The sequence below is a fragment of the Weissella viridescens genome, assembly GCF_001437355.1.
Lineage (GTDB): Bacteria > Bacillota > Bacilli > Lactobacillales > Lactobacillaceae > Weissella > Weissella viridescens.
This window is the reverse complement of record NZ_JQBM01000003.1, coordinates 61,321-118,768: the sequence shown is the minus strand read 5'-3', so window position 1 is coordinate 118,768 and position 57,448 is coordinate 61,321. Positions and strand designations below refer to the sequence as shown.

Annotated in this window: 60 protein-coding genes and 1 tRNA gene; 4 read left to right on the top strand and 57 right to left on the bottom strand. The window is 42.2% G+C overall.

Annotated elements, in window-relative coordinates:
* The first annotated feature begins 136 nt into the window (after positions 1-136).
* Positions 137-225, top strand: a tRNA-Ser gene (locus IV50_RS05570).
* A 33-nt stretch (positions 226-258) separates the two neighbouring features.
* Here IV50_RS05570 and ccpA read toward each other — a convergent pair.
* The gene (ccpA, locus tag IV50_RS05565; RefSeq protein WP_057746295.1) at positions 259-1,257 is read right to left on the bottom strand and encodes a catabolite control protein A; all 999 of its coding nucleotides are present in this window, start codon (positions 1,255-1,257) and stop codon (positions 259-261) included.
* A 173-nt stretch (positions 1,258-1,430) separates the two neighbouring features.
* Here ccpA and IV50_RS05560 point away from each other — a divergent pair, with 173 nt between their 5' ends.
* Entirely contained in the window at positions 1,431-2,531 is a 1,101-nt protein-coding gene (locus IV50_RS05560; RefSeq protein WP_057746292.1) for a M24 family metallopeptidase, read from the top strand.
* A gap of 51 nt (positions 2,532-2,582) precedes the next feature.
* Here the strand turns inward: IV50_RS05560 and accA are convergent, their stop codons facing one another.
* The 21 genes from accA to IV50_RS05455 form a co-directional block, all read right to left on the bottom strand.
* The gene (accA, locus tag IV50_RS05555; RefSeq protein ID WP_082626019.1) at positions 2,583-3,365 is read right to left on the bottom strand and encodes a carboxyltransferase subunit alpha; all 783 of its coding nucleotides are present in this window, start codon (positions 3,363-3,365) and stop codon (positions 2,583-2,585) included.
* A 1-nt stretch (position 3,366) separates the two neighbouring features.
* Entirely contained in the window at positions 3,367-4,197 is an 831-nt protein-coding gene (gene accD / locus IV50_RS05550; protein ID WP_057746289.1) for an acetyl-CoA carboxylase, carboxyltransferase subunit beta, read from the bottom strand.
* The gene (locus IV50_RS05545; protein WP_057746286.1) at positions 4,175-5,572 is read right to left on the bottom strand and encodes an acetyl-CoA carboxylase biotin carboxylase subunit; all 1,398 of its coding nucleotides are present in this window, start codon (positions 5,570-5,572) and stop codon (positions 4,175-4,177) included. The genes accD and IV50_RS05545 overlap by 23 nt, the downstream gene beginning before the upstream one ends.
* Before the next feature lie 2 nt (positions 5,573-5,574).
* Positions 5,575-6,006, bottom strand: a complete 432-nt coding sequence (fabZ, locus tag IV50_RS05540) for a 3-hydroxyacyl-ACP dehydratase FabZ (protein WP_112468440.1) — start codon at positions 6,004-6,006, stop codon at positions 5,575-5,577.
* Between the two features lie 19 nt (positions 6,007-6,025).
* On the bottom strand, positions 6,026-6,469 hold the full coding sequence (locus IV50_RS05535) for an acetyl-CoA carboxylase biotin carboxyl carrier protein (protein WP_057746280.1): 444 nt from the start codon (positions 6,467-6,469) through the stop codon (positions 6,026-6,028).
* Between the two features lie 2 nt (positions 6,470-6,471).
* Positions 6,472-7,704: a beta-ketoacyl-ACP synthase II gene (fabF, locus tag IV50_RS05530; RefSeq protein WP_057746277.1), complete on the bottom strand. Its 1,233-nt coding sequence runs from the start codon at positions 7,702-7,704 to the stop codon at positions 6,472-6,474.
* Positions 7,705-7,728: 24 nt separating this feature from the next.
* Positions 7,729-8,451: a 3-oxoacyl-[acyl-carrier-protein] reductase gene (fabG, locus tag IV50_RS05525; protein WP_057746274.1), complete on the bottom strand. Its 723-nt coding sequence runs from the start codon at positions 8,449-8,451 to the stop codon at positions 7,729-7,731.
* Positions 8,451-9,386 carry an ACP S-malonyltransferase gene (locus IV50_RS05520; RefSeq protein WP_057746271.1) on the bottom strand — a complete coding sequence of 312 codons (936 nt, stop codon included), beginning with the start codon at positions 9,384-9,386 and terminating at the stop codon, positions 8,451-8,453. Before IV50_RS05520 ends, fabG begins: the two co-directional genes overlap by 1 nt.
* Positions 9,386-10,351 carry a DUF561 domain-containing protein gene (locus IV50_RS05515; RefSeq protein WP_057746268.1) on the bottom strand — a complete coding sequence of 322 codons (966 nt, stop codon included), beginning with the start codon at positions 10,349-10,351 and terminating at the stop codon, positions 9,386-9,388. Before IV50_RS05515 ends, IV50_RS05520 begins: the two co-directional genes overlap by 1 nt.
* Before the next feature lie 21 nt (positions 10,352-10,372).
* Positions 10,373-10,615 carry an acyl carrier protein gene (locus IV50_RS05510; protein WP_057746266.1) on the bottom strand — a complete coding sequence of 81 codons (243 nt, stop codon included), beginning with the start codon at positions 10,613-10,615 and terminating at the stop codon, positions 10,373-10,375.
* A gap of 81 nt (positions 10,616-10,696) precedes the next feature.
* Entirely contained in the window at positions 10,697-11,668 is a 972-nt protein-coding gene (locus tag IV50_RS05505; protein ID WP_057746263.1) for a beta-ketoacyl-ACP synthase III, read from the bottom strand.
* 10 nt (positions 11,669-11,678) lie between these two features.
* Entirely contained in the window at positions 11,679-12,140 is a 462-nt protein-coding gene (locus tag IV50_RS05500) for a MarR family winged helix-turn-helix transcriptional regulator (protein WP_057746260.1), read from the bottom strand.
* A gap of 17 nt (positions 12,141-12,157) precedes the next feature.
* The gene (gene fabZ, locus IV50_RS05495) at positions 12,158-12,604 is read right to left on the bottom strand and encodes a 3-hydroxyacyl-ACP dehydratase FabZ (protein WP_057746257.1); all 447 of its coding nucleotides are present in this window, start codon (positions 12,602-12,604) and stop codon (positions 12,158-12,160) included.
* A 151-nt stretch (positions 12,605-12,755) separates the two neighbouring features.
* A complete protein-coding gene (locus tag IV50_RS05490) occupies positions 12,756-13,355 on the bottom strand; it encodes a hypothetical protein (protein ID WP_057746254.1) in 600 nt (199 codons plus the stop codon).
* A gap of 14 nt (positions 13,356-13,369) precedes the next feature.
* Complete coding sequence (locus tag IV50_RS05485) at positions 13,370-13,750, bottom strand: DUF948 domain-containing protein (protein WP_057746252.1); 381 nt, start codon at positions 13,748-13,750, stop codon at positions 13,370-13,372.
* Positions 13,751-13,858: 108 nt separating this feature from the next.
* A complete protein-coding gene (gene pepF / locus IV50_RS05480; protein ID WP_057746249.1) occupies positions 13,859-15,673 on the bottom strand; it encodes an oligoendopeptidase F in 1,815 nt (604 codons plus the stop codon).
* A 133-nt stretch (positions 15,674-15,806) separates the two neighbouring features.
* Positions 15,807-16,661 carry a competence protein CoiA family protein gene (locus tag IV50_RS05475; RefSeq protein WP_057746246.1) on the bottom strand — a complete coding sequence of 285 codons (855 nt, stop codon included), beginning with the start codon at positions 16,659-16,661 and terminating at the stop codon, positions 15,807-15,809.
* Between the two features lie 89 nt (positions 16,662-16,750).
* Entirely contained in the window at positions 16,751-17,491 is a 741-nt protein-coding gene (locus IV50_RS05470; protein ID WP_057746244.1) for an adaptor protein MecA, read from the bottom strand.
* 81 nt (positions 17,492-17,572) lie between these two features.
* The gene (locus IV50_RS05465) at positions 17,573-18,091 is read right to left on the bottom strand and encodes an antibiotic biosynthesis monooxygenase (RefSeq protein WP_057746241.1); all 519 of its coding nucleotides are present in this window, start codon (positions 18,089-18,091) and stop codon (positions 17,573-17,575) included.
* 65 nt (positions 18,092-18,156) lie between these two features.
* Positions 18,157-18,891, bottom strand: a complete 735-nt coding sequence (locus IV50_RS05460) for a CPBP family intramembrane glutamic endopeptidase (protein WP_057746239.1) — start codon at positions 18,889-18,891, stop codon at positions 18,157-18,159.
* Positions 18,881-19,096: a hypothetical protein gene (locus IV50_RS05455; protein WP_057746236.1), complete on the bottom strand. Its 216-nt coding sequence runs from the start codon at positions 19,094-19,096 to the stop codon at positions 18,881-18,883. Before IV50_RS05455 ends, IV50_RS05460 begins: the two co-directional genes overlap by 11 nt.
* A 185-nt stretch (positions 19,097-19,281) precedes the next feature.
* On the opposite strand from IV50_RS05455, the gene mscL reads away from it, so the two are divergent.
* Both mscL and IV50_RS05445 read left to right on the top strand, forming a co-directional pair.
* A complete protein-coding gene (mscL, locus tag IV50_RS05450; protein WP_057746234.1) occupies positions 19,282-19,698 on the top strand; it encodes a large conductance mechanosensitive channel protein MscL in 417 nt (138 codons plus the stop codon).
* Positions 19,699-19,859: 161 nt separating this feature from the next.
* Positions 19,860-20,504, top strand: coding sequence for a deoxynucleoside kinase (locus tag IV50_RS05445; protein ID WP_057746231.1), 645 nt, complete (start codon positions 19,860-19,862; stop codon positions 20,502-20,504).
* 33 nt (positions 20,505-20,537) lie between these two features.
* Here the strand turns inward: IV50_RS05445 and IV50_RS05440 are convergent, their stop codons facing one another.
* The 35 genes from IV50_RS05440 to IV50_RS05265 all read right to left on the bottom strand — a co-directional run.
* The gene (locus IV50_RS05440; protein WP_057746229.1) at positions 20,538-21,569 is read right to left on the bottom strand and encodes an NlpC/P60 family protein; all 1,032 of its coding nucleotides are present in this window, start codon (positions 21,567-21,569) and stop codon (positions 20,538-20,540) included.
* Positions 21,570-21,846: 277 nt separating this feature from the next.
* On the bottom strand, positions 21,847-23,364 hold the full coding sequence (gene glpK / locus IV50_RS05435) for a glycerol kinase GlpK (RefSeq protein ID WP_057746227.1): 1,518 nt from the start codon (positions 23,362-23,364) through the stop codon (positions 21,847-21,849).
* A 67-nt stretch (positions 23,365-23,431) separates the two neighbouring features.
* Positions 23,432-23,617, bottom strand: a complete 186-nt coding sequence (locus IV50_RS05430; protein WP_057746224.1) for a 2-hydroxymuconate tautomerase — start codon at positions 23,615-23,617, stop codon at positions 23,432-23,434.
* Between the two features lie 145 nt (positions 23,618-23,762).
* Entirely contained in the window at positions 23,763-24,116 is a 354-nt protein-coding gene (gene rplS, locus IV50_RS05425) for a 50S ribosomal protein L19 (RefSeq protein WP_057746219.1), read from the bottom strand.
* Positions 24,117-24,236: 120 nt separating this feature from the next.
* On the bottom strand, positions 24,237-24,983 hold the full coding sequence (trmD, locus tag IV50_RS05420; RefSeq protein ID WP_057746217.1) for a tRNA (guanosine(37)-N1)-methyltransferase TrmD: 747 nt from the start codon (positions 24,981-24,983) through the stop codon (positions 24,237-24,239).
* Position 24,984: 1 nt separating this feature from the next.
* Positions 24,985-25,491: a ribosome maturation factor RimM gene (rimM, locus tag IV50_RS05415; RefSeq protein WP_057746214.1), complete on the bottom strand. Its 507-nt coding sequence runs from the start codon at positions 25,489-25,491 to the stop codon at positions 24,985-24,987.
* A 111-nt stretch (positions 25,492-25,602) separates the two neighbouring features.
* Positions 25,603-25,875: a 30S ribosomal protein S16 gene (gene rpsP / locus IV50_RS05410; RefSeq protein ID WP_057746211.1), complete on the bottom strand. Its 273-nt coding sequence runs from the start codon at positions 25,873-25,875 to the stop codon at positions 25,603-25,605.
* Positions 25,876-25,972: 97 nt separating this feature from the next.
* A complete protein-coding gene (ffh, locus tag IV50_RS05405) occupies positions 25,973-27,421 on the bottom strand; it encodes a signal recognition particle protein (RefSeq protein ID WP_057746208.1) in 1,449 nt (482 codons plus the stop codon).
* Between the two features lie 4 nt (positions 27,422-27,425).
* Complete coding sequence (locus tag IV50_RS05400; protein WP_057746206.1) at positions 27,426-27,767, bottom strand: putative DNA-binding protein; 342 nt, start codon at positions 27,765-27,767, stop codon at positions 27,426-27,428.
* 1 nt (position 27,768) lies between these two features.
* Positions 27,769-29,082 carry a signal recognition particle-docking protein FtsY gene (ftsY, locus tag IV50_RS05395; protein ID WP_443098091.1) on the bottom strand — a complete coding sequence of 438 codons (1,314 nt, stop codon included), beginning with the start codon at positions 29,080-29,082 and terminating at the stop codon, positions 27,769-27,771.
* Positions 29,083-29,459: 377 nt separating this feature from the next.
* Positions 29,460-32,984 (bottom strand): chromosome segregation protein SMC, encoded by a 3,525-nt coding sequence (gene smc, locus IV50_RS05390; protein ID WP_057746203.1) that lies wholly within the window; start codon positions 32,982-32,984, stop codon positions 29,460-29,462.
* 15 nt (positions 32,985-32,999) lie between these two features.
* Positions 33,000-33,707, bottom strand: coding sequence for a ribonuclease III (rnc, locus tag IV50_RS05385; RefSeq protein WP_057746202.1), 708 nt, complete (start codon positions 33,705-33,707; stop codon positions 33,000-33,002).
* A 109-nt stretch (positions 33,708-33,816) separates the two neighbouring features.
* On the bottom strand, positions 33,817-34,059 hold the full coding sequence (locus IV50_RS05380; protein ID WP_057746197.1) for an acyl carrier protein: 243 nt from the start codon (positions 34,057-34,059) through the stop codon (positions 33,817-33,819).
* A gap of 12 nt (positions 34,060-34,071) precedes the next feature.
* Positions 34,072-35,112 (bottom strand): phosphate acyltransferase PlsX, encoded by a 1,041-nt coding sequence (plsX, locus tag IV50_RS05375; RefSeq protein WP_057746194.1) that lies wholly within the window; start codon positions 35,110-35,112, stop codon positions 34,072-34,074.
* A gap of 81 nt (positions 35,113-35,193) precedes the next feature.
* Positions 35,194-37,233, bottom strand: a complete 2,040-nt coding sequence (gene recG, locus IV50_RS05370; protein ID WP_057746191.1) for an ATP-dependent DNA helicase RecG — start codon at positions 37,231-37,233, stop codon at positions 35,194-35,196.
* A gap of 69 nt (positions 37,234-37,302) precedes the next feature.
* Positions 37,303-38,985, bottom strand: coding sequence for a DAK2 domain-containing protein (locus IV50_RS05365; protein ID WP_057746188.1), 1,683 nt, complete (start codon positions 38,983-38,985; stop codon positions 37,303-37,305).
* A 26-nt stretch (positions 38,986-39,011) separates the two neighbouring features.
* Positions 39,012-39,374, bottom strand: coding sequence for an Asp23/Gls24 family envelope stress response protein (locus tag IV50_RS05360; protein WP_057746184.1), 363 nt, complete (start codon positions 39,372-39,374; stop codon positions 39,012-39,014).
* A 138-nt stretch (positions 39,375-39,512) separates the two neighbouring features.
* On the bottom strand, positions 39,513-39,713 hold the full coding sequence (gene rpmB / locus IV50_RS05355; RefSeq protein ID WP_057746181.1) for a 50S ribosomal protein L28: 201 nt from the start codon (positions 39,711-39,713) through the stop codon (positions 39,513-39,515).
* Positions 39,714-39,856: 143 nt separating this feature from the next.
* Positions 39,857-40,510, bottom strand: coding sequence for a thiamine diphosphokinase (locus tag IV50_RS05350; RefSeq protein ID WP_057746177.1), 654 nt, complete (start codon positions 40,508-40,510; stop codon positions 39,857-39,859).
* Positions 40,510-41,169, bottom strand: coding sequence for a ribulose-phosphate 3-epimerase (gene rpe, locus IV50_RS05345; RefSeq protein WP_057746174.1), 660 nt, complete (start codon positions 41,167-41,169; stop codon positions 40,510-40,512). The genes IV50_RS05350 and rpe overlap by 1 nt, the downstream gene beginning before the upstream one ends.
* Before the next feature lie 23 nt (positions 41,170-41,192).
* Positions 41,193-42,107 carry a ribosome small subunit-dependent GTPase A gene (gene rsgA / locus IV50_RS05340; RefSeq protein WP_057746171.1) on the bottom strand — a complete coding sequence of 305 codons (915 nt, stop codon included), beginning with the start codon at positions 42,105-42,107 and terminating at the stop codon, positions 41,193-41,195.
* 2 nt (positions 42,108-42,109) lie between these two features.
* On the bottom strand, positions 42,110-43,900 hold the full coding sequence (gene pknB / locus IV50_RS05335; protein ID WP_057746168.1) for a Stk1 family PASTA domain-containing Ser/Thr kinase: 1,791 nt from the start codon (positions 43,898-43,900) through the stop codon (positions 42,110-42,112).
* On the bottom strand, positions 43,900-44,640 hold the full coding sequence (locus IV50_RS05330; protein ID WP_057746165.1) for a Stp1/IreP family PP2C-type Ser/Thr phosphatase: 741 nt from the start codon (positions 44,638-44,640) through the stop codon (positions 43,900-43,902). The genes pknB and IV50_RS05330 overlap by 1 nt, the downstream gene beginning before the upstream one ends.
* A 24-nt stretch (positions 44,641-44,664) precedes the next feature.
* Positions 44,665-46,038 (bottom strand): 16S rRNA (cytosine(967)-C(5))-methyltransferase RsmB, encoded by a 1,374-nt coding sequence (rsmB, locus tag IV50_RS05325; protein WP_057746564.1) that lies wholly within the window; start codon positions 46,036-46,038, stop codon positions 44,665-44,667.
* Positions 46,031-46,984: a methionyl-tRNA formyltransferase gene (gene fmt / locus IV50_RS05320; protein WP_057746163.1), complete on the bottom strand. Its 954-nt coding sequence runs from the start codon at positions 46,982-46,984 to the stop codon at positions 46,031-46,033. The genes rsmB and fmt overlap by 8 nt, the downstream gene beginning before the upstream one ends.
* A gap of 54 nt (positions 46,985-47,038) precedes the next feature.
* On the bottom strand, positions 47,039-49,468 hold the full coding sequence (gene priA, locus IV50_RS05315) for a primosomal protein N' (protein ID WP_057746160.1): 2,430 nt from the start codon (positions 49,466-49,468) through the stop codon (positions 47,039-47,041).
* 113 nt (positions 49,469-49,581) lie between these two features.
* A complete protein-coding gene (locus IV50_RS05310) occupies positions 49,582-50,592 on the bottom strand; it encodes a class I SAM-dependent methyltransferase (protein ID WP_057746562.1) in 1,011 nt (336 codons plus the stop codon).
* A gap of 372 nt (positions 50,593-50,964) precedes the next feature.
* Positions 50,965-51,309: a hypothetical protein gene (locus IV50_RS05300; RefSeq protein ID WP_057746154.1), complete on the bottom strand. Its 345-nt coding sequence runs from the start codon at positions 51,307-51,309 to the stop codon at positions 50,965-50,967.
* 245 nt (positions 51,310-51,554) lie between these two features.
* Complete coding sequence (locus IV50_RS05295) at positions 51,555-51,941, bottom strand: hypothetical protein (RefSeq protein ID WP_057746152.1); 387 nt, start codon at positions 51,939-51,941, stop codon at positions 51,555-51,557.
* Positions 51,941-52,261: a competence type IV pilus major pilin ComGC gene (locus tag IV50_RS05290; protein ID WP_057746149.1), complete on the bottom strand. Its 321-nt coding sequence runs from the start codon at positions 52,259-52,261 to the stop codon at positions 51,941-51,943. The genes IV50_RS05295 and IV50_RS05290 overlap by 1 nt, the downstream gene beginning before the upstream one ends.
* Entirely contained in the window at positions 52,261-53,220 is a 960-nt protein-coding gene (locus IV50_RS05285) for a type II secretion system F family protein (RefSeq protein ID WP_057746146.1), read from the bottom strand. The genes IV50_RS05290 and IV50_RS05285 overlap by 1 nt, the downstream gene beginning before the upstream one ends.
* Positions 53,217-54,068 (bottom strand): ATPase, T2SS/T4P/T4SS family, encoded by an 852-nt coding sequence (locus IV50_RS05280; RefSeq protein WP_057746143.1) that lies wholly within the window; start codon positions 54,066-54,068, stop codon positions 53,217-53,219. The genes IV50_RS05285 and IV50_RS05280 overlap by 4 nt, the downstream gene beginning before the upstream one ends.
* Before the next feature lie 97 nt (positions 54,069-54,165).
* A complete protein-coding gene (locus tag IV50_RS05275; RefSeq protein WP_057746140.1) occupies positions 54,166-55,620 on the bottom strand; it encodes an NCS2 family permease in 1,455 nt (484 codons plus the stop codon).
* Positions 55,621-55,864: 244 nt separating this feature from the next.
* A complete protein-coding gene (locus IV50_RS05270) occupies positions 55,865-56,587 on the bottom strand; it encodes a YebC/PmpR family DNA-binding transcriptional regulator (protein ID WP_057746137.1) in 723 nt (240 codons plus the stop codon).
* A 111-nt stretch (positions 56,588-56,698) separates the two neighbouring features.
* A partial coding sequence (locus IV50_RS05265; protein ID WP_162259501.1) for an ATP-binding domain-containing protein occupies positions 56,699-57,448 on the bottom strand: 750 nt, incomplete at its 5' end.

Here is a 57,448-nt window from a genome sequence, read left to right as displayed (position 1 = left end):
GGTTAAGACTCCGGTTTTTCACACCGGCATCCAGGGTTCAACTCCCTGATGGGCTATCATCGAAAACCACCAATATTCTTATTGGTGGTTTTCTTGAATTTATAGGCAATTATCGCTATAATTGTTGTTTGTACATGGAGATATGGCAGAGTGGTAATGCAGCGGACTCGAAATCCGCCGAACCGGTGTAGAGCCGGCGCACGGGTTCAAATCCCGTTGTCTCCTTAAAAAAACACCATTTCAATTGAAATGGTGTTTTTATTTTGCTGTTGAGTCACGTGTTGTAAAACCATGCATCAATTCGATTTGCGTATCGTCTAACTCCTCATGCCCCATTAACTTTGTTAACATACGCATTGAAACGGCACCTATATCATAGATAGGTTGTGTGATCGATGACATTGCTGGTCGCGTCATACGCGTTAACTGCGAATTATTACTAATTAATTCAAAATCTTGAGGTAAGTGCAACCCTAAATCAGTCAACCCATTCAACACACCAGCAGCCATTTCATCTGTCGTGATAACCGCTGCAGTAGCGCCAGACGTTTTAACAGCTTGGGCTAATTGATAACCTGCTTCATACGTATATCCGGCTTGGAAAATCAGTTTATCGTCGTGGTTGATACCATGTTGCGCAATAGCATCTTCATAGCCTTGGAATTTGTAATCTTGTTTTGTATATTTCGATAATAGACCTGAAATAAACGCAATGCGACGATGGTCATTTTCAATTAAATGCAGCGTTGCATCACGAAAGGCATTGAAATAGTCAATATTGACACTCGGCAATTTCTTTTGTGTATCAAGTGCCCCAGTTAACACGACGGGCAAGTCAATCGACAATAAACGTTCTTCAATTTCAGATGAGACTTGGTTTCCCATGAAAATAATACCGTCTACTTGCTTGCCTAGGAGGTTATCGATGAGATCATTTTTAATCTCACTTCCGTTAGAGCTCGATAAAATAATTTGGTAATTATACATATTTGCCACGTCTTCAATTCCACGTGCCAGTTCAGCAAAATACTGATCCGTTAAATCGGGGATGATCAATCCCACCGTAGTCGTTTTACGTGAGGCTAGCCCACGAGCAACTGCATTAGGTCGATAACCTAAGTCAGCAATGACTTTCTCAACTTTTTCTTTAGTTGCAGGTTTAACATTGGCGTTTCCATTCATAACACGCGAAACAGTAGCTATTGACACCCCGGCTTCACGGGCGACATCATAAATGGTGATTGTTGGTTTATCCATGCGCCTCACTCCTCTTCTTTTTCATTGTAAGCGTTACCACTATTATCATAGCATGTTTTCATAATTTTTTCATTTCGTAAAAAGTTATTTTAGCATAATTATCTTGAAAATAACACAAGGTTTCTGAAAACGTGTACAATAAGAGTCATCAAATAAAAAAGGAGTTTTCATCTATGTATCAAAATATTAAGGAACTGCAAAACTGGCTCAATGTACAACAACTTGATGTCGCTTATATTTCAGATTTCCACTCAATTTCGTACTTAACTGGATTCGAATCTGATCCGATTGAACGTATTTTAGCCCTCGTGCTATTCCCACAAAACGATCCCTTTATTTTTGCTCCAGCTCTTGAAGTTGAAACGGTTAAAGCAACTGGTTGGCCCTACCCGGTTTATGGTTACCAAGACTCAGAAGATGCTTTCGCCATGATTGCTGGTCATATTAAAGATGAAACCACTCATTTTGAAAATTGGGCTGTCGAAAAAGGTACCCTAACGCTTGAACGTGCCCAACAAATTCAACGTGTCGTCCCCAATGTGAAGTTCAAGGATGATTTAACGCCTCTAATTGAGCGTATGCGTTTAATTAAAACACCTGCTGAAATTGAAAAAATGCATCAAGCTGGAGCTGATGCCGACCGCGCCTTTCAATTTGGTTTTGATGCTTTAGCAACCGGTAAAACTGAACTGGAAGTCATGGCTGAATTAGAATATCATATCAAAGCACGTGGTGTGCCTGCTATGTCATTTGAAACGCTCGTTCAATTTGGCGCTCACGCGGCTAATCCACATGGTTCTACCGGTCAAACGAAGCTACTACCTGGAGAACTCGCCTTATTTGATTTAGGAACAGTCTACGACGGCTATGTCTCTGATAGCACGCGTACGGTCGCTTATCAGTCCGTGACTGATCATCAACGCGATGTATACAATGTTGTCCTTGAAGCGCAGTTAACGGCTCAGGATGCCGTTAAACCCGGAATGACGACCGGTGAATTAGATCAAATTGCACGTGATGTTATCACCAAGGCTGGTTATGGTGAGTACTTTGTTCACCGCCTCGGTCATGGACTAGGTAGTTCAGTGCACGAGTCGATTCAAGTTGCTCCCAACAATGACCTTGTTCTAGAGCCTGGAATGGCTTTCTCAATTGAGCCAGGTATTTATATTCCAGGAGACCTGGGTATTCGTATTGAGGATTCAGTCGTTCTAACCGAAGCTGGTGCTGACTCATTTACGCATACAACAAAAGACTTACAAATTATTGATTAAAAAAAGAGTTAGAACACCTCCAAATGGAGGTGTTCTAACCCTTTTTAGTTTTTAAAACTTTCGAAAACGTTGTTGGCGTCTAGAAACTAACTCATTTGGGTCTAGTTTCATCAATCGTTCGATTGAACGTTCAAGTCGAACCTGAACCAAACGCATTAAGCGACGCTTTGTCCATCCTTCAGGAATAACATAATCAATAACGCCTTCATCAGCTAATTCAGCCGCTGTTAAGCCCATAAGCCGTGCCGCCTCATCCGATCGTTTACCATCTTTCCATAAGATTGAGGCAAACCCTTCTGGAGAAAGCACAGAGTATGTGGCGTTCTCGAACATCCACACCTCATCAGCCGTCGCCAAAGCCAACGCACCGCCTGATCCTCCTTCACCATAAATAATGGCGATAATTGGAACAGTAATCTTCATACTCATCAGAATCGATTGTGCAATCGCTTCACCTTGCCCATTTTCCTCAGCTTCTTTACCAGGATATGCACCAGGCGTATTAATAAAAGTAATAATAGGTTGGCGAAATTTCTCAGCATGTTGCATCATACGTTGCGCTTTACGGTAACCACTTGGCGTCGGCGAACCGTTACGCTTGGCAATCTTTTCATCTAACGTTAAGCCTTTATCAATGGCAATAACTGTGACCGGTTGCTCGTTCAACATCGCTACTCCACTGACGATACTTGGATCATCACCTTGTAGGCGATCTCCATGCATCTCAAAAAAGTCCGAAAATAATGATTGAATAATATAATTTGCGGAATAGCGGTCCTCACGTGACTTAGCAACGACTTCAGCCGGATCCAAATCGTGTTTAAACAAACTCATGTTATGCCTCATTTCTGCGATGTAATCGAACCAACTTAGCAATTGTGTCTGCTAAATTCTCTCGTGTTACAATTTCATCCACAAAGCCTTGCTGCTTTAATGACTCAGCTCGTTGAAAATCATCAGGTAATTTTTCATGTAAGGTCTGCTCAATGACACGACGTCCCGCAAAACCAATTAACGCATGCGGCTCAGCTAATGTCACATCTCCGTCCATCGCGAACGATGCCGTAACACCACCCGTAGTTGGATCGGTTAAGACCACCAAATAGAAGAGACCAGCTTGTTGAAAACGTGCAAGCACCCCTGAAATTTTAGCCATTTGCATAAGCGATTGTATTCCCTCTTGCATTCTGGCACCACCTGAAGCGGTAAATAAAATAACGGGTAACTTTTCTTGTAAGGCTAATTCAAACAAACGCGTAATCTTTTCACCGACAATTGTTCCAAGTGACCCCATTACAAAATGACTATCCATAATGCCTACTGCGACTGCTTGTCCTTTAACCGTACCAGTTCCTGTCATTACCGCATCTCGCAACTTGGTTGTGCGCTGTGCTTTATGCAGTTTATCTGCATATCCCGGAAAATCAGGATTTTGTAACGAAAGTTCTGCATTCGTTTCAACGAAAGAATGATCATCTAAGACTTGTGCAACACGCTCATGTGCGGTTAGACGGAACCCATAGCCACAATTTGGACACACTTTATATTTTCCAAGTTGCTTCTCATAGAAATGCGTGTGGCAATATGGGCAATCAACAAAAAGACCGTCTGGAACTCTTTTAGCTGCATCTGAAGGTTCATTTTTAAATTGATGTGCTGCTCCCATCGTCACCCTCCTCAAGCTGCTTTTGCCAATTTGGCAAAAAGACATCTTCAATATAAGTCGTATTAAAATCACCCGCAACAAAGTTAGCATCATGTAACAAATCGAGTTGGAAACCTCGGTTTGTTTGAACACCATCAATTTGCGTTTCTGCTAATAACCGACGTAATTTTTGAATGGCCAAAGTGCGATTGTCATCTTGGGCAATCACTTTACCAATCATGGCATCATAGTATGGCTTAATTTGGTCATGTTCATAAATACCTGTATCAATACGACTACCCAAACCACCGTTAGGCCAGAAAAGGTGATCAATCGTGCCTGTGCTTGGCAAAAAGCCAGTTTCAGGAACTTCCGCGTTTAAACGCGCCTCAATCACATGACCTTGCATCCGTAAATCAGACTGCTTAATTTGCAATGATTCACCTGCGGCAATTAAAATCTGCATGCGTACTAAATCAATATTTACCAACATCTCAGTTACTGGGTGTTCTACTTGGATTCGCGTATTCATTTCCATAAAATAGAAATGACCCGATTCATCTTGTAAGAACTCAATCGTTCCAGTATTCTCATAGCCAATCGCATCAACCGCACGTTTTGAAATTGCACCTAATTCAGCACGTTGTTGTTCAGAAACACCTACTGCAGGCGTTTCTTCAATCAACTTCTGATTTTTACGCTGCAAAGAACAATTACGCTCAGGTAAATAAACTATATTACCTTGCTGATCCCGTAGAATCTGCATTTCAATATGGCGCACATTTGTCATCACCTTTTCAACATAAAGATGATCATCACCAAAAGCAGCCTGTGCTTCATGTTGTGCATCAGCAAACTGACTCGCCAATTCGTCTTGGTGGTAAACAAAGCGCATTCCTTTACCACCACCACCAGCGGCGGCTTTAAGCAGAATGGGGTACCCTATTTTATTAGCAACTGACTCCACCGCTTCGATATCACGTACAAAACCTTCTGAACCCGGAATTACAGGAACATCGGCCTTACGCATCGCTTCACGCGCCTGGGCTTTGTTTCCCATCAAAGCGATAACCTCAGAGCTTGGACCAATCCATTTGATGCCAACCGCTGTCACCATTTCAGCAAACATATCATTTTCAGAAAGAAAACCATACCCTGGATGAATGGCTTCTGCCCCTGTTAACAAGGCCGCACTCAAAATATTATTCATATCTAAATAACTATCTTGCGCCCGTGGTCCACCAATGGCGACCGCTTCATCAGCTAATTGCACGTGCAAACTATCTTTATCTGCAGTTGAATAAACTGCAACAGATTGAATGCCCATTTCACGCAATGTACGGATAATTCTAACCGCAATTTCACCACGATTAGCAACTAGAACTTTTTTAAACATACTTAGTCTCCAATCGCAAATGTTAGTTCAGCGGTTGTGACACGCTTACCATTTACATAAGCTGTCCCTTTACCCATTCCAACATTGCCACGGAACTTTTCCAATTCGACCGTTAACTTAATTTGGTCACCTGGCTCAACCTTCTTACGGAAACGTGCCTTGGGGATGCTTGCCAAGTAAACTGTTTTCCCTTTGAACTCGGGTAATGTCAAAATCGCAATTGCACCAGTTTGGGCCAAAGCTTCAATCATCATGACCCCAGGAAAAGTTGGATTTCCAGGGAAATGCCCTTGGAAAACTTCCTCGTTCATCGTTACATTTTTGATACCAGTTGCTGACTGACCAGGTGTAATTTCCTCAACACGATCAACAAGTAACATTGGATAACGATGTGGTAAGATTTCTTGAATTTCTTGTGTATTTAATTCCATGATACTGCCCCCTCCCTACTATTTAGTCGGGTATAATTTCAAATAGGTTCATTTCATAATCAACCATATCTTCATCTGCAACTAACACTTGTTTAATCGTTCCGCTCACGTCACTTTTAATCGGTGTCATCAATTTCATCGCTTCAATTAAAGCAACTTGATCACCCGCATTAACATGGCCTCCGACTTGCACAAATGGTTCTGCATCTGGATTTGGACGTAGGTAAACTGTTCCAACCAACGGCGCAGTAATATATGTTCCAGCGGGTTCCACAACAGGCGCATCCGTTACAGGTGCTGATTCTGGAGCTGGTCCCGCCGGCGTTTGCGTTTGCGTAACGACCGTTGGCGCCTCATTTCTACTTAAATGAAGTGTATATTCCCCTTCATTAACTGAAAATTCACGTAATGAACTTGCATCAAGCGTTTGAATTAAGTCCTTTAGTTCATCTAATGTTAATTCCAAAACTATTCACCCCACTCTTTAAAGACTAGCGCAGCATTGTGACCACCGAAACCGTAATTTGCAGACATCGTGTAATGCACTGGCTTCTTTTGTTCACCTTGCTTAACTAACTTTACGCTCGCTGTATCTTCACCTTGGTGGGTCATACCGATATTGGCAGGCATCTCATCACGAAGTAAAGCACCAACGGCAGCAATTGCTTCAACCGCACCTGCAGCACCTAACAAGTGTCCTGTCATCCCCTTAGTTGAAGATACATCGACACCTTTTTCACCAAAGACACTTGTAATCGCATTTGCTTCAGCCGAATCGTTCGTTGGCGTAGCAGTTCCATGTGCGTTCAAGTAATCGATTTGTTCAGGGGTCACATCAGCATCAGCCAAGGCTAGCTTCATTGATCCAGCAGGCCCTGAACCATCAGGCGTTGGCGCAGTCAAATGGTAAGCATCTGAATTTGCACCATAACCAACTACTTCACCCAAGATTTTAGCACCCCGGGCTTGGGCATGTTCTAATGATTCCAAAATCAAAATTCCAGAACCTTCACCCATAACGAAACCATTACGGTCTTCATCAAAAGGCAATGAGGCATGCATCGGATCCTTGGTTGTTGACAGTGCTGTTAGTGCTGCGAAACCTGAAATCCCCATCTTTTCAACAGTCGCTTCAGATCCACCCGTAATCATAACGTCAGCCATACCATGTTTAATGCGCAAGTAAGACTCACCAATCGCATTGGTTGCAGAGGCACAGGCAGTTGAAAGCACGTAATTTACGTTCCTTGCACCGTACCGCATCGACACATTTCCAGACAACATGTTTGGAATAGCCATTGGCACGAACATTGGGCTAACACGACGTGGTCCCTTATCATGCATTTTAATAACTTGTTCTTGAATGGTAATCAAACCACCAATTCCGTTACCTAAAATGACCCCCATCTTATTGGGATCAGTATTTTCTTCATTGATACCAGCCTGTTCAAGTGCTTCACCAGCAGCATGAACACCATATTGTGAAAACAAATCCATTTTACGGGCTTCGCGCTTACCAATACGTTCAGCTGGATCAAAATCTTTGACTTGTCCAGCAACTGAAATACCAGTATCTGAGGCATCAAACTTCGTAATCTCTCCGATTCCGACTTGCCCATCCATCAAATTATCCAAGTACGTTTCAGCTGTATTCCCAATCGGTGTGATTGCACCTAATCCAGTTATTACAACTCTTGTCATTTTCTATACCTCAATTGTTTCAGACTAAAGTGATAAACCACCATCAACAGTGATTGTTTCACCTGTAACATAGTCGTTTTCGATCAAAAATTGTGCCGTTTGTGCAATTTCATCAGCATTACCCAGACGTTTCAACGGAATCGCATCTTTAATGTTCGCTTGAACCTTTTCGCTTAATTGACTCGTCATATCAGAATCAATCATCCCTGGAGCAATTGCGTTCACACGAATACCACGTGAAGCGCCCTCCTTAGCCAATGACTTCGTTAAACCAATAAGTCCAGCCTTAGAGGCAGCATAATTTGCTTGTCCCATGTTTCCATGTAAGCCAACAATGGAAGATAGGTTAATAATTGCCCCCGTACGCTTTTTTAGCATGTGCTTAAAAACAGGTTGCGTAACATTGAACGTTCCCGTTAAATTGGTATCAACTACCTGAGCAAAATCCGCTGAAGACATCCGAATAGCAAGTGTATCCTTCACAATCCCAGCATTGTTAACGAGCACATCAATTTGACCAACTTCTTCAATGAGTGCTTGAATAACAGGTTGAATCGTATCCGCGTCAGCAATGTCTCCTAAAATTACGGGTGTTCCCTCAGGAAAATCCGCTAACACAGTTTCACTAGGTTGTGAGCGCCCATGTAAAATCACGTTCGCACCTAGTTGACTGAATCGTTTGGCAATTGCTAAACCAATACCACGCGTTGAACCTGTCACTAAAACATTTTTATTCTTTAAATCCATTATTTTTCCTCACCTACAATTTCATCTGTAACCGTTTGGAATGATGCTAAATCATTAATTGTGTAGCGGTCCACATGCTTATCTAAAATTTGCTTGGCAAACTTCGTCAAAGTTTTATCTGGGCCTAATTCTAATGTTGCATCCAGCCCTTGCGCTTGCATGGCCAAAAGTGCATCAGAAAAATGTGTTGGACTGACAATCTGTGTCGTCAATGTTGCTTTAACGTCATCAAAAATCGCACCTGTTGTATTCGAGTAAACCGGTACGTTCATTGGCGCCATCGCCTCATTGGCTAACCGTGGTGTCAATTCAGCTGCTGCACTGTCCATAAATGGTGTATGAAAAGCACCACTTACAGCTAGCGGCACAACCTTAATATCTTCTTGTTGTAAGTTTTCAGCGAATTGATCAATATCTTCAGCTAAACCAGCAATGACCAATTGCTTTGGTGTATTAAAGTTAGCTGGATAAATCGTAGCGCCAGCCAACTGAGCTTGATGAATCAAACTTAAAATACGATCCTGATCTTTATCTAAAATAACTAACATTTTACTATCAGTCGCATCACTTGCAACTTGCATAAAGCGACCACGATCCTGCAAAATTTTGAAGCCTTGTTCAAAGGTCAAGACACCAGCGATTGCTAATGCCGTATATTCACCCAAACTCAACCCCACTGCACCGACAACTTGTTCTTTAATCTGGTCATCTAATGCAGCATAAATTCCCATTGACATCGTGTAAATCGCCATCTGGGCATACTGTGTTTGAGCTAGTTTCTCATCATTTTCCAGGATTTCCTGTTGAAAATCGTATCCAATTAAATCACTGGCTTGATCAACCACAGCACGATAAGCCGCATTTTGCTCGTAGAGATCGCGTCCCATACCAGCTTTTTGTGCGCCTTGCCCACTTAGCAATAAACCAATTCGCATTACTTGGTCCTCCAAGTTTGATTCAATAACTCAGATGCTTGCGTCCACGTGTCTGACAAAATGTCGGCAACTGGCTTAACATCCTTCACCATTCCAGCTGCTTCACCAGCCATGAAGGCCCCGGTGCTCTTGTCTCCATCGATTACAGCTCGCTTTAATGAACCGTTCTCAAGTTCCTCAATCGCATCAGCATCTGGCTTTGGCTTAGTCACTTCGACACGCTCATTTTTAATGTATTGCTTAGCCATCGGTGTTTTAAGCACACGGGCACGATTACCCATTAATTCACCCGTAACGACCGTTCCAATATCACGTGCTTTAACAACAGCATCCTTAAAGTTTTGGTGAATTTCAGATTCATCAGAAGCTAAGAAACGCGTTCCCATCTGAATACCACTAGCCCCAAGCATAATTGCCGCCGCAGCACCGCGACCATCGGCGATTCCACCAGCCGCAATGACTGGAATATCAACAGCGTCAACCACCTGTGGCACCAAAGTCATCGTTGAAAGTGAGCCAATATGACCCCCAGACTCCGCACCTTCAGCAACAACAGCGTCAACACCCTTTTTCTCCATCATCTTGGCTAATCCAACTGAAGGTACCACGGGAATCACAATGATACCGTGTTCGTGCAATTCATCAAGAAAAGGTGCTGGATCACCCGCACCAGTTGCGACGACCTTCACACCTTCTTCGATAATGACATCAAAAACTTCACGAATATGACGTGACATAAGCATCACGTTCACACCAAAAGGCTTATCCGTAATTTCACGTGCACGTTGAATTTCCGTTCGGACTTGATCTGCGTGCCAATAACCAGTCCCGATAATACCAAGGCCACCAGCTTCCGAAACGGAACCAGCTAATTGACCAGTCCCTGCCCAAGCCATACCACCTTGAATAATCGGATAGGTCATCCCCAACTTTTCAAAAATTGGGTTATCTAACTGTACGTTCATGTGAGCTCCTTATTTACGTTCTTACTTTGCGTCAATTTGTGCTTGAATCTTGTTTACAAGGTCTTGCACTGTCTTGATATCTTCAGCAACTTCCAATTCGATATCGAATTCTTCTTCAACATTGTTCAAAACTTCAAACAAATCCAATGAATCAGCTTCGATATCGTCCTCAAAGTTTGTAGTCAACTTAACATCATCTTTGTCCAAATCGAATTGGTCCATCAAAATAGCTTGTACCTTGTTAAAAATTTCTTCGTTAGTCATGATAAATAATCTCCTATGGTTTGTGTTTTAGTCGCTGAACGACTTAGATTTTTTTGCATAAATGCATACAATAATTATAACTTAAATTTGGATTAATGTGGTACCAGTTGTTAAACCTGCCCCGAATCCAGCCAACATTATTTTTTGACCAGGCTGAAGTTGACCTTGAGCCTGTAACTCTGCTAGTAGAATAGGTACACTAGCTGCACTGGTATTCCCATATTCTTCTACATTAATCGGAAACTTATCCAGCGGCTGATCTAGATGGTGCGCAATGCTCTGAATAATACGTGCATTGGCTTGATGCAAAATAAATAAATCTACATCATCTACACTAAGGTCATTTTCCGCTAAGACTCGTAATATGAGTTCTGGAACACGGCGAGTCGCAAATTGATAAACGGCGCGTCCATCCATGTGAAAGGATAGATCAGTCGGCACATCAGTCGCATTAAAGACCGTATGTTGATTTAATTGCCCCGCAGTTAGCGCAGCTCCTTGATCACCATATGACTTAAATCCTTCACCAATCAAGCCAACTTCGGCGTCAGTCTTACCAACTAAGACCCCTGCTGCCCCATCTCCAAAAAGAACGGCAGTAGAACGATCATGCCAATCAACTAAACGACTTAACGTCTCAGCACCAATGACTAGACCATGTTGATAGCGCGTCTCAATTAGCTTTGCAGCTAAACTTAAAGCACTAACAAAACCCGTACAGGCAACATTGATATCAATCCCAAAGGCATTGTTTGCACGCAATAATCCCTGGACTTGTGTCGAAACCGTTGGGGCCAACGCATCTGGTGACATTGTTGCGACGATAATAAAATCGAGCTCTGATGCTGCCAAATGCGCCTTATCTAGTAACTTTTGGGCGACTGCATAGGCTAAGTCTGTTGTCGTTTGTCCTTGCGTAATGTGACGTTGCCGAATTCCAGTTCGACTTTTAATCCATTCATCTGACGTATCCATCATTTGTGATAGATCGTTATTTGTAACGCGATTCGCTGGTACGGCTAATGCCGTTGATAAAATCGAAAATTTTTCCATTACACCATCTTTACTTAATAGATTGATTTAGATTATCCAAATATTCTTGGAGATGTAAAATTGCATCTTCAACTACCTGCATATCCGACACATTTAAAGAATCAACTAAATAATGCGTTAAATGACGATGAAACGATTGATGCGCACGGTAGACAACGCGTCCGCGATGCGTTAACCCCAAACGCACAATCCGGCGGTCAGTTTGAGAACGGCGACGTTCTACATACCCCTTCTTAACCAACTTATCGATGGCTGTCGTCATTGAACTGGGTGTCAGATGGACTTCTTTTGCCACCTCAGATGCACTCGGTTCATCATACATTGAAATAGCCGCGATGATATGCATTTCTTTTAAAGAGATATCTTTAAAAATTGATTCATGCAACGAAGCTTCTTCAATCCAGCCAACCTTATTGAAAACATCAACAAGGGCATCGTTAATTTCTTCAAAAGTGTCATCACTCGCAACCATCACTATTTCTCCATCTTTTAATTTGCTTGCTCATCATTTGAGACAACAAACATGAGTTCAGCTTTTGTTGCTAATTGATCATCAACATATGTCTGAACTTTTACGGTTCCCATATTTTCACGTAAATTACCAAACTGGACATGCATCTTCATCACATCCCCTGGGGTAATCATGCGCTTGAATCGCGCTTTATCAACTCCAGTCATGTAGGCCGTTTTACCGACAAACTTAGGGGAAGACAAAATCAAAATTGAAGCGGCTTGCGCCATTGCTTCAATAATGTATACACCGGGAACCACCGGGTTACCTGGAAAATGACCTTGAAAATAAGGTTCATTAATTGTTACATTCTTTGTCGCAACTAAGCTTTCATCAGGCACCATCTCGTCGACATAATCCACATAAAGAATGGGATAACGATTTGGAATTAGTGCCATAACTTCTGTCGTATTTAAGGCAACCATTGTGTCACTCCTTTTTCTTTTTATTTCGAACGTCGAAACATTCGATAATCAAATCATATAAATGTTTTACAAAAAAGTCAATTGAATTTTAGATATTTAAGAAAAAAATCGCACAAAAAAAGCCCCAATTGCTTGGGACTTCGCATTTTATTTATTTAGAAACACTGCCAGCTAAACCTGACTTACCTGAATTGGCTAGTCCTGTTTTCTTAGCGGCAGACAAGGCCTGCTTACCAGATTCAGCCAAACCGACTTCGTCATCTGTAATCGCCTTAACTTGCGCTTCGATTGTTGCTAAGTCGTCGGCAACATTTTCGCTGGTTGCATGATCCAATTCATTTAAAATCGTCTCATTTTCAGTCGCATCTGCTTGAATTGCATCCAAATTGTCTAAATTTAGCACAATCGTTTCTTCTGCATCATCTTTTTTTGCCTGTGCGGCTTCACGTGCATCAGAAACCTTGTTTTGCGTCTTTTGCCACAACTCGTTTGAACTCTTCTTCACTTGTTCAGAGGTAGCAGCAGCTTTTTGCTTCAACGCATTGGCTTGTTCATCAAGACCAGCCTTGGCGATCAAGTCATTGACTGCGTATTGCGCATCAACCAAGCGCACCTTAGCTTCATCACTCAACTTACCCACTTCATTTTGAATTTCGGCTTGTTGCTTTTGATCAAGTCGCTTATAAACAGCATAACCACTTGCAGCAATGGCACTACCAACAGCGATTGTTTTAATGAATTTATTTCCCATGTATTTTCCCTCACTTAAGCTTCTGTCTTTTTGCTTGACTTACGCCCTTTACGTAAGCCATTCACAGTTGAAAAGGCTGTTGCACCCTTGGCCATATTCTTTGAACGGGCCTTACCAGTTAGGTTCTTGGTTGCTGAATTCAAATCAGACACTGAGACACCCAAATCGGCTACAGCTTGTACAGCAGGATCTAGAGTTCCGACCTTACCATTTACATCATCAATCAATGCATTGGCATTAGCAAGCAACTCATCAGCTTCACGCGCAATAATATCAACATCAACTAGCACGTTTTTTAAGGGACGTGTAATCCGATATACCAACAAACTGATTGAACCGAGTAATAATAAAATGGCGATAGCTACGATTAGCCACGCTAAACCACCTAATGACATAAAAACCTCCACTGCTTCTGTTTTTGTATTTCCTTCATTGTACCTGTTTCTCAAGCACCTTTCAAATAAAAAGCCAAACGTCTTCAATTGAAATCGTTTGGCTTTTTATTATTTTTGTTCTAGCTCTTGCACAAGTTCTTCGAATTCATTCAAACGTTGTTCAAAAGTTGCAAAGGCTTCTTGAAGATAATCTGGTTTCGTCATATCAACACCAGCTTGCTTCATCACATCAATTGGGTAGGCAGACGATCCCGCCTTAAGATAAGTCTTGTAACGATCAACAGCTGGTTGCCCTTCTTGGATAATCTGATCAGAAAGCGCCGTGGCCGCCGCAAAGCCAGTACTATATTGGAATACATAGAAATTGTAATAGAAGTGTGGGATACGTTCCCACTCATGAGCAATTTCTGGATCTGGCGTCAATGCTTCACCATAGTAGCGCTGATTTAGATCAGCATAGGCTTGGTCTAGAACTTCAGCCGTTAACGGAACCCCGGCCGCATCTTGTTGATGCATCCATTGCTCAAATTCAGCAAATTGTGTTTGACGGAAGACGGTTCCCTTAAAGCCATCCAAATACTGATTCAAAATATAGGCACGTAAAGCCTTATCATCAACGGTCTTTAATAAGTAATCCGTTAATAGGTTTTCATTGGTCGTTGACGCAATTTCAGCCAAGAAAATTGGGTAGTCTCCATATTGATAGGGTTGATTATGACGGGTTAGATAACTGTGTGCACTATGACCCATTTCGTGAACCAGTGTATACAAGTTATTCAAGTTGTCGACCCAATTCAACAACATGAACGGATTTGTATCATACGCCCCACCAGAGTAAGCACCTGATCGCTTCCCTTGATTTTCAACAACATCAATCCAACGTGAGTCAAACGCCTGATTCACAATATCTAAATAGTCTTCCCCTAATGGTGCCAAAGCCTCTAACGCTTCGGCTTTAGCAGACTCAAAATCAATTGCATAATCCGGTTCACCTAAAATAGGGGTGTATAAATCATAGGAATGAAGTTCTTGCAAACCAAGTAGGCGCTTCCGCAATGCAACATACCGGTGCAATAATGGCAACGCTTGGTTAACTTGTTCAACCAAGGTGTCGTAAACCACTTCGGGCACCTGATTGGCAGCCAAAGATGCTTGACGTGCGCTGTCATAATGATGCGCTTGCGCCATAAAATTATGCCCCTTAATGTGGCTTGATAGCGTTGATGCAAAAGTATTTTCCAACGCAATATAAGACTTATAGAAAGTTTGGAAAGTTTCTTTACGTACAGATGGATTGGTTGATTCCAATAAACGCGCATAAACGCCGTTTGATAGTTGTTCCGTCTCACCAACATCATTTTTCACAGTACCAAATTTGATGTCTGCATTATCCAGGATACTAAATGTCTTTTCTGAGGCACCAAAAACGTCGCCAGCTGCCGCCAAAAGTGATTCTTGATCTGCCGAAAGCACATGTCCCTTCTGCGTTAAAATGGCATCAAAATAGTGTTGGTAATCGGCCAATTCTGGCGTAGTTGCCTTAAATTCGTGCCATTGTGCATCCGTTAATGACAATACTGCTGGATCAAAGAAGGCAATCGCGCTTGAAACACGTGCGGCTAGTCCCTGTACTTGGTCAAACATCCCTTGATACTGACTATTAGTCGTATCTTGATCATTTTTCATTGATGCGTAAACGTAGAGCGTCTCCAAATCACGCATCAACCCTAGTCCATATTGAAGCGCTTGTAACAGCGCAGCCCCTGAATCAGTGACGTGCTCAGCAAAATAGGTTGCCCCATCCAAGCGGTCACTTAAATCTGCAAAGGCCGCTTCCCAGGCTGCATCAGTTGGATAAATCGTACTAAGATCCCACGTCTGACTGGTTGGAACCTCATCTCTGGTTGGTAATGTATTGGCCATTTTAACACGCTCCTTTTTTAATCGTTCAAATCTCAAACTATCGTTTGAATTGCTTGAAAATCAATTGTTTAAGTCATTTTATTATACTTTTCTCATTTAAGCAAATCAGGTTCTTGTGCCAAGTGATGACCTGTTACGCTGTCCACCATTGCAAAACATCCATTAAACATCGCCTGCGCCAATCCGTATCAGTAATAAAAGCACTTTTATGCCAAGGCATTTGGGTGACAACATGCTCCAACACCACTAAAGATTGTGGACCGCGCGATAAGGTAAGCCACAACTGCAATAAGACATACCAATACGGTATCTTGGGACCAGGGGTTAAGTACACTGTGGGTAAGCAGCAGTCAGGGATTGCGTTTAGATTGAACCCAGCTTGATAAAGGTCACTTTGGATTTGGCGATATGGCGTTTTACCGTATTTTAGCCCGCGAATAATTTGACGCCGTAAATGTCTTGGACAAATATTTTGATGGCGCCACACATATTTATTTTCCGCATCATAAGTTATTTTTTCAACCTTTTCTTCGTGAAAAAAATAGGCATATAGTCCGTTTTTTGAGAGCTTTAAGAATGCATATGGTAACTGTCTCAAATAATTGCCACCCAAAATCCAATGAACGTGTAGATTAGCTTGCTGATAGCATTGTGTTCTGCGGACCACAGCCGCATACGAGATCCGTGCACATTGATACTCAATCACTGTCAACTGCCCCTGCTTTGACATCAACACCATATCGGCTCGTTGCTTTAACTGCGGCAAATATTGTTCAATTTCCACATGATAGTGCTTTTGTTTAAAATAATTGGCCAGCATTTGTTTACCTTGCTGATGTTCGACCGATTCCGTCGCATGCTTATTTGTCTGCGCTTTATGATAGTTCACCATTTTGCCATTCACTCCACGTCGCTGCAAGACAACCCTGTGGCACCAGAAACATTCATCTGGTTGCTTCGCGTCAATCCTAATTCGATGTCTTCGCATCTTTTTCCCCTCCCATAACAGAGACGCAACGTAACAACATTTTGACAAAAAAAACTCAAATGTGGATGACCCACATCTGAGTTTTTATTTTAAACATTAAAATATTGATTAAGGTGATCTACTGCATGATCATTTAAGATTGTGCGCCCATGTTCAGCAACAACCGCTTGATCTAGGGGACTCACCTTCCCGTATTCCAAAGCAACACTCAACAAATTTTGTCGATCAGCAAGCTTCAAATCGTTCGCAAATTCAAGTGAAAGGTAGTACTTACCTTTATCTTCGTATAAGCGCGTATTTTCGAGCCCGCTACCAACAATTTGCGCCAATCCTAAGACATCTTCAAAATCGTTAAAGCGCATGAAAGCGACATTAGGGACATCTTCAGCCACAATCGCTGCATTTTTTGGTGCAGCACTTGTATTCGGTTCAAAAACCTTTTCGACGCTATCCCCACTTTCATCTTCATCCGTTCCTAATAACTTTTTTAGTAAATCACTCGAAACATCATCATTTGGGTGAGCATCATCTTCATCTTGATTACCAACCACTGACTGCATGATGCCTTCCATCATGGCTTGGTCAGGTGCACGAGTTGAGATAAAGACCTCAAGCCCATCGCGCTTTGGTAATACCTGAAACGACACAGCACCATCACTCTTATTTAAAAAATCATAATCTTCGTCCGCTTCTTCCAATAATCCGCGAAAAAAGCTCTCAATTTCATCTTGGTTTCCCATTAGCTCTGTAATGGAAACACCCCGCTCCGCTAAATCATGATTTGTTAAATCAACGCGAATCGTATCTTCATTAATACGTTCAAATTCCATAATATCTCACCCCCCTTTCGCATCGTTTATAACGATACATTATACCAAGCCTCATGATAAAAAAATACCCAAGTCGCTTGATTATAGCTTTTGCTTTGTGAAGGCCGCCGGTGAATAGCTACTAGTCCGCATGTTATAACGATTTTCAAAGTCTGCATATTTCTTAAGTGGTCCACGACCATCAGCTTGCCAAATTGTATAATAATCGCGGAGAGTCCAGGTCGACATAACCGCAAATTGACGATTATCATCCATCCGTTGTAATAATTGACTGCCAATCAATCCAGTAACATTCACCATCGTATCAGTTTGATAATTGTTCCATTGCTTTTGAAAAGCACCCATTTCTTCTTCCGGAATTGTTAAGAAAGTAAAATGAATCCACCCACGAATGTCATCAGTTTCTCCAACAGCACTGAGCACATCATAACTAACTGGATTGGCAAAAACTGACGTTGCCGTGTTAGTAGCCTCCAGTAGTTGAAAATTATTCTGATCGCGATCATCAATCGTTAACAACATATGCCGCTCTGGGTTTTCTGTTTGTAATGCTTGGAGCACTTTTTGGCTACCAAAAGTTGTATGTAAATATTGTTTCATTATTTAGCCTCATTTCAAGAATCTATACATCTAGTATAACGCTTTTCATTATTTTCGGTACCACATTAGTGTAAGACCATCGTCAACACCAAAACGAGCATTGAAAAGCTATTATTAACAAAATGCAAGGCCATTGCATATTGAATTTGACGCGTTTTTTTATACACAATTGCTAGAATGAGTCCCATCAAACTATACTGTAAAAAATCAAATAAATTGAATCCCGTATAAACGTGATACAAACCAAATAGGCCTGCCGAAAGGAACACATTCGTCCACCACCACCCATTTTTAAAAAAGTAGTTTAGGATTATGCCACGAAAAATCAATTCTTCAACAAGCGGTGCAACGATTACGGCTAGCACCAAGATGAAAATCAATCCATAGCCCTCTTGCTGGGCCATTTGCTCTAACATGCGCTGATTTTCAGGTTCAGACACTTGACCCGTCACCAACACGCGAACGGCATTAATCACCATGCTCCCCACAATGATTGAGGCAAAGCCGTACCCAACCCACTTTAATTTTTGCACCTGAAAGGGATGCAAGCCGACGTTCGGACTAACTCTGCGGATAGCCCATAACATGATGGATACGGTCATAGCCATAAAGATTATGGTAATGCCCACCATAAGTACCGTTGCCAGACGTCCTTTTGCTGGGAAACCAAATGACAATGCTAAACCTTGACTGCCAGCCGTCGCAAATAGTTGAATAGCTGTATTCAAAATAATCCCCACAACTAACCAAACAATGCCTTTGAATAAGTTATCAACTGTTTGTAGGGTCTTATTGTTCATCCTTTGGCGCCTCCTTTTTATTGTGCTTAGTCTGTTGTAACTTAAAAACCAATAAACTCATCAAATAGGTAAAGCCGATAACTGCTACGACAAAAACGATTGCCGCTACCCAGATAGGCCAGTGATAGTAGCCGCTCAACATCGACAGACCCACGAAGCTCAACAAGGTTATCATGCAAAACCCTGCAAAAATCAATCCACGCATGTCTTCCCTCTTTTCTTTATTCAAATATCTCTTCTATTTTACATGAACCATTCTTAAAACCATAATGATTAGTCACCCTATTTTTTCTTTTAACAGAATATTAAAATCTAACAAATCCACTAGACTTGCTGTTTGTGCATGCTAAAATAAAACGGTTCATTAAATTTATTTTGAAGGAGTTTATTATGAAATCATTTATTAAAGAGTTCCGTGAATTTATCACAGATGGTAACATTATTGACATGGCCATTGCCTTTATTATGGGAGGTGCTTTACAAGTACTTCTTAAAGCCTTAGTTGATGATATTTTCATGCCTATCATTGGTATTTTTACCGGTGCTGTGTCGTTTGCCGATATTGTCTGGCAGGTTGGGCCTGCCCAAATCAAAATTGGTAGTTTCATCTCAGCTGCCATCACATTCGTATTAACTGGTTTGATTATCTTTATCATGGTTAAAGCGATGAACAAAGCCCGTGCCTTAACTGGTAAGACTGATGATGATGATAATGCAGATGACGAAACTGAGTTAGCTGTACTACAAGCAATTCGTGATGAATTAGCCGAACAAAACAAAATCAATACTCACGTAAAGTCGAACTAATCATAAAATTTTAAAAAAGCGGATCCAGATTCTGGGTCCGCTTTTTTATCCCCCTCTCAATAGAAATTGTCAAGAATTGCATTCCATGATTTTATTAGCTAAGATAGTTATCGGCAAGTTAGTTCGACAACTAACCAAATCCTAAAGGAAGAAGGACAATCATGGTGATTATCACAGCTGGAATGATTGGCGTTGGTAAAACAACATTAACAGATTTAATCGCAAAGCATTTGGGAACGGAGGCCTTCTTTGAACCAGTTGGAGACAACCCGGTCCTCCCACTCTATTATGCAGATCCAAAGCAATATGGTTTCTTGCTTCAAATTTACTTTTTAAATAAGCGTTTCGCAATGATTAAACGCGCATTGGCGGATGATAATAACGTCTTAGATCGTTCAATTTACGAAGATGCATTATTTACACAAGAAAATCATCGCGAAGGCAATATTTCCGACGCTGAATTAGATGTCTACATGCAACTTCTTGATAATATGATGGCAGAACTACAAACCATGCGTAAGAGTCGTCCAGATTTAATGGTCTTTGCCAACGCTGATTTCGATACTATTTTGTATCGTATTAAAAAGCGTGGACGTGACTATGAACAATTCGAAGATAATGCTGAACTACGTGATTACTACTATAAAATGTGGTCAGCATATCAGGATTGGTATGAAGCTTATGATGCATCACCAAAAATGATGGTTGATTTGCAGAAATATAATTTGGAAGACCCAGAAAATCAGGCAATTGTGTTGCAACAAATTGATGATCGTTTAGCAGAATTAGATGCGCAAAATCAATAAAAAAAGTCTCTCAATTGAGAGACTTTTTTTATTTTAGTCAATTGAACCGACAAAACTAGGTGCGGCATCTGTATTAGCTTGCGTCCCAGTAATCACTTGATCTTGACCAACATAAACGCCGGCTTGATAAGAAGTCCCATGATCACCCCAGAAAACGACATCCCCCTGTTTAGCAACGTCCTGCAATGGTGCACCATTTAAATCTTGAAGGTTAAAATAGGCTTCTTGTTGCGTTGTATTTTCAGGAATGTTTTGTCCAGTCGCTTGTTGGTATGCTTGTGCCACTAATTGACCGGAAGTTTGTACGTTTCCGGCTGCCTGCGTCTCGACTGCTGCTCGGGCCATCGCTGCGCCTGTCTCAGTCGTCACTTCTGGTGTTATTACTGGTGTCGCATCTACGGTACTTTCTAGACTGGTTGGCGCTGTTTCGGCAACAGCTGCACTGTCTTGATCAATTTGAGGCGTTACCACACTCGTTGACTCCGAAACGGCTGGTGCTTGTGACCCAAGCTCAGTTGCGTTTGGCGTCACATTGACAGATGCTTCTGCCTCAGGTGTTGCAACAACACTATCCGTATCCACGGCAGATTCCGAAACTGCACTAGCTGTCGCTTGTGAAGCGTCGGTTGCTTGTTCAGAAGCAGCAGTTTTCGTAGCTGAAACAGTTTCATTAGAAGCAACTTGCTCAGTGTGCACATTTTCAGATTGAACCAAATCGGCTTGCGCCTCGACACTGGCCGCCTTTGCTGCGGCTTGAGCTTGCTGCTTAATTGCAACATCAGATGCTTGCGCTGACTTATCCTTACGGACTTCTGTTCGACTTGCTTGCACTTGCTTAGTATCCGCTGCTTTAGCTTGCTTTTGGCTTGGTTGCTTAACATCCCCAACCAAAGCTTGCAGAGCTTGATGCACGGGATCACTTGATACAGCTTGCTTCGCTGCTGGACGTTCGTTTTGTTCTAGGCGACTCATGGCTGCTTGAACTGATGGCACTTGGGTAACCCCAACCACACCAAACGCTCCAATGACACCACTTACAAGTAATTTATTTGTCTTTTGTCCCATTTGTCCTACCCCTTAATCTGTTATGTATCTGGAACTATCATACCGCAAAACAAACGTTATTTTTCACTGAATTTTAAGCCTTAATCCCCATAATTAAGTAAAACTTAACGTGATTTCAGTAACATTTTCAGCCTTGGATTTGTAACAGGCTCATAAAAGCGTCTATCAAAAAGAAAAGCGACCCGAACATAATCTGTCACAGGCTATGTCAGGTCGCTTATTAAATTAAAGGCAGAGTTTAAACTAACTTTATGATTTTTGTAACAAAAACTTAATATTAAGAGAAATCATCTTGCAATGGAAAAGTTTGCGCAGCGGCAACAGCCTTCTGCCACCGTCGATAAGTTTGCGCCATCTCATCACGTTTGCTTGCATCTGGCAGTTTAATATCTACAGCAGTTAACACAGGTAAGTCATCTACATCCTGCCAAAAACCAACGCCTAATCCAGCTAGGAAAGCTGCGCCAAGCGCCGTTGTTTCTAATTGTTCCGGTCGTTGCACCGGCAATTGAAGTAAATCGGATTGGAATTGTTGGAGATAATCATTGACCGCGGCTCCACCATCCGTCACTAAGTGATCCATCTTCAAGTCAGTATCATTCTCCATAGCCAAAATGACATCATTAGTTTGATATGCTAATGATTCTACGGTTGCGCGAACAATATCCGCTTTGGTCGTCGAACGCATAATACCAAACATGGCGCCGCGGGTTTGTTGATCCCAGTAAGGGGCCCCTAATCCCGTAAACGCTGGAACCACATAAATAAACGCGGGATGTTGAATCCGTGACAATTGCGCTAACTCAGAAGTTTCACGGGCGCTCTTAATTAACTCAAGGCCATCCCGTAACCATTGGATAGCGGCCCCTGCAATAAAAACAGACCCTTCCAAAGCATATGTCACTTCACCATTTAAACTATAGGCAATGGTTGATAAAAGGCCATTTTTTGAGGTTGCAATTTGGTCACCGGTATTCATGACAATAAATGATCCCGTCCCATAGGTGTTCTTAACATCACCGACATCAAAGGCCCGATGTCCGACTAAAGCTGCTTGCTGATCACCTGCGATACCTGAAATTGGTACCTGGAGACCAAAGAAAACATAATTGGCCGTGTATCCATAAACATGGGCTGAATCTTCCACTCTTGGCAAGATGGCTTTAGGGATGTTGAAAGCTTCTAGGAGTTCTTCATCCCAGCTTAATGTATGAATATTAAATAACATCGTTCGTGAGGCGTTCGTATAGTCGGTGGCATGTACGGCACCATTCGTTAACTTGTACAATAACCATGTATCAATGGTACCAAACAAGATATCCCCTCGTTCAGCCTTCTCACGAGCCCCAGGAACATGGTCTAACAACCACATAATTTTTGTCGCAGAAAAATAGGCATCTACCCATAACCCTGTCTTGTCATAAATCCATTGACTCTGACCCTGAGCCTTTAATTGTTCCGCAATTTCATCACTTTGTTTTGATTGCCAAACAACCGCCGGGGCAATTGGTTCTCCCGTCACACGGTCCCACATAACGGTTGTTTCGCGTTGATTCGTAATCCCAATTCCCGCAACCTTATAAGGTTCAATATTGGCCTCAAGCACCACGGCATTCAATAACTGCTTGGTATCATCCCAAATGACGTTGGCATCATGCTCAACCCAACCGGGTTCTCGAAAAATTTGGGGCAATTCGCGTTGCACCTTCGCCACCGCTTGGCCGGATTGATCAAACAAGATTGCCCGTGTACTGGTTGTCCCTTGATCAATTGATAAAATATATTGTTCTGACATACGTGAAACTCCTCAGTCATGTCGATAAAAAAAGATGGTTATCACACCACCTTTTACTACGGTCGATTTACTTTTCTGAACGAAGTGTTCCGCCGTCCATGAAACGGTCAGCACGCATTTCATCAACAATTACCTTAATTGCTGCACGTGGTGCACCAGTATTTTTTTCAACAGCGTCTGTAATATCAGACATCATTGCCTTCAATTGTTCTGGCGTGCGCCCCTCAACAAGTTCTACGTGTACAAATGGCATGATTCACCCTCATTCTTTCTTATTGTGTTCTTGCATTAAATTTATCACTTGTTTGTCTGAAATTCAAGTTGGACCCTTTGTTTTTAAACAAAAAAAGACTAACCATTGCTGGTTAGTCTTTTTTAATTGGCACTTGCCAAGATAATTAACGACGTGCTTCAGGAATACGAGCAGCCTTACCTTGCAATGCACGCAAGTAGTACAACTTGGCACGACGAACGCGACCATGACGAACTACTTCAATCTTATCAACACGTGGTGAGTGCAATGGGAATGTACGTTCCACACCAACACCACTTGAGATCTTACGAACAGTGTAAGTTGCTTGGATACCAGCGCCACGACGCTTGATAACAACACCTTCAAACAATTGTACACGTTCACGTGAACCTTCGACGATTCGTGCGTAAACACGAACAGTATCACCAGCACGGAATTCAGGAATGTCCGTACGTAGTTGATCAGCAGTAAGCTTTTCTAGCAATGCATTTTGACGCATAATTAATCTCCTCATCAACAATCATTCACCATTCGGCCAGCGGATTATCGGGTTTTATTTTTTGGTGAAAACACCAATAAGTAATATAGCATACTCTATCGTAGTTGACAAGTTACCGTATTACTTTTCGGCTGATTCAGCTTCTTCTTGCTTCACTTCACGCAATAGGCGTTTCGTTTCAGGCGTAAATTGGTAGTGCTCCAAAAGATCAGGACGACGCAAATAAGTCCGACGTAAGGCTTCCTTTTGCTTCCATTCTGCGATTTTGGCATGATTACCTGATGTTAGGACCGCAGGTACTTGCATACCGCGGAAATTAGCCGGACGCGTATACTGTGGATATTCAAGAAGTCCCGTTGAGAAAGAATCATCAACCGCTGACATATCATCACCAAGCGCGTCTTCAAGTAAACGAACCGTTGCATCAATGACCGTCATGGCGCCCAATTCTCCACCAGTCAACACAAAGTCCCCAATTGAAATTTCATCAGTAACCAATTCACGAATGCGTTCATCATAACCTTCATAGTGACCGGCAATGAACGTCAAATGGTCTTCTTTGGCGAGTTCTTCGGCTTTAGCTTGCGTGAATGTTTCGCCAGCTGGATCCATTAGAATCACACGCCCCCGATGACCCGCTTGCGCTTCAACGGCATCCATCGCGTCGAAAATGGGTTGTGGCATCAATAGCATACCTTGCCCACCACCATAAATCTCATCATCAACTTTATTATGTTTGTTGGTCGTATAATCACGGAAATCAACGACATTAAAGTCAACGAGTCCTTTATCGATGGTTTTACCGATAATTGATTCACGCATCGGCGCAAACATATTTGGGAATAAACTTAGTACATCAATCCGCATTTTAAATTTCCTCAAGTTGGTTCACAAAGACTTTACCAGCATCTAAATCAACCGCTAATACGACCTGTTTAATGTTTGGCAAAAGTAAGTCATCGGCACCCTTCTTTTTAACAACCCACACGTCATTTGCAGGTAGTTCCATAATTTCGCTGACTTTACCCAATGAGGCTTGTGTCGCTTGATCAATGACCTCAAGACCAACAATATCGTGATAGTAATATTCATCTTCTGAATCTAATTCAGCAACTTCAGTTTCATCAACTAACAAATCATGACCTTTAAATTGTTCAACTAAATTAATATCTTGCATATCTTCAAATGACAATAGAATGAATTGCTTGTGGGGACGAACCGTTTTAATCGTCACTGTCGTTGGCGTCTTACCATCAACTACAAGTTGTTCACCAACCTGGAAACGTTCTTCAGGAAAGTCTGTAATGGGAATTACGCGGACTTCACCTCGAATGCCATGGGTATTCACAATTTTCCCGACTTTAAATAAGCTCATATCAACCTCTTTTCAACTGTTATAGCGTGTTCTAAGTATACCATGCTTTATTTTCTAAATAAAAACAAAAAAGGAGCGACCACAAGTGGTCACTCCTTTTTCACAAACTAATTACTTTGAGTACTTAGCTTCGTGATACTTTTGCATGATGCCAGCATCTGACAACATGTTCTTAACAGTATCTGATGGTTGAGCACCCTTGTTCAACCATTCCATGATAGTCTCTTCTTCCAAGTGAACAGCATCTTCTTCAACCAATGGGTTGTAAGTTCCAACTGTTTCAATAAAGCGACCATCACGTGGTGCACGTGAGTCAGCAACAACAATACGATAGAATGGGCGCTTCTTTGATCCCATACGCTTCATGCGAATTTTAGTAGCCATGTATAATGTCCTCCAGTAATTTTCTACAGGTAATAATATACCAGTTCTCAAGTATCCTGTAAAGTGTTTTTCCTTTACAGTTTTAAATTTGTCTTTTTTACTTGCTACGCTTCTTCTTGTTCTTCTTAACGCGACGGGCCATTTGCTTCATCGCAACGTTAGCCATCTTGCCTTGAAGACCGCCACCGGCACCGTTTCCGCCACCCATACCCATGGCACCCATCATTTGCTCCATGCCATTGACATTACCATTCAGTACTTGACCCATCATCTTTTTCATTTCATTGAATTGTTTAATCATACGATTCACTTCAACAATTGGACGACCAGATCCTGCGGCAATTCGGCGGCGACGTGATGGACTCAATAAATCAGGATTCTCACGTTCAGCCTTCGTCATTGAGTACACAATGGCCTTTAGATGTTCCATATCTTTAGGATCGATTTGCACGTTCTTTAAGGCTGGATTATTTGCCATTCCTGGAATCATTTTAATCAAATCTTCCATCGGTCCCATATTTTGAACTTGTTGCATTTGATCCAAGAAATCATTGAAATCAAAGGTACTTGACTTCATTTTTTCCATGGTTTCTTCAGCTTGCTTTTCGTCGTAATCCTTTTGGGCTTTTTCGATTAGGGTCATCATGTCACCCATACCCAAAATACGACTAGCCATACGATCAGGATAGAAGACATCTAAGTCATCCATCTTTTCACCTTGACCGACAAACTTAATTGGCTTACCTGTTACAGCACGGATTGAAAGTGCCGCTCCACCACGGGTATCACCATCTAACTTCGTAAGTGTAACCCCAGTAATGCCCAAGCGATCATTAAATCCTTCAGCCGTTTCAGTTGCATTCTGACCAGTCATCGCATCAACAACCAACATGATTTCATCTGGTTGCGCGATTTCTTTAATATCTTCCAGCTCTTGCATCAATGGCTCATCGATTTGCAAACGACCAGCAGCATCAATGAAGACATAGTCAGCCTTTTCTTCGCGGGCTTTGTCTAATCCTTGGCGCACGATTTCACGCGGATCAACATCTGTTCCCATTTCGAAAACAGGGACGTCAATTTGTTCACCAATCGTTTGCAACTGTTGAATGGCCGCTGGACGATAAACGTCAGCAGCAATCATGAAGGGACGCGCATTTTGTTCCTTCTTCAACTTGTTAGCCAATTTACCAGCAGTGGTCGTCTTACCAGCCCCTTGTAGACCAACCATCATAATAACTGTTGGAATCTTAGGTGACTTGTTCAGTGGCACCGCTTCTTCACCCATCATTTCAACCAATTCATCATTTACGATTGAAACAATTTGTTGCGCTGGGTTTAAGCCTTCTAAGACTTTAGCTCCAGCAGCCTTTTCACGGACATTTCGCACAAATTCCTTAACAACGGAATAGTTAACGTCGGCATCCAGTAAGGCCATGCGAATTTCACGCATTGTATCGCGCAAATCCGCATCCGTTACCTTACCTTTACGACGAAGACCTGAAATGGCACCCTGTAATCTTTCTGTTAATCCTTCAAAAGCCATGGTTCTACTCCTCTTCTAATGTTACTAATTGATTTGCCAATGCTTGTAAATCAGCATCGGCTGGATAATTTTCTGCAATATAGCTTTGCATATTTTCAGCAGCCGCTTGCCGTTTTTGAAAATCAGCATACAAATGTAATTTTGCTTCATAATTTTCAAGCAACTGTGTACTCCGTTTTAAATTATCATAAACGGCTTGGCGTGATACCTGGAATTCATCAGCTACTTCCCCCAATGAAAGGTCGTCCGCATAATAGAGTTCCAAATAATCATTTTGCTTTTTGGTCAGCAACGGTTGATAAAAATCAAATAACGCATTCAAGCGAGTGGTTTTGGCAACTTCCATGTTACTTAGAACCCTCAAGCAAGCGACCGAAAAGCCCCTTTACAAAGGCATCTGCATCAAATGGTTGTAAGTCAGTAACCTTCTCACCAACACCAATCCATTTAACTGGCAAATGTAATTCATTTCGGATTGGTAAAATAATACCACCTTTGGCGGTACCATCAAGTTTCGTTAGCACAATTCCTGTGACGTCCGTTGAATCTTTGAACAAACGCGCTTGTTGCAAAGCATTTTGCCCTGTTGTTGCATCAAGGACCAGCAATACTTCTTGAGGTGCTTCTGGAATTTCACGCTGAATAATGCGCTTCATTTTCGCCAACTCTTGCATCAAGTTCACATTATTTTGCAAACGTCCCGCCGTATCCACAAACAAAATGTCTGCTTCTTGCGCCTGGGCTTGCTTAACGCCATCATACACAACTGATGCTGGGTCGGAATTTGCCGCTCCAGTCACAACCGGAATATCGTTACGCTTTCCCCATTCAACGAGTTGTTCAGTCGCACCCGCACGGAACGTATCCGCTGCGGCCAAGACGACCTGCTTACCTTCTTGCTTATAACGTGCTGACATCTTACCGATTGTGGTTGTCTTACCAACCCCATTCACTCCAACAAACAAAATCACCGTTAATCCATTGGCATTAAGGTGCATACTGGTATCTTCATCAACCCCTTGACGTTCGTAGAGATCAATTAATTTTTGAATAATAACTTTTGAGACTTCGTCTTGACTCTTGGCATTCTTCAATTTCACTTCATCACGTAACTCGTCCGTCAATGTAACGGCCGTTTGCGCTCCAACATCCGCACTAATCAATGTTTCTTCTAAATCATCAAAGAAGTCTTCATCAACTGAACGGAAGTTTGACATGAACTGATTCCAGCGATCAGACCAAGTCCGGCGGGTTTTGCTAAGACCTTGATCCAAATCTTGCTCGGCTGTCTGTTCAACTTCAGTTTCATTAATCGCATTGGCCGCGTCTGCTGAAGCTGACTCTGACAATGATTGGCTTATTTCGAGTGACGTGTCGTGATTTTGTTCAGTTTGCGCTAAATCGCGTTTAATCTCAGGTTCTAAATCGTGTTCAGCTGTTTCTTCCAGTTCCGCTTCATTAACCGCGCTGGCAGCATCCTGCGAGGCAGAGACTGATAAAGATTGACTGGTTGAAACTGATGTCGCATGTGCTTGTGACGCTGAAACCATGACTGAGGTTGAAAATGAGGCAGATTCAGCGAGCATATCTGCTTCGACTTGGCTAGTTGAGGTGACTAATGATAGCTCATCTGACAGTGAGTCAGCATGAACTTGTGCCATTGCGTCTGATACAGATGTCACATGTGCTTGTTCCGCTGATTGTGCGTCAATAACAGATGCAGCTTCGGATTCTGACAATGAAGCTGAGGCAGTTTCACGATCAGCTTTAGCTTGTGCAATTGATGCATGGGCTGCCGATTCAGCAACCGTCGATGTCAGTGTTTCATTTTCTGCCTCACGCTCAGCTTCGACGGGTGTCATTGAAGCTGAAACAACTAATTCATGTGAATCAGCGATTGCCTCTTGTTCAGCAATTTCATCCGTCACATATTTAATATCCACAGCCATACCTGGCTTTGGCTGTAAGACCTCAACTTTAACTTTTGGCTTATGTTTCAAAAAATCAAATAATCCCATTATCCCTATCCTCTCTTAATTCATGCGTCATTTAGGTTGACTGAGACCATGGCTGAAACACCTGGTTCTTGCATTGTTACCCCATACAAGACATCACAGGCGGCCATAGTTCCTTGTCGATGTGTAATCACAATAAATTGCGTGGCTTGTTCAACCGATTGTAAATAATTGGCGAAGCGATCAACATTTGCTTCGTCTAGTGCGGCTTCAGTTTCATCCAAAACAACAAATGGCACCGGGCGCACCGCCAAAATGGCAAAGAGCAAACTAATCGCCGTCAACGCTTTTTCACCACCAGAAAGCAGGCTCATTTGTTGAAATTTCTTACCGGGTGGCTGAGCCTTAATATCTATACCTGTTTCTAATAAATTGTCTGGCTGTTCCAAATAAAGCTTTGCTTGACCGCCTCCAAACATTTTAACAAATATTTGCTCAAAATGCCCATTGACCGCATCGAACGTTGTTTTAAAACGGGTCTTGACTTCTTCATCCATCTCAGACATCGTTTCGGACAAATCATCGTGGGCATCTAATAGGTCTTGCTTCTGTTGATTTAAGAATGCATAACGCTCCTTCACTTCAGCGTATTCCGTAATGGCGTTCATATTAACATCACCAATATCGTCTAAGCCTCGCTTTAAGAGTTTCAACTGATTTTTGATTGCCGGCAGGTCCGCACATGTTGCTTCAGCCTGTGGTTGATACTGAACTGCATATGTTTCTTCAAGTTGAGCTTGTGCTTGTTCAATGCGTGTTTGTAAACCGGTTTGACGTGCCGTTAATTGATTCAGAGCTGCCAAGGCATGTTGTTGCTTGCCTTGCAACTGCTCAATCGCACGTTCTTTTTGGTCTATGGCGTTTTGCTGATTTTGCAGGTTTTTGTCAATTTCAGTCAGGCGCTGCACTAATTGCTCACGTTCGCCTTGTTTGGCTTGTAACTCCGTCGCAATCCGCTGATTAACGTCGTCACGATCCATGTTCAAATCTCGTAATTGGTCTGTCAATTGTGCTTGTGCATCGGTGTTGGCCTTCAACTGAGCCGTTAAATTGGTCACCTGTTCTTGGGCGTGTTGCTGATCTGCCTCTGCTGTTTTTTGCGCCAATTGCACTTCCACCAAGGCCTGATTTGATTCCTCTAAACTTTTCTGCAACGTCGTCATTTCTGTTTGCGTTGCTTCCAATTGTTGATTAACGTCATCATATTGCGTTTGAGCTGATTGTAATTGTTCTTGCAATACTTTATCGTCCTGGTTTTCGCCAACTCCGGCTAACTGCATATCATACTGCAAACTTTGTTGTTGTTTTTCAAGATGCGTTAAATCTTGTTGTGCTTTTTGGAGTGAAGCAGTCTGCTGTTGCTGAACTTCCGTTAACTGCAAAACTTGTGCTTGTTGTGCTTTAAACGTTTCGGTTAATTCATTCAAAGCCGCTTGGTCGGATTTGACAGCTGCTTCTAAAGTCGTCACATCTTGGTTTAATCCCGTTAATTGTTGGGTGAGATCGGCTAATTCATTTTTTTGCGTCAGTAAACCTTGTTGCTGATTACGGCTCGCACCACCATTCATGGAACCGCCCGCATTAATCACTTGCCCGTCTAACGTCACAAGTCGAACGCGTTGCCCTAAGGCATGGGCCATTTGATTGGCATGGTCAAGGTCATCCACAATCACCGTTGTGCCTAACAATTGTTGTTTAATCTGCTTAAATTCAGCGTGCATATTCACCAAATCAGCAGCAGTCCCTAGGAAACCAGGTTGTGTCTCCGCTGTTTGGAGCAGGTTCGGTGCCAATTGGCGGCCTTTAATTGTCGACATCGGCAAAAAGGTCACGCGACCTAGGCGATGTTTGCTTAGGTATTGAATCGCTTGCTTGGCCGTATTAGGCGTATCGACAATCACCTGTTGTAATGCTGCGCCGAGCGCCGTTTCGATTGCTAACTGATACTTGGGGTCAACATCTATCAATTCAGCCACGACCCCTTGAATACCAGGGAACGCATTGCGCTGCTTCATTAATTGTTTCACGCCTTGATAATATCCATCATACTGCTCATTCAGCCGTTGTAACGACTCAACGCGAGCTTGGACATGTTGTTGCGCTTGAAGACGCTCATACCATTTTTCGCGATTCGCTTGATATTGACGTTCTGCTGTCTGACCTTGTGTTTGCTGTTCAGCCAATGCTTGTTGCGCTAATTTTAGATCAGCTTGGGCCTGATCAGCCTGCGCTTGGACTGCTTCTAGGTTAGCTTTAGCCGTTTTGATTTGATCCATCAAGCTCTGGTAGCGCTGTTGGTAACGATCTGTTTGAGCATCGGCACGTTGATGTTCTTGTTGTGCAAAATGTTGATTATTCTTGGCCGTCGTCAATCGTTCCAAAGCGGTCACTAACTCCGGACGCAAATCCGCCAATTGCTTTTCCAACGCCATTAAATGGGCTTGATCAGTCGAACGACTTAACTGTTGCGCCTGTTCATTCAATGCTTTTAGTGTGCTATCGGCTTGGGTCGCTGCTTCCTTAGCTTGGTCCAGTTGTTGGACCAAATTAGCTGCGGCCGCTTGGCGCTCGGTCAACGTTTGGCTTGTTGCAGCAACTAACTGCTTTTGATTCTGTTCTCGTTCAGCCTGTAACCTTTTTTCACCTGCCAATGCTTCAACTCGCTGGGTTACCTCTAACAAAGCTTGTTGCGCCTGTTGTTGCCGTTCACGTTGATCAATTAGCGCTAATTTTTGCTTTTGTAAATCTGTTTGTGCTTGAGTGACGGTTTCAGATATCGTCTGTTGTTGGACAGACTGTGCGTCACGTTCCGCAATTGTTGTTTCTAACGTCTGGTGCCATTCCGTGAGTTCAATTTGAAGTCGACTTTGGTCTAATTGTTCAAAAGCCTGCTTCTGATCCTTATAGTCCTGTGCTTTGGCACTTTGTTGTGCTAAAGGCTCAATCCGTTGTTCCAACTCATAAAGAATATCCGTTACACGTGCAAGGTTATCTTGAACATCAGCTAATTTCTTACCAGCTTGTTGTTTATTTTGCTTATATTTATAAACACCAGCCACATCTTCAATAATGGCACGTCGGTCTTCAGCTTTGGCACTGAAGATGTGCTCCACACGTCCTTGGGAAATAATCGAAAAACTTTCATGACCAAGCCCTGAATCCATAAATAACTCTTGGATATCTTTCAAACGAACTTGTTTCCCATTCATCAGATATTTGGAATCGCCATTCCGATACAGCAAGCGTTTAATCTCAATTTCTGAAAAGTTAGAGTTCAAATAATGATCTTGGTTATCAAAGACAATCCCAACTTCCGCGCGATTTAAAGGCGCTCGCGTTTTTGTACCGCCAAAAATCACGTCGGCCATCTTATCACCACGCAGACCTTTGGCTGATTGTTCACCCATTACCCAACGGATAGCTTCAATAATATTAGACTTACCTGATCCATTTGGCCCAACAATCCCTGTTATCCCAGGCATGAAATCAATTTGCGTCCGGTCGGCAAATGATTTAAACCCCTGCATTGATAAAGATTTTAGTTTCATAGTTGCATCCCTAATTTACTTTTTTTCAGCAGATGTCGTTAATTGCTGGTAAGCATTCCGTGCGGCATCTTTTTCCGCCGCTTTGGTTGACTTACCTTGTCCTGTTGCAAGTACTTGTTGGTTAACCATTACTTCGACTTCAAAAATTTGATCATTATTCGCCAAGGGCTTTTCTGATAGTTTTTGATATTTAATTGCAACGGGTCCATCTTTTTGTAGATATTCTTGTAACTTTGACTTATAGTCCACAAATTGCTCAAAGAAGCCTTCGTCAATTTTTGCAAATAAAATTTGTTCCAAGAAACGCATCACGACAGCTTGTCCTTGATCAAGGTATAGGGCCCCAATAAAGGCCTCCCAAATATCTTCCAGTAATGAATCACGTTGGCGGGCACCAGATAATTCTTCTCCCCGGCCTAATCGAATATAACGATCTAGATGTAACTCGCGTGACAAAGCTGCAAATGAACGGGTCTGTACCATTGCAATACGCAACTCTGTCAATCGACCTTCATCCCAATCTGGAAAACGTTTAAATAAATACACTGCCGTTGATTGTTGCATGACAGCATCGCCCAAAAACTCTAACCGTTGATAATCATTTCCTTCTACTTCAGGATGTTCATTCAAATAATTTGCTTGCGTCAGTGCTTCCTGAAGCAATTGTTCATTATCAAAATGTAGGTCATACTGACTTGCTAATTCTTGCTCTAATTCTTCCATGCGCTTTTGCCCCCTTTTAATTTTCACATAGTCCTTATTATACCAGATTTTAGCGCGTTAAGCTGAAACAAAAGGCACCAACAGCATTCGCTGTTGGTGCCTTTATCACTTATTTTGAATGTGCGATCACGAAATCCGCAACGTCATCGATTGTCTGTAATTGCTCGGCATCTTCATCAGAAATGGCGGTATGAAATACATCTTCCATTTCTAAGATTAATTCAAGAAAATCAATCGAATCAGCATCGGTCACTTGCATCAAATCACTCGAACCAGTGAGGTTGCGTGGATCAACTTTAAAATGCTTCGCGACAAATTGAATCACATCATCAACTGTCTGTTGGCGCTCCATGCTGACCCCTGTTTACTTCTTTTCTGACTTTGATGACAGTTCATCTTTGTGTGTCTTGACGTACGCTTCAACTTTATTCGTCAAATCCGCATCCGAAATCTTCTGAATTTGCTTCAAAGTTTGGGCAACTTCGTAAGCACTTGATGAACCATGGGTCTTCACAACTGGTGCCTTCACACCAATAACAACTGCACCACCATATTCAGAGTAGTCTAAACGTTCAGCCGCTTTAGTCAAACTTGGCTTCAGCAATAGGCCACCTAACTTGGCTTGCAAGTTACCATCAACAATTGTGTGCTTCACAACAGAAAGCACACTCTTGGCCGTTCCTTCAATAGCCTTTAAGGTTGCATTTCCTGAGAAACCGTCTGAAACGACGACATCTGCTGGTCCTTGCAACAAATCACGTGATTCCACGTTACCCACGAAATTCAAATTACCGGCATCACTCCCATGTTGCAAGAGTTGGTGCGCCTCTTTATGTAATGGATCACCCTTATCTGGCTCACCACCATTATTAAGCAGCCCAACACGTGGTGTCTCAAAGCCCAACACTTCACTTGCATAGAATGAACCTAGGATACCATATTGGTAAAGATGGGCCGGCTTGTTTTCAGCATTGGCACCCACATCCATCATAACGAAAACAGGATGTGGTCCTTTTAAGGCCGGCATAACCGACATTAAGGCTGGACGATCAACACCTTTAATACGTCCCACAATAAAAATTGCTGTCGCTAACACTGCCCCAGTGTTTCCTGCTGAAAAGAATGCGTCGGCATCGCCCGCCTTAACCGCTTCAGCTGCCATTACAAGTGAGCTATTTTTCTTGGTCCGCATGGCCTTAACCGGTTCTTCGGCCATTTCAATCACTTCATCAGCTTCAATAAATTTAATTTGCAGATCATTTTTAATCAAAGCCTTCAATTGATCAACTGGACCATACAATTGAAATTCAACATCGGGCATTTCATCCCGAGCTTGTTCAACACCATTTACAATCGCTTCTGGGGCGTTATCGCCACCCATTGCATCAATCGCAATCTTTAACATGTCATGCTTCCTCGTTCATTTTATATATTTGTATTCAATCTCTAAAAACAGTACCTACCATTATAAAATCTTTTAGGTCCATTAGTCAAAGTTTCGATATCGTGCCATAGTCTCATCTAATAATTCAACCAGGGTCTTAATTTCAGGATCTTGGTCCCAATCCGGTTTGGCGACCATGTCGATTGCTTCTTCTTGAGCAATGGTCATCATTTTCAAATCATGGACTGGATCGCCAACTTTAAACTCCGGTACACCAGACTGACGCTTGCCCAAGATATCACCTGACCCACGTAACTCAAGATCCTTCTGTGCAAGCACAAAACCATCTGTCGTCTGCGTCATAACTTCCATCCGTTCAATGCCGTATTGTGTCTTTGGATCACTTACCAAGAAATTATAGGATTGCCGCTCACCTCGACCAACGCGGCCTCGTAATTGATGTAATTGCGACAAACCAAAACGGTCTGCATCTAGAATCAGCATCACACTGGCATTTGGCACATCCACACCAACTTCAATCACGGTTGTGGACACAAGCACTTGAAACTGGTTGGCTTTAAATTCTGCCATGACCTGTTCTTTCTCTTGGTTTGCCATACGTCCATGCAACAAGCCAACCTGATATGTCGGCCCAAAGACATCGGCTAGTTCTTGATACACCGCTTCCGCATTTTGAACATCTAACGTTTCTGATTCCTCGATTAATGGCGTCACAACGTAGGCTTGTGCCCCTTGTGCTAATTCAGACTTGATAAAGTCTAACACCTTTTCATATCCATTGTGGCGCACCCACTCCGTTTTAATTACTTTTCGACCAGCCGGTAGCTGATCGATGATTGAAACATCCATTTCACCATAAGCGGTAATCGCTAATGTTCTGGGAATTGGCGTTGCCGTCATAGCCAAAACATCTGGATTCATGCCAATTTCACGTAATTTAGCCCGTTGTTTCACCCCAAAGCGATGTTGCTCATCAATGACCGCAAGTCCTAAATTATGGAAAAGGACATCCGGTTGAATTAAAGCATGCGTACCGACCAAAATGTCAATATCACCAGCAACTAAATCTTCCAAGATTTGTCGACGAGCTGCAGCCTTAGTCGAACCGGTTAAGAGTTCCACACGGACATCAGTTTCAGCAAAAAAATTACCTAACGTTCGGGCGTGCTGCTGTGCCAAGATTTCAGTAGGTGCCATTAAAGTTGCCTGCATGCCCGCAGTAATTGCACCATACATCGCTAATGCAGCCACAACTGTCTTTCCAGACCCGACATCCCCCTGCAGTAAACGATTCATATGCTGAGGTCGGCGCATATCTCTGAGTATTTCATTCACGACACGCTTTTGTGCTTCGGTTAACTCAAACGGCAAGGTCGTGATGAATTGTTTCAATTCATCGTTATCAAAATTAACCGGACGACCCTGATTTTGCCGATCCATTTGTTTAATGAGCTGTAGCCGCATTTGAAAGATAAAGAATTCTTCAAAAGATGCTGTACGTCGTGCAGCTTGTGCCGTGACGGCATCAGTTGGTTGATGCATATTTTTGATTACCTCGCCGTGAGACATCAGTTGATAGCGCCGGCGAATTGACTCGGGAATTAACTCTTGATCAATCAAATTTGCATACGTGTGCAATGCTTGGAAAACTAACTCTTTAATGGTTGATTGGCGAATCTCTTTAGAAGCTGGGTAGACCGCCTGCATGTCATTTTCTTCTTCATTCAAAATAATTTTCATACCAGTCATACGCTGTTTTTTCTGTTCATACGTTCCATAAACGGCAATTTCATTTTGAATGTCAATTTTTTGAGCAATCCATGGCTGGTTGAAAAAACTGACTTGAATCGTCTCGTGTTCAATTGATAAGCGAAACGTCACCATAACTTTTTTATAACCAAAGCGTCGCACCACCGGAGCTGATGCCACAACCCCTTTAAACGTTACTTTTTCACCATCAGCTGTTTGTGAGGGTAATTTTTCCGCTAAATCATCATAACGCGTCGGATAGTAAGTCACTAAATCAGCAATGGTGTAGATGTCTAAATGATTGAGCGCCTGTTCACGCTTGGGACCCACACCAGTTAATTGGCCGACTGAATCCATTAAACTTTTTGTCATTGGTCCCTCCTTTCAAAAAAAAGAGCTAGCATGTGCTAACTCTACTTTAATGTTTATACCCATTAATCATTATTCAACTGATAACAAAATTGGGTACAATGGCTGACCCCCATCATGAATTTCAAATTCTAATTCATCATCGAGACTCTCACCATAACTCACAATTGCATCTGCCAAGTCAGAATTACCTTCAAGACCGAAATAGATTGTAACGAGTTCTGAATCGTCATCAAGCATCTTCTCAAGCAAAGCTTTCGCGGCAGCTTCAATATCAGCATTTGGTTTTGCGACAACAATTTCACCATCCAAAATACCAATACTATCACCATCATGAATTTCTAAGCCTTTAATATTCGTATCACGAACTGACGTTGTCACAGAACCAGACTTAATATCACTAATGGTACCCGACATGGCATCCACTGTTTGATCTAATTGACCTTCAGGATTATATCCCAAAACCATCGCTGTCAAACCTTGTTGTTGTGTCTTAGTCCGTACAACCGCCGTTGGCATATCAGTCAAATCAACTGCTTGATCCGCTGCCATAAAGATATTGCTATCATTAGGCAAAATAATGACTTGCTTGGCGCCAGTTCCGTTTACGGCAGAAACTAAGTCTGCTGTTGAAGGCGCTTGCTCCCCATCAAGAACAGTCGTGACACCTGCGTCCTTGAAGAGCTTCTGCATTCCTGCACCTGTGGCAATTGTCACAACTGCCAAGTCTTTAGCAGCAGCTTGTTCAGCTTCCGCTTCACGTTGCTTATCTGCCTTTTCAGCAGCTTCAGCTTGTTGGTTACGCATGTTATCAACTTTGACTTTACGCAATGAACCGAAATGAGTTCCCCATTCAATCACCGCACCTGGGTTCTCTGTGTGGACGTGCACCTTAACAACTTCGTCATCATTGATAACAAGCAATGAATCACCTAATCCGGCAAGATAGTTGTAGAAAGTATCATAATCAAAGTCCTTGTCATAGGTCGTTCCTTGAGCGATATCGACCATAATCTCAGTACAGTAACCATACTTAATGTCTTGTGGATCAAGATCACCTTGAACACCCGCATTGTGCATTGATTGAATCATCGCTTCTAGGCCTGCATTGTCAACATTTCCAGATATGATTTCTTCACCTGACAAAGCACCGTAAAAAGCTTGGAAAACAATCACAAGCCCTTGACCACCTGAATCAACAACCCCTACTTCTTTCAAAGCAGGCAATAAGTCTGGTGTCTTCGCCAAAGCTTTTTCCGCAGCATCCAATGTTTCATGCATCACTTCAACCACATCTTCGGTCTGCTTAGCAGCACGATTAGCTGCCGCTGCTGCCTCACGAATGACGGTCAAAATTGTCCCTTCTGTGGGTTTCATAACTGCCTTATACGCAGTTTCTGCACCACCCATCAAGGCATCTGCAAAATCACGTGCTGAAAGGGTTTGTTTACCATCAACAGAATTTGCAAACCCTCGGAAAATTTGTGATAGGATGACACCTGAATTACCACGTGCTCCCATTAAAAGCCCTTTTGAAGTGGCCTTTGCTAAACTCCCTAGGCTTGTATCATCTTCAGCGCGTTCGTACTCTGCACCGCTCGCCATTGATAAGGTCATGTTTGTACCCGTATCACCATCAGGCACAGGGAAAACATTTAATTTATTGATTTTTTCTGCATTATCCTGCAAAGCGCTTGCTGCAGAATTAATCATCTTACCAAATTCGACATTGGTAATTTCTGTTAGTACTTCCACAATCTTAACTCCTTATCGTTACCGTTCTAATCTTCAAGCATACGGACGCCTTGTACCGTCACATTCACTTCTTGTGCCACAATACCTAACATCACATTTAAATCATTTTTAACGCGTGCTTGGACGCTCTTGGAAATTTCAGAGATTTTCATGCCGTAACCAACAATAATGTAGACATCAACAATCACACCATTATCCGCTTGACGAACAACAACACCCTTTGCGAAGTTATCTCCATTCAAAATCTGATTGACACCATCACGAACTGGGGTTTGGCTAGCCATACCCACGACACCATAATTATCCGTCGCAGCACCACCAACGATTGTTGCAATTACATCATTTTCGATTTCAATAGTTCCTTGATTGATTTGAATCTTAACTGCCATGTTGTTTGACCTCCGTTTGAAACTGTCACCATGCATTGCTTGGCAACCTGTCGATTATGTCTCGTTCTTAACTCATTCTATTCTAACAGGTTTCTGGTGATAAAAGAAAAAAGCCACCATAATCGGTAGCTTTTTTAATTAAACACGCTCAATTGTACCGTTCTTCAAACCAGCCTTCAAAGTACGAGCTGATAGGTACACCTTCTTAGGTGCTGAACCGTTAATCTTAACCGTCACTTTTTGCAAGTTTGGCTTCCAGCTACGACGACTTGAGTTAAGGGCGTGTGAACGTTGGTTACCAAAGCGAGTACGCTTTCCGTTGACTGAATCAACTGCCATATGTTTACCCTCCAATCTTAAGCTCTCTAAATTTTTTTAGTGCTTTTATTTACTTGAATAATAATACCAAACCACTCGCACTTGTGCAAGGGTTTTGTGTAAAGTATTTTTACTTTACACAATTTACATCAGATACAGACGGCTTAAATTTCTGCATCTCGGCTCTGAATCACTGCTACAATGCCTGATTCAAAGCTAAAATGATTTGTATCACCCACAAATTCATTTGATGACCACGAGTAAGGATTTCCACTCCATTGCTGTAAAGGATACTTTTCATCAATAAGTGTTAAATGCGTTACCGGAGTTAATGGCATAAATCCAAGGTACTTCATCTGTGGACTTTTGTTAATTGTATGCTGACCTGCTTCATAAAAAGTAATTTCATTATAACGATCAACAACACGTACCTTAGACAACAATGATTGAAATTTGGGGTTGGTAAAAATCCAAATATTTGAAAAAATTTGATCAATTCGGCCACCAGTTGCACCATAAATATCAATCTGTTCTATATCGTACATCTGTTCTAAGGTCGTTAACAAAAGTTCGGTATCAGTCTGGTTTTGATCTGTCTTTGTCACCACATGGGCAACTTGTTGAAAAACATCAGCTTGTTCCGCCTTTGACATCGAATCAAAATCACCAACAACCAATTCTGGTTGATACCCCAAAGCCAGTAGCCGTAAGGCACCGCAATCAGCCGCTGCCCACCGTCCAGACAATTGGCCTTGTTTAAGTTGGGCAGGCCAATCCGCTTCGGGTCCGCCTACTAAAACTTGAAAGGTATCACCCATTAGTCAGCCGTCACTTCCTTAAGACGGGCAATCTTGGCAGCTGGATCAACTTTGTCATAAACATATGAACCAGCAACTGCAACAGTTGCACCGGCTTCATAGGCTAACTTAGTCGTTTCATCATTAGCTCCACCGTCAATTTGAATATCAAAAGTATAGCCATTATCACGCTTAATTTGGGCTAACTTTTCAATCTTCTTAAGCATTGATGGTAAGAACTTTTGACCACCAAAACCAGGGTTAACTGTCATAATCAATACTTGGTCAACCATGTCCAAGACTGGTTCAATCAGTTCAACTGCAGTTCCGGGGTTAATGACAACCTCAGCTTTAACACCGTTATTCTTAATCATTTGAAGGGCACGGTGGATATGTTGTGTTGCTTCATATTGCACCCCAATAATATCAGAACCTGCTTGTGCAAATTCATCCACGTAACGTTCTGGTTCTTCAACCATCAAATGAACATCCAATGGTAGATTAGTAACTTGCTTCAATGCCTTGACCCAACCTGGACCATATGAAATAGATGGGACAAACATGCCATCCATAACATCAACGTGTAACATATCTGCGCCTGCCGCTTCGACTAGCGCAACGTCATCTTGAAGATTCAAATAATCAGCTGACAAAATTGATGGTGCAACTTTAATTGACATATCCATAACCTCTTTTTCTATTTTTAATGTTTCTTATCATGTTTATTATAAACCGGACGACGGCCTTCAATCAAATCATAAAACATTTTATAGTTCTCATAACGTGACGTCATAATCTCGCCCATTTCGACAGCTGGCTTCACCGCACAGCCTGGTTCCTTCAAATGGACACAGCCCCGATACTTACATTCTGGACTATATCGATTAAATTCGCGGAAATAATGGGTCAATTGATTTGCTTCCATGTCAAACACTTCAAAGGCAGAGAAACCTGGTGTATCAGCCACTAAACCACCATACATCTCAATCAGACCCACTTGACGTGTTGTGTGTTTACCACGCATAAGTGTTTCTGACACCACGCCTGTTGCTAAGTCCAAATCAGGTACCAGATGATTCAACAAGGTGCTCTTTCCGGCTCCTGTTTGTCCCATAAAGACTGTCAGCTTATCAGGTAATAGTGCTCGAATTTCATCTAAACTAGCGTCATCAAATGAAACTTCTGGAAAAATCACCTGATAACCAGCTTGTTGATAACCTTTTGCAACTTGCAGTAAGTATTCTCGCGATTCACTAGAAATCAAGTCAGTCTTTGAAAAATAAATAACGGGTTCGATTTGCCGTTCCTCAAGCGCTACCAATTGGCGATCAAGTAAATTACTAGAGTATTCTGGAATTTCCACTGAAGTCACCACGATGGCTTGATCAACATTGGATACAGGTGGCCGTACAAGCGAATTACGGCGGTCATCAATACTTAAAATATAGCCATCATCAGCTTGGGTCGCTGAGAATACAACGAAATCACCCACTAATGGTTTCACATCTTTCTTTCGAAAATTACCTCGAGCGCGTGCTCGAAACATTTCACCAGCGTCGGTTTTAATATCGTAGAAACCGGCTAAAGATAACTGGATTTGTCCATGGTATTCTGCCATACCTACCTCTTTCTCTCTTTAATCATTTGCCCTGATACGGTTGTACTTGAACTAGAACTTACTTGAGGCGTTGAAGGCGAAACTTCAGAGTTACTATAGGTGTCAGGCTTTTCTGAATCTGTACTTGATGTACTCTGTGAAGTTTCAGATGTTGAAGACTCCTCACGTCGTTCCGACTTAGAAGATGCGACTGATGGGTTTGTAGCGCGCGAGACAGCCTCAGAATCCTCAACACTTTTTTGCGAGGCTTGTGGTAAATCGATTTTTTCTGGGCCCATCGACACGACAAAATTAACGGTTGTCTTATTAGGAATCACTTTCTTGTCCGGCTTGATACTCTGTTTAATAATATACCCAACCGGCACAGAATCGCTGTGTTCGTGACTGTTAGTAACTGTATACCCCTTAGCCTTTAAACGATCAGCCACCGTCTCATAAGCTTCGTTTCGATAATCGCCAAAACGAATCTTATGTGGTCCCTTAGAAACCGTGAGCTTAATTTTGGCATCACGAGCCACATGGGCACCAGCCTTGGGTTGCGATGCCAACACATCCCCTGATTTTGTTGTTTCAGAATATTTATAGGTAATCGTTCCAGGCTTTAAATTAGCCGCAGCTAATTCATCCTTGGCTGATTGCAATGACATATCTTGCACTTCTGGAACAGTCGCTTGCTTAGGCGTCTGCATGCCGTAGATTGTCAAACCTATAATAAAGGCAGCAAGCACAGCCAAAATACCGACAAGCCACACGCGTTTCTTCTTATAAAACGGTTTTGGTTGTTGGTCTGCCTGTCCGGCAGTTGTCGCAGTCGCCTCATCATTATCTCGATTAACTGCCATAACCGTGGCTGTCTTTTCAGACAGCTTAGCTTCATTCGCAGTCGTTTGCCCCTTGATTGTTGTCATAACTTTGGTTGGTTCAGTCTCATCATTTGCTGAAGGGCTAATCCAACGTGCATCATTGACGCGATCAGGTGACAATGCTGTAGCTAAATCCATACGCATGGCATTCGCTGAATCATAACGTTCCAGTGGATTTTTAGCTGTTGCTTTCAAAATAACATTTTCTACGGCTTGTGGAATCCGTGGGTCACTTTCGCGCACCAAAGGCATAGGATCCGTTGTATGCTTAATGGCCACTGCGACAGACGTTTCCCCATCAAAAGGTACCTTGCCGGCCAACAACTCATATAACATAATGCCCAGAGAATAAATGTCACTTTGCGGTGTTGCTGGTTCACCACGGACTTGTTCTGGTGCCATATAATGCACAGAACCAATCGCCATATTGGTTTGCGTCATACCGAACGAAGATTGCGCACGTGCAATCCCAAAATCCGTAATTTTCGCAGTCCCATCCACTGTCATTAAGACATTTTGTGGCTTTAAATCACGATGAATAATACCGTGATTATGGGCCTCCTGGACACCACTCAAGACTTGCCCCATGATATCCACGACCTTTGTTAAGGGGAGTGGAAAATTATCCGTCTCGTAACGTTTCAAGTCTGGACCGGAAATATACTCAGTCACTAAATACTGATTCCCGTCATCATCCCCATAATCATAAACCTGTGTGATATTTGGATGAACAAGTTCAGTTGAAGCCCGAATTTCATTTTCAAAGCGTTTCTTAGCAATGGGATCATCTCGCATATCTAAGCGCATGATTTTCAAGGCAACTTCCCGATCCAAAATCATGTCATAGGCACGATAAACATTGGCCATACCACCCTCACCCAGTGGGCCAATTATTTTATAACGTCCGCCAATTACTTGATCTGGTTGCATTAGGCATCCTCACTTTCTTGGTACCCTAACAAAACCGTCACATTATCGCTTCCACCAGCTTCATTTGTTTGTTGGATTAGTTGTGACACCGCCTCAGTCATTGATGAGACTTGTGTCAATGTGTCATAGATGACTTGATCACTCAAATGTTTCACTAAGCCATCCGTTGTTAGTAAAATTTCATCACCTGGTTGTAGGGCAAAATCAAACAAATCGATTTCAGTTTCTTCATTAACGCCCAACTGACGTGTTAAAACATTTCGACCACCATTAACGCTTGCTTCATCAGGCGTCATTGATCCGGCTCGAACCAGTTCTTGTGCTAAATTATGATCTTCTGTAATTTGAAACAATTGTGCATTCCGTAGCATGTAGGCTCGTGAATCACCAAGATTTCCAAAACAAATTTGATCTGGAAAAATGACGGCCAATACAATTGTTGTGGCCATACCTTCCAGTGTTCGGTACCGTCCAGCTGTTTCTAAAATTGTTGCATTTTCTTGTTGAATGGCTTGGACAATCCAAGTCTTTGCTTCAGCGATTGTTTGCACCGTTGCTTGTCGCCAAGCATTACCTAAATGTGACACCGCCATATTCGAAGCGACATCTCCGGCCTGCTCACCGCCGACCCCATCTGCTACTATTGCTAATTGAACACCCAACTGATTTTTAAAAGCACCAACATAATCTTGGTTATCGGCGCGGACTCTCCCAGTATCAGTTGCATATGCTATTTTCATAGCGACCTCCATCTTTTATCCGATCTATTTCTCAGTACGTTCTAGTGTTGCAATAAAGAATCCATCAGTGCCATATTGATCCGGCATAATGTGAATTAATTGTTGTTCATCAACAATTGATAAGTCTAATTCTACCATGCTTTTAGCAATTCTAAAATTAGAATGTGCTGCCAAGAATTTTTGAATTACATCGTCATTCTCAAGGTTTACAAAAGTACATGTACCGTAAACTAGACGACCACCAACCTTTAATTTATCAGCAACAGCGTTTAAAATTTCAAGCTGAATTTTTTGCAAATTACGACTATCATCAAGTGTTTTTTCGTAACGAATTTCAGGTTTACGTCGTAACAATCCCAAACCGGAACATGGTGCATCGACTAGAATGCGATCAAACGTCTCATTTTCAAAAGCATCATCCACTTTTCGTGCATCAAGCGAATGCGCCTTCACTCGGTCAGCCACACCCAGCCGATAAGCATTTTCCGCAATTAGTTTAACTTTGTGGTCATGAATATCTAGGGCATCCACACTTCCACCCTGCGTAGCATCCAAATAAGTTGCAATTTGGGTGGTTTTACCACCTGGCGCAGCAGCAGCATCCAACACGCGCATATCAGGTGCAATTTCAAGACTTGGCACCATCAGCATGGCAGCCTCGTCTTGCAGTGTAATTAAGCCAGCTTCAAAAGCATGTGAGCTAGCTGCATGGCCATTTTCCAAGCGAAGTCCGACTGGAGAAACTTCCGAGCGCGTTACCTTGAACCCTTCAAATTCCAAATCACTAATGGCTTCATCAACGCTGGCTAAGGCTGTGTTCACACGAGCTGATTGGGCCGGTGCGTGGTTGATGCTTGCCGCAATTTTTTCAGTCCGTTCAACCCCATATTGTTCGACAAGTAAGTCAATAATCCAAATGGGTAACGATTCTTGGACTGAAAGACGTTCTGTTGGATTCGTAATCTTATCCGTATCCGGTAACCCTTGTCGATCCATGGCGTGTAATGTTCCTGTCACCATACGTCGGATACCGTCATGTCCACGCTTTTTAGCAATATTGATAGCCTCATCAAAGACTGCACGTTTGGGTACTTTATCCAAATATTGCCACTGAAACAACGAAATCATAAAGAGTTCTCGAACCCATGGATCAAGGCGGTTCGGGTTCTTAATAAAAGGCTTCAACCAATATTCTAACGTTAAGCGATGTTGAATAACCCCATAGACCATTGTTGTCATAAAGTGGATGTCACGTTCTGACAAATCGGCTTGTTTAATCATGGCATTCAACTCTAGGTTTGAATATGATCCTGTTCGCACCTTTTCAAGTGTTCTTACGGCCATGGCCCGTGGATTTGTCTTTTCCCACTTACTAATTGCTGTTTGTTGTTTACTCATCATCGATTACCTGATCACCTTCGTTGAATTTTGCGTGGCCGTTCAGATAATCTGAAACAGTCATTTTGGGTTTTCCTGCTGGTTGAATCTCATCAATGGCCACCACAGTGTGTTGACCAGCTGCCAGCCAAAGTTCTTTTTTCGTTTTCTTAACGACTGACCCAGCGGGTAATTCAGTCGTTGCGTCAATAAGATGCGTTCGTTGAATCTTTGTCCGAACCCCATTAATTGTCGTGTGGGCCGTTGGAAAAGGATTTAAACCTCGAACATGGTTGTGCACTGATTGTGCTGAAGCCTTAAAATCTAAAACTTCCTGTTCGGGAGTTATGTTTGGTGAAAAAGTCACTTGAGCAGGATCTTGCGGGGTACGCGAGCTTGTTCCATCAATCAAATGCGGTAACGTTTCCATTAACAAATCACGACCAAGCTGACTTAATTTATCGAACATCTCACCTGTCGTATCATTGGCGCCAATTGTCAAATCTGCTTGACTAATAATATCACCCGCATCCATGGCCTTGACCATATACATAATTGTTACACCAGTCTTAGCATCACCGTTCATCACTGCATAATGAATGGGTGCACCACCTCGATACTTAGGTAACAAAGATGCATGTACATTAATTGCTGCAATTTTAGCTGCATTTAATAGTTTGGTCGGTAAAAATTGACCGTAAGCCGCCGTAATAATTAGATCCGGTTCGCTATTGATAAGGGTTGCGAGTTCATCTGAACCACTCAATTTTTCAGGTTGTAGGATTGGTAAATTCAACGCTACAGCTGCCTTTTTTACAGGGGTTGGGGTTAGGACGCGCTTGCGACCGACGGGACGATCAGGTTGTGTCACCACCGCAACCACATGGTACGCATCATCTTGCGCAATTGCTTCTAAAATTGGGACTGAAAAATCTGGTGTTCCCATAAAAATAATATTCTTTGACATCATTACTCCTTTTTTAAAGTGCATTATGTATGTTAACCGCCAACAACTTGACGATTAAACAAAGTTGACCGGATCACGGTCAATCAATAGTGTGACCTTCTGTCGCTGTAATCGTTGTCCAGCTTGCATTAACTCGTCTAGTGCTTCAAATAATTTAGCACTTTGCCGATATTTAATGACAATACGGTAAACATATTTGTTATTCAGCCGTGCTACCGACCCAGCCGATGGCCCGAGCATAACCGTTTGTAAATCAAGATACGGTTTCAACCAATCCGCAATCTCATAGGCGACGCGAGCTGATTCAGTTTGCGATTCATGTAAAACTTTGAGTTGAATGGTGTAATAGTACGGCGAGTACTGCCATTCTTTACGAATTGCCATTTCATACTGGTAAAAGCCTTCATAATCATGCGTTTGTGCAAACCGTAACGCATAATGTTCTGGATTATACGTTTGCACGATCACTTCCCCTGGTTTATCCGCTCGTCCTGCTCGCCCCGAAACCTGTGTTAATAGCTGAAAAGTGCGTTCAGCAGCACGATAGTCGGGTAAAGCCAACGTTGTATCAGCATTAAGCACGCCAACTAGCGTGATATCGGGAAAATCAAGCCCTTTAGCAATCATTTGCGTGCCAAGTAAAATGTCAGCTTCGTGGTTACCAAAAGCTTCCAGCATGCCGTCAGTCGCCCCTTTTTTTCTGGTTGTATCCTGATCCATTCGTAACACACGTGCAGTCGGTAAGTATTCTTTAAGCATCGCTTCAACTTTTTGCGTGCCCGCGCCAAAGGGCCGAATACGCTGTGAACCACAGTTAGGACATGTTTTCGGAATTGGTTCTTGATAACCACAATAATGGCAAATTAGACTATTGGTTACTTTATGCATGGTTAAAGCCAAATCACAGTTAACACATGTTGGCGTAAAGCCACAATCACGACAGCTAACATAATTAGCGTAACCGCGGCGATTAAGCATTAAGACACTTTGTTCGCCGCGTGCCAATCGTTGACGTAAAGCTTCCAATAGTTCATTTGAAAATAAATCATCGGAGCCGGATTTAATGGACTCACGCATATCGACCAAACTTACCGGTGGCAATGGCTGAGTTTGGACTCGTTGGGTCAACCGCAATAGCGTGTACTGCCCTTGTTGGGCATGAGCACGACTTTCTAAAGAAGGCGTTGCCGAGCCTAAGACCACTGTGGCTCGATGGTAAGACGCCCGCCAAAGTGCAACATCACGCGCATGATATCGCGGATTTTCTTCCTGCTTATACGAGGCATCGTGTTCTTCATCCAAAATGATAAGTCCGATATCCTGTAAGGGAGCAAAAATAGCTGAACGGGCACCAACGACTACCCTTGCTTCGCCACGCTCTATCCGGCGCCACTCATCATAGCGTTCACCGTCGGAAAGCGCACTATGTAGAACAGCTACAGCTTCACCAAAGCGACTTTTCACGCGGCGTACCATCTGAGGTGTTAGCGTGATTTCTGGAACCAACATCAAGGCTGTTTTTCCTTGCGCTAGAACTGTTGCCATTGCTTGTAAGTACACTTCGGTTTTCCCAGAACCAGTCACACCTTCCAATAAGTACGTCTGACTTTTCGCATCATCCGTCAGATTCTCTGACAGCGTTGTAAAAACATGTGCTTGTTGCTCTGTTAGCGGTAACGGCTCAGTCGCCGTGATAGCTGAGGTTAACTTTGGTAAGCGATATTGTTCAATTTCACCTTTTTGTATCCACCCATTTGTTTCGGCCTTCTTCAATGTCGTGTAATCGACCGCAGTCGCATCAATAATTTCTTTTTGTGCAATCCAATTTGGAGAAGCCGTCATCAAATACGTCAATAATCGTGCCTGTTTCTTGGCCGTAGGACGTAGCCCTTGCCGAATTTCATCATACTTTTCAGCCGACAAGATTGGTTTAACAGCCGTAACCAATTTAATTTTCGCACGATTACCCACTTGATAATTGATGGCCACTTGACCTAAGCGGGCATATTTATGTAACGCCGTTAACACTTCAGGTGTCACATGATTGTCGTCCAACGGTACCTCAAAACGATCGGTGAAAAAATCACGCAGCATCGCATCTGTTTCTAAAAGCGCAGGGTCACGTAACTGAACGGTTTTCACATACTTGGCCCGCATCACATTAGGTAACATCGCCTGTAAGACACTAATCTTAAAGGCAAAATTCTCACGAGCAACCCAATCGGCTAATTCAAGCATTTCTGCATTTAGAACAGGTGCCACATCAACGACATCAGTAATTTCTTTTAAATCCACCTCACCATGATAGTCATCTTGCAGACCAACCACAAATCCTTGTACTTGTCGGCTACCCTTACCGAAAGGAACGACAACCCGCATCCCAGCCTCAACAACCGCCACAAATTTGTCTGGAATGGCATAAGTATAGGGTTGGTTCGTTTGCATCGTTGGTACATCAACAATTATTTGAGCAAACATCCTCATCCCCCCTTTCCAGCTTGGTTTAATACTTTATTGTAACAAATTTACGCGGTATCCCCTAATTTACAAAAAAAACAGCTTAACATGACTTACTCTGTCAAACTGTCTTTTCAAATTTAGTGGCTGAGATAATTATCCGAAAGCCATGTCTGCATTTGGTTCACAAAGTTTAAATTCTCTTCTTTTTGTCCCACGTCTGGGGCTTTGGCTAACATTACTGGTTCAGCCTGAACCGCGTCTGCCCCCGGCTTTTGTACTAGCAACAATGCCTTGCTTGCTTGCTTATCCAAAAACAATTTGTCTGAGAATTGGATAAATCCTTGGAAATAGATACCATCGTTTTGGAAATACTTCAGTAGTTGGGGCGCCTGTTCTGATTCAAATAAGTGTGCTGGCACAATTAACAAACCAAGGCCCCCAGGTCGTAGTGTTTCCATAACCTTCTCAATGAGTAGATGATGCACATGCGTCAAACCATCTTCAACAACAGTTTGGTAGCCCGCATCCAACTCCTTTGGATAATATCCCACGGGCAAATCTGCAACAACAACGTCCATCTTGTCACTTAAATCAGGTGTATCCGCAAGCGCATCTTGATGATCTAATTGCCAATCTAAACCTAAAAGAGCAGCAACGCCACTGGCAATGGTAATAAGCGTATCATCATTTTCAACACCATAATATGTCGTCGTGTCCCCACGTTGCTGTAAGGCTAGGTTAACGGTTGCAAGCAGATTTCCTGATCCAACTGTAATATCTAAGACTTGGCTAGTCTGTTGAGGGTTCAAAAAGGCTTCAACAAAGAACGTTACCCACATACCAATCGCATCTGGCGTAACCTGGTAATTACCTTGCAACTTATCTTCTTGCATGGTTGCAACTAGAACAAGCTGCAACACTTGCCGCTTTTGTTCTGGTGTTAATGTGTTAAAGTCACTTTCCTTAAGTGTTTGCCGAATAAACTTACGATCCGCTTGATCTAATTCGTTAAAGGCATCATCATTTTGTCGATTAAGCGCCTCTAACACAATAATCAGGGCTTCAATGGCGGGGATATCCAATTTTTCGGCAAGTTGCGCTTGGGCAGCTTGCATTTTTTTTATAGCTTTTTCAATCGCTTCATACATGGGCATTTATCCCTCCAATTATTTATCTTTTTAGATATTCAATTATACGCCGTTTCAGCGTAAATTGATAGTCATCTCCCATTGTATGGCCGATATATTGAAACTTGTGTTTGATCAGGAGCAACGACATCATAGGCATGATATGCCTTATGATAACAAATTCGATAACCCTCCTTTTCGACAAATTTTGGAAACGGTTGTGTTAATTTTTGGATGAGGTCAAGAGCCTTCGTTTTATGACGCCAATACTGTTGTTCAATGATGGTCAGTCGTTTTATTTGCACCAAGTTATTTTGTAATTGGTAGCCAAAAAAACTTAATCCGAAAAGCGAAAATAAAACGAGTTCGAAACAAAATGCGCGTCTCGTCCAACTAAATATGCACTTCTTGGACATCCCTTTGCCCCTTTTGATGAATGAAAAACATTTGAAAACATGCATGCGACAAACGTTTGAACGTTACTTGTTGTACTTGATTCATTAAAACAAAATTCCCTCCATTTTGCGTCACACTAACCAAGGACTGTTTCTTTTGTTCGATTGTATAGACGACGCCACGTGGATGTTTAATTTTAATTCGTCGTTCCCCGACATCTAGAATACGACCACCTCCTAAGTGATGTTGCAAATGCTGAGTTACGATAAAATTCCCAATTTGCTGTTGATACTGTCGTTGCTCAATTCGCCACTGTGCTAATGACTGCTGTGCATGACTCACACAAACAAACACCCCCTGTAAAATGATTAAGCTACACAGTAATTCAATCAACAAACTACCTTTTCTGTATTTGTACATACCAATCCATCTCATTTTTTAGATAGGCTTGTTTAATTTTTTCACAAATTGTCCGCTCCTGTCGCATCACCTGTAGTTCATGACGTAGCATCCGGCCTATGGGCATCACAGTACCTACAACAAGTAGTAAACATAATAAACATTCACTTAAGATAAAAGCAGTTCGTTTAACGCCAGGTATAGGTACCACCCCCTACTTGAAAAACAAGTCGTTTACGATCCTTTGTTTTCGGATTAAAAAAAGATAACGTTCCACCTGTGATGGCATGTGCGTGTACCTCAATTCGCGGTGACCAATCATTTTTCCACTCTGAAGGTAGTGGAATTTTTATGCGATTCACATAAATCGCTTCATTTTTTGTATAAACATTAAATTGACGACCAGTAAGGCTGGATTGGAATCTGGCTGATGTAAAACACCGATCAAATTCATTTTCTACCGTGGACCAAGAACGGCTGTAACGCCCATGAAAGGTAAACATCAACAATGTACACATAATCACACACCCTACGAGAATCTCAATTAGTAAAAATCCAGAACGTTTAGCGTCCATTATTCAGGTCGTTTAACTTGGTCACCACGTAAAATGAGTTTCTCACGTTCAAACTGTTCAACTTGGGCTTTAGACATAAATCCGTGTTCCGCCAAGCTTGGTAATGAAACATCATATCCTGGATATTGTCCTTTAAAAAGATCCACTTGATTTTGAACATGGTGACAAAATGCTTCACTCTGCTTTTTTTCTGCAAACTGCCGGATACGGTTAACATTGGGCAGAACGAGCATCATCAATAAACTCATAATAAAAATTGTTGTAATGACCTCAATTAAGGTGAAGCCTGTTCGTTTTTTAATTTGCTCTAAACCGTTCATTAAAAGCGCTCCTCAAAATTTTGGTAGGTCGGTAAAATAAATTCACCATACAGCGCGATGATGCATCCACCTAAAAGGACAAATAACAAAGGCTGTAACAACTGTAAATAAACTTCAATCTTGCGCTCAACGAGCTTATTCAAATCCTCCGCCAATATCTGTAGTTCTATTCCGACTTGCTTGGCTGGGTGCCCTGATTCAAACAGCGTTTGCACTGTTTCTGGTAATATTGGCATACACTTTAAAACACCTATTAATGGTAAGCCTTGTTTTAAGGCATCTGTGACAGCCTGATGAATTAGTTTGCCAGATTTGGATTGTAGTAATTGGTGATGCGTTCGTAAGTATTCAAAAACATCGGTTAGTTGAACCCCACCTTGCAACAAACAGCCAATCTGGAAACACAGTTGCGCTTGTAATCTCAATCGCCAAATTTGGCCAACATACGGCAATCGCATTAAAACGTGTAAACCGTTCAAATATACGCACGCGGTTAAACTTAATCCTGCGGCCGTTAGCATTACGCCTACATGTATTAAAACAGTCCAAAGGCGACTTGATTGCGTTAAAGTTACCGAAAAATAACCTGCCATCCCTAAAATCAGGATAAATAGACAGATGGGATAGGACGCCAATTGCCAAAACTTTTGGACATGTTGCGCATGCTGGCGTTCTCGATCGCCCAATATTTTTAAAAAACGTTGTTGTTGTCCATGTAGTTCAACAAGCGTCAATTCTGCAATGATGCTTGGATTAACGAATCGCGCTAAGCAAACCGATAACAGTTTCCCCTGTGCCAAATCTGCCACGATTACATCTATATCCGCTGACCATTTCGAACAGCTTCGCTGTATTAGTGCCAAAGCGGTTTGTAAATCAAACCCATTTTCTAGTAAGTAACTTAAACGGTTGAAAAATTCAGCTTGACGCTTACGTGACCAAAGTCGTCGAAATCTCATGTTTTTTTCTTTAAGAATTGATAGCTAAATTCAAAATTTTGTCGTTGTCGAACTTGAAAAGCTAGCCCCGTTAAAACTTGATTTAAATCGCCAATGTCCACACCTAAATTCAAAAAGCGTTGCACAATTTCATTTAGACCTAGGGCGTGAATTGTTGTCAAAATCAAATGCCCACACAAAGCTGCCTCTACTACTTGCGCTGCCGTTTGTGCATCGCGAATCTCACCAATAACGATTACTTGGGGATGGTGCCTTAGCGAAAGTTTAAACAATTGTGCATACGTCATATCTGCTTGGTCATTAACCTGTAACTGTAAAACGGCTGGTTGTGTAATCTCAACAGGGTCCTCAATCGATAAAACGACTTGATCTGCTAAAAAATGTTGAATCAAATAAGCTAAAGAAGTTGATTTCCCAGCGCCCATAGCTCCCCCAATCACCCAGAGACCAGTACTATGGCGCATACGTTTACCAAAGATTTGGACTGCCGTATTATGCTGTAAGGGTCCTGCAATTTGAACGAGCGGATAAATGATTCGAATCACCATTGTTTCAGCTAACATAAAGTCCCCAACTGTTGAGATACGTAAATGTAGGTGATGTACCTGATACGTGTAAGTCCACTGACCTGCCTGTGGTCGCCGATTTTCAGCTAAGTCGAGGTGCGCTTCATATTTCAAAAAACGTATCAGCGCTTGCCCAATCTCTAATCGTAAAGATGGTTGTGTTACATATCCGTTTGGCGTTAGAAATCCGACCATGATTTCTTGAGCTTGTGGTCTAAAATAAATATCTGAGGCAACTTGTTTGACTGCTTTTGTTATCAATTTTGAAAATAGTTCAAGCATGATTAATACCTCCTTTCTAGGAATTTCAAGAATATAGACGCACCTTACCAAATTTTTTCCAAAAAAAAAGCGCCCAAAGGCACTGATTTTATTTTATTTAATTTAATGCAATTGAAACAAAATTCAAAACGAATAGCAGTGTGATAATCCACAAAATCGGACTAATTTGCTTGAACTTACCCTTAATCGTTTTAATCAATACATAGAAGATGAACCCTGCTGCAATTCCATACGAAATTGAATATGAAAAGGCCATAAACGCTGCCGTGAAGAAGGCCGGAATGGCAACTTCCAAATCATCCCAATCAATTTGTGTAAATTCATTCATCATTGAGATTCCAACAATAATCAAAATGGGTGCCGTAGCTTGACCCGGAATAACACCTACTAATGGTGCAGCAATAATTGAGAAAATGAAGCCGATGGCAACCACGACTGACGTTAAACCAGTGCGACCGCCGGCTTTAATTCCAGCAGTTGATTCAATAAAAGTTGTCGTATTTGAAGTACCAAAAATACCCGCAAACATCGTTGCAAAAGTATCCGCAACCAAACCACGGTCCATCTTAGACTTGAAGCCTTTGCCGTCGTAGAATTCCTTTTGATCTTCCTTCGTGAAGATTCCAGATGAAATTCCCGTTCCGATAAAGGTTCCAATGGCATCAAACAAACCAGACAATCCCATTGTGAAGACAGTTAAAATCACAACAAGAATATTCTTAGGTGTGGTAAACATTGACCAAAGTCCATCCTTACCCAGCGCCTGTCCAAAGATATCTCCAAAGTCTTTGAAAGTTGAGCCAAATGAGCCTAAAGCATCAATGTGGGTGTTCGTTACACCCATTGGGATTCCGATTAAGGTCGTCACGATGACCGAAATCAAGAATGCCCCAGGTACGTTTAAAATCACCATGATAACCAAAATAATAAAGCCAATCAAAGCTAACAAAACAGGTGCTGAATTGAACGTCGTAATTTCTGGCGTCACACCACCGTTGGCTAACATGCTGTTAATTGAATTAACCGCCATCCCTGGTGTATATGGCTTATTATTAATTGCAGTAATGTTAGAAGGATCAATAATAAAGTTTAAGAATCCCGCATTTTTCAAACCAATATAGGCAATAAATAATCCAATACCGGCAGCAATCGCATGCTTAATTTGATCTGGAATTGCCTTAACAATTGCTGATCGAACCTTTGTTAAGGTAATAATCACATCAACCAAACCGACCAAAAACACCATTCCTAAGGCTTGTTTCCAAGTGAAACCAAGTCCAAAGACAATTGTGTAGGTAAACATGGCCTGCATCCCGATTGATGGTGCAATCGCATATGGTAAATTAGCAAACAGCCCAATAATCAAAGTTCCCGTAACTGCAGTTAAGATGGTGGCCAAGAAAACACCTTGACTTGGCATCCCTGTCAGAGATAGGACGGCTGGATTCAAAAAGATAATATAAGCCATCGCAACGAATGTCGTTAACCCAGCAATTACCTCAGTCTTTACATCGGTATGGTTTTCCGATAATTTAAAAAAACGTTCTAACATAATATCCCTTCTCCTACGACTCAAAGCCACTAAAGTCTCTGTTGTGACTAGATTTATGGAAAAGAAAAACGACACAAGAAAACCCTCATGTCGTCTGTAGTACCTTTTTCACGGATGAAGTCTGTGGCAGAACACGTTAACGACTTATCAAACTATTTAATAAACTATACATCTAGAATAGTGCTTTTTTTAAGAAAGGTCAATAAAAAAAGATGCAATTCTAATGAATTGCATCTCTAAAAAATTATTCAGCAGTTGTGTAGACAGCTGAAACATCATCGTTGTCTTCTAATTCGTCAACCAAATTAGCCAATGTTTCTTGCTTGTCTTCTGGAACGGCCACTGGGTTTTGGGCAATCATGGTTACTTCAGCAGTATCGAAGTCGTAACCCTTCTCTTCCAAAGCAGCACGAACATCCTTAAAGACCTTAGGGTCAGTATAGATTTCGAATTGATCATCGAATGTCTTCAAATCATCAGCACCGGCTTCAATAATATCTTCAAACAATTGATCTTCATCAATGTCTGTATCTTCGGTACGTTCGATTTCTAGGTAACCCTTACGGTCAAATTGGAAGGCCACAGAACCAGAAGTTCCGAGTTCACCACCGAAGTGCTTGAAACTAGCACGAACAGATGAAGCAGTACGGTTTGTGTTATCCGTTAAGGCATCCACAACGACTCCAACACCAGCTGGTCCATATCCTTCATAACGCAATTCTTGGTAATTGGCACCATCAGCACCTGAGGCCTTATCCAACGCACGTTGAATATTGTCCTTAGGCATGTTGGCAGCCTTAGCTTTATCCATTACCAAACGTAAAGCGGCATTTGAATCTGGATCAGCACCACCTTCTTTAGCAACTGTATACAAGTCACGTGATAACTTTTGGAAAATCTTACCACGCTTGGCATCTTGGGCGTTCTTACGTCCTTGAATATTGTGCCATTTACTGTGTCCTGACATATCAAAAACCCCTTTTCATTTAGCTATTTATTCAATTCATTACGCTGCCACTTTCATCGCGCTTGCAATGAAGCGTGCAGAGTGACAAATTGCCACAATTGTAGATTAATTTTAACGCTTAAAATCAGCTGGTGTCAAGCCATCCATGCCAATGTTTGGGTCAATTTCTTGATTTGCAATTAATTTAGCAGTTAAAACCGTTGTTTTCGGTGTTTGAGCTTCTTTGGTCGTCGCACTTTGTGAATTTGCTTCATTTGGGTTAACTGCTTCCACTACTGATACAGTTTGGCTTGGTTTATCAACTGATTTTTGATCGGTTGCCACTTTATTAGGTGCACCGTGACTTAGTTGTGCCAACCGTTCCTGTAACGTGGTATGCCGCATAATACCTTCGGTCTGCGCCGCCTGTGCAAAAGCTGACTGCTCACCAAGCAAGACCAGTGATTCACTCGCTCGGGTAATCCCTGTATATAACAGATTCCGTTGCAGCATGCGTGCAAATGGACGTACCATGGGCATAATGACTAGTTTATACTCTGACCCCTGAGCTTTATGAATCGTGGTCGCATAGGCTAAGGTTAATTGATTCAAGTCTTGCCGCGTATAATCGACATCACCTGTATCGAAAGCAACGCTGACCAAATCCTTCTTTTCCGTATTTGCCTTATCTTTCGCTAAAAGAATTGTTTGAATGTAACCAATATCACCATTAAACACATTGTTTTCAGGGTCATTCGTGGTTTGCATGACTTTATCACCCACGCGTAACACGTAGGCATTATCGCCCATATTCATCGCAATTTCCCGCTTTTTTGGACTTGCTGGATTAAAGATGTTCTGGGCGATTTTATTTAAGTGATG

What these genes read in the sequence shown, in the direction of transcription:
- IV50_RS05280 (WP_057746143.1), bottom strand. Translation starts at nt 54,068, where the DNA reads ATGCTTGAACTATTTTCAAAATTGATAACAAAAGCAGTCAAACAAGTT.
- rnc (WP_057746202.1), bottom strand. Translation starts at nt 33,707, where the DNA reads ATGGAAGAATTAGAGCAAGAATTAGCAAGTCAGTATGACCTACATTTT.
- trmD (WP_057746217.1), bottom strand. Translation starts at nt 24,983, where the DNA reads ATGCGGATTGATGTACTAAGTTTATTCCCAAATATGTTTGCGCCGATG.
- IV50_RS05465 (WP_057746241.1), bottom strand. Translation starts at nt 18,091, where the DNA reads ATGAAACAATATTTACATACAACTTTTGGTAGCCAAAAAGTGCTCCAA.
- recG (WP_057746191.1), bottom strand. Translation starts at nt 37,233, where the DNA reads ATGACAAAAAGTTTAATGGATTCAGTCGGCCAATTAACTGGTGTGGGT.
- IV50_RS05470 (WP_057746244.1), bottom strand. Translation starts at nt 17,491, where the DNA reads ATGGAATTTGAACGTATTAATGAAGATACGATTCGCGTTGATTTAACA.
- IV50_RS05460 (WP_057746239.1), bottom strand. Translation starts at nt 18,891, where the DNA reads ATGAACAATAAGACCCTACAAACAGTTGATAACTTATTCAAAGGCATT.
- fabG (WP_057746274.1), bottom strand. Translation starts at nt 8,451, where the DNA reads ATGGATTTAAAGAATAAAAATGTTTTAGTGACAGGTTCAACGCGTGGT.
- IV50_RS05490 (WP_057746254.1), bottom strand. Translation starts at nt 13,355, where the DNA reads ATGGGAAATAAATTCATTAAAACAATCGCTGTTGGTAGTGCCATTGCT.
- IV50_RS05545 (WP_057746286.1), bottom strand. Translation starts at nt 5,572, where the DNA reads ATGTTTAAAAAAGTTCTAGTTGCTAATCGTGGTGAAATTGCGGTTAGA.
- pepF (WP_057746249.1), bottom strand. Translation starts at nt 15,673, where the DNA reads ATGGCCAATACATTACCAACCAGAGATGAGGTTCCAACCAGTCAGACG.
- IV50_RS05275 (WP_057746140.1), bottom strand. Translation starts at nt 55,620, where the DNA reads ATGTTAGAACGTTTTTTTAAATTATCGGAAAACCATACCGATGTAAAG.
- IV50_RS05350 (WP_057746177.1), bottom strand. Translation starts at nt 40,510, where the DNA reads ATGGGTGATACCTTTCAAGTTTTAGTAGGCGGACCCGAAGCGGATTGG.
- IV50_RS05505 (WP_057746263.1), bottom strand. Translation starts at nt 11,668, where the DNA reads ATGGAAAAATTTTCGATTTTATCAACGGCATTAGCCGTACCAGCGAAT.
- rpsP (WP_057746211.1), bottom strand. Translation starts at nt 25,875, where the DNA reads ATGGCTACTAAAATTCGCATGAAGCGTATGGGATCAAAGAAGCGCCCA.
- IV50_RS05295 (WP_057746152.1), bottom strand. Translation starts at nt 51,941, where the DNA reads ATGGACGCTAAACGTTCTGGATTTTTACTAATTGAGATTCTCGTAGGG.
- fmt (WP_057746163.1), bottom strand. Translation starts at nt 46,984, where the DNA reads ATGTCAAAGAATATTATTTTTATGGGAACACCAGATTTTTCAGTCCCA.
- IV50_RS05285 (WP_057746146.1), bottom strand. Translation starts at nt 53,220, where the DNA reads ATGAGATTTCGACGACTTTGGTCACGTAAGCGTCAAGCTGAATTTTTC.
- IV50_RS05400 (WP_057746206.1), bottom strand. Translation starts at nt 27,767, where the DNA reads ATGGAAGTTGCCAAAACCACTCGCTTGAATGCGTTATTTGATTTTTAT.
- IV50_RS05430 (WP_057746224.1), bottom strand. Translation starts at nt 23,617, where the DNA reads ATGCCATTTGTACACGTAGAACTTGTTGAGGGGCGCACGCCAGAACAA.
- IV50_RS05560 (WP_057746292.1), top strand. Translation starts at nt 1,431, where the DNA reads ATGTATCAAAATATTAAGGAACTGCAAAACTGGCTCAATGTACAACAA.
- fabF (WP_057746277.1), bottom strand. Translation starts at nt 7,704, where the DNA reads ATGACAAGAGTTGTAATAACTGGATTAGGTGCAATCACACCGATTGGG.
- IV50_RS05270 (WP_057746137.1), bottom strand. Translation starts at nt 56,587, where the DNA reads ATGTCAGGACACAGTAAATGGCACAATATTCAAGGACGTAAGAACGCC.
- rpmB (WP_057746181.1), bottom strand. Translation starts at nt 39,713, where the DNA reads ATGGCAGTTGATTCAGTCAACGGAAAGCGTACTCGCTTTGGTAACCAA.
- ccpA (WP_057746295.1), bottom strand. Translation starts at nt 1,257, where the DNA reads ATGGATAAACCAACAATCACCATTTATGATGTCGCCCGTGAAGCCGGG.
- IV50_RS05520 (WP_057746271.1), bottom strand. Translation starts at nt 9,386, where the DNA reads ATGCGAATTGGTTTATTGCTAAGTGGGCAAGGCGCACAAAAAGCTGGT.
- priA (WP_057746160.1), bottom strand. Translation starts at nt 49,468, where the DNA reads ATGAGGATGTTTGCTCAAATAATTGTTGATGTACCAACGATGCAAACG.
- IV50_RS05290 (WP_057746149.1), bottom strand. Translation starts at nt 52,261, where the DNA reads ATGAACGGTTTAGAGCAAATTAAAAAACGAACAGGCTTCACCTTAATT.
- rplS (WP_057746219.1), bottom strand. Translation starts at nt 24,116, where the DNA reads ATGCGTCAAAATGCATTGCTAGAAAAGCTTACTGCTGATCAACTACGT.
- IV50_RS05510 (WP_057746266.1), bottom strand. Translation starts at nt 10,615, where the DNA reads ATGACTAACGAAGAAATTTTTAACAAGGTACAAGCTATTTTGATGGAC.
- IV50_RS05455 (WP_057746236.1), bottom strand. Translation starts at nt 19,096, where the DNA reads ATGCGTGGATTGATTTTTGCAGGGTTTTGCATGATAACCTTGTTGAGC.
- rpe (WP_057746174.1), bottom strand. Translation starts at nt 41,169, where the DNA reads ATGTCAATTAAAGTTGCACCATCAATTTTGTCAGCTGATTATTTGAAT.
- IV50_RS05330 (WP_057746165.1), bottom strand. Translation starts at nt 44,640, where the DNA reads ATGAAAATAGCATATGCAACTGATACTGGGAGAGTCCGCGCCGATAAC.
- rimM (WP_057746214.1), bottom strand. Translation starts at nt 25,491, where the DNA reads ATGAGCTTATTTAAAGTCGGGAAAATTGTGAATACCCATGGCATTCGA.
- plsX (WP_057746194.1), bottom strand. Translation starts at nt 35,112, where the DNA reads ATGTTAAAGATTGCGATTGATGCAATGGGTGGCGATAACGCCCCAGAA.
- glpK (WP_057746227.1), bottom strand. Translation starts at nt 23,364, where the DNA reads ATGTCAGAACAATATATTTTATCAATTGATCAAGGGACAACCAGTACA.
- IV50_RS05445 (WP_057746231.1), top strand. Translation starts at nt 19,860, where the DNA reads ATGGTGATTATCACAGCTGGAATGATTGGCGTTGGTAAAACAACATTA.
- IV50_RS05440 (WP_057746229.1), bottom strand. Translation starts at nt 21,569, where the DNA reads ATGGGACAAAAGACAAATAAATTACTTGTAAGTGGTGTCATTGGAGCG.
- IV50_RS05310 (WP_057746562.1), bottom strand. Translation starts at nt 50,592, where the DNA reads ATGTATGAAGCGATTGAAAAAGCTATAAAAAAAATGCAAGCTGCCCAA.
- rsmB (WP_057746564.1), bottom strand. Translation starts at nt 46,038, where the DNA reads ATGAGTAAACAACAAACAGCAATTAGTAAGTGGGAAAAGACAAATCCA.
- pknB (WP_057746168.1), bottom strand. Translation starts at nt 43,900, where the DNA reads ATGCAACCAGATCAAGTAATTGGCGGACGTTATAAAATAATTGGCCCA.
- rsgA (WP_057746171.1), bottom strand. Translation starts at nt 42,107, where the DNA reads ATGGCAGAATACCATGGACAAATCCAGTTATCTTTAGCCGGTTTCTAC.
- IV50_RS05515 (WP_057746268.1), bottom strand. Translation starts at nt 10,351, where the DNA reads ATGAACGTACAGTTAGATAACCCAATTTTTGAAAAGTTGGGGATGACC.
- accD (WP_057746289.1), bottom strand. Translation starts at nt 4,197, where the DNA reads ATGGGAGCAGCACATCAATTTAAAAATGAACCTTCAGATGCAGCTAAA.
- IV50_RS05485 (WP_057746252.1), bottom strand. Translation starts at nt 13,750, where the DNA reads ATGTCATTAGGTGGTTTAGCGTGGCTAATCGTAGCTATCGCCATTTTA.
- IV50_RS05500 (WP_057746260.1), bottom strand. Translation starts at nt 12,140, where the DNA reads ATGGTTGCGAGTGATGACACTTTTGAAGAAATTAACGATGCCCTTGTT.
- IV50_RS05380 (WP_057746197.1), bottom strand. Translation starts at nt 34,059, where the DNA reads ATGGAGCGCCAACAGACAGTTGATGATGTGATTCAATTTGTCGCGAAG.
- mscL (WP_057746234.1), top strand. Translation starts at nt 19,282, where the DNA reads ATGAAATCATTTATTAAAGAGTTCCGTGAATTTATCACAGATGGTAAC.
- fabZ (WP_057746257.1), bottom strand. Translation starts at nt 12,604, where the DNA reads ATGGTTGCCTTAAATACGACAGAAGTTATGGCACTAATTCCAAATCGT.
- accA (WP_082626019.1), bottom strand. Translation starts at nt 3,365, where the DNA reads ATGAGTTTGTTTAAACACGATTTGGATCCGGCTGAAGTCGTTGCTAAG.
- IV50_RS05360 (WP_057746184.1), bottom strand. Translation starts at nt 39,374, where the DNA reads ATGGCAGTTAAGATTCAAATCAATCAAGGAACTATTGAAATCGAAAAT.
- smc (WP_057746203.1), bottom strand. Translation starts at nt 32,984, where the DNA reads ATGAAACTAAAATCTTTATCAATGCAGGGGTTTAAATCATTTGCCGAC.
- IV50_RS05475 (WP_057746246.1), bottom strand. Translation starts at nt 16,661, where the DNA reads ATGCGAAGACATCGAATTAGGATTGACGCGAAGCAACCAGATGAATGT.
- ffh (WP_057746208.1), bottom strand. Translation starts at nt 27,421, where the DNA reads ATGGCTTTTGAAGGATTAACAGAAAGATTACAGGGTGCCATTTCAGGT.
- ftsY (WP_443098091.1), bottom strand. Translation starts at nt 29,082, where the DNA reads ATGGCACAAGTTCATGCTGACTCACTGTCAGATGAGCTATCATTAGTC.